The sequence below is a fragment of the Klebsiella sp. C239 genome (genome assembly GCF_048822715.1).
Taxonomy (GTDB): domain Bacteria; phylum Pseudomonadota; class Gammaproteobacteria; order Enterobacterales; family Enterobacteriaceae; genus Klebsiella; species Klebsiella quasipneumoniae.
In genome coordinates this window covers 1-57671 of the sequence record NZ_JBMEZK010000013.1, presented here as the reverse complement: position 1 = coordinate 57671, position 57671 = coordinate 1, and the positions used below count along the sequence as shown (strand labels likewise).

The following is a 57671-nucleotide window of genomic DNA, read 5'->3' as shown; positions in this document are numbered from 1 at the left end:
ATCAGCGCCACCCTGTTACCCGATTTCTGGGCCTACTACCGCTCCTTTAACGCCTCCACGCTGCTGCCGGTCTTTCTGTTCGGCGCCATGTGGGGCATCGGTAATATCAACTATGGCCTGACCATGCGCTATCTCGGCATGTCGATGGGGATTGGCATCGCCATTGGCATCACGCTGATTGTCGGTACGCTGATGACGCCGATTATTAACGGTCAGTTTTCGGTGCTGATGCACACCCAGGGCGGTCAAATGACGCTGCTCGGCGTGCTGGTGGCGGTGGTTGGCGTTGGCATCGTCACCCGCGCGGGCCAGCTGAAAGAGCGCAAAATGGGCATCAAAGCCGAAGAGTTCAATCTGAAGAAAGGGCTTCTGCTGGCGGTGATGTGCGGTATCTTCTCGGCAGGGATGTCGTTCGCGATGAACGCCGCCAAACCGATGCATGATGCCGCCGCGGCGCTCGGCGTCGACCCGTTATATGCGGCGCTGCCAAGCTACGTGGTGATTATGGGCGGCGGGGCGCTGGTCAACCTTGGCTTCTGCTTTATTCGTCTGGCGAAAGTGAAGACCCTGTCAGTCAAAGCCGATTTCTCACTGGCCAAACCGCTCATCATCAGCAACCTGCTGCTTTCCGCCCTCGGCGGCCTGATGTGGTATCTCCAGTTCTTCTTCTATGCCTGGGGCCACGCCAGCATTCCGGCGCAGTACGACTATATGAGCTGGATGCTGCACATGAGTTTCTACGTACTGTGCGGCGGTCTGGTGGGTCTGGTGCTGAAAGAGTGGAACAACGCCGGTCGTCGTCCGGTGAGCGTCCTGAGCCTCGGCTGCGTGGTGATCATCATCGCCGCCAACATCGTCGGTCTGGGAATGGCCAGTTAAGCACCGGATCATCTGCCTGACAAAGACGCTCTTCAGGCGGCGGCGCGACTGCGCTGCCGCCACTGCCCCGGCGACATGCCGATTTCCCGGCTGAACACCACCGAAAAGTAGTTACTGTCCTCAAAGCCGCACTGCATGGCGATATCGCCGATTAAGCGCTCGGTATGCTGCAACAGATACTGCGCATGGCAGATCCGTAGCTGGCGTAAATAGTGATTGATGGTCATGCCGGTTTGCTGGCGAAATTGCTGCCGTAGCGCCCGCTCGCTGCCGCCCTCCTGCTCGCAGAAACGCTCCAGGACAAAGGGTCGGCTCAGGCTGGCCGCCAGCGCGGCCAGCAGTTTGTCCAACAGCGCTTCGCGCTGCGTCGCCGCCAGATTATCCGTCGCGTAGCGATGGCGCTGGAGGGTCAGCGCCAGCTGAGCAAACAGCAGCTCGGCCATCGCATTCCCCTGCGCATCGTGCCGGGAACACTCATGCTCAAGCTGGCTAATTACCTGGCGCGCCTGGGCCATACCGGTGCTGCCCATGCGCCAGTGGGGCTTCCACGGGGTGCCAAAGAGGCCAGGGATCGCCCCCGCCCAGTCGAAATTGAGCTGCAGCCGCTCCGGGCAATAGATGATGTTCTGCAGAACCAGATCGTTAACGGAAGCATAGGAGTGTTTATCTTCGGCGCGAATATAGAACAGATCGCCGCGGGTAATGCGCCAGGGACGGTCGTTGAGAACGTGCAGCCCGTTGCCCCGCCACACCAGCACCAGCTCGCAGAACTCATGGGTGTGTTCAGCGAAGACGTTTTGCGGATAGCGGTCGGCCACCGCCACCGCCTGCGTGGCGGAAGGGAAAAACTCCTCTTTACGTAGAATCAGACCGGCCACGGCTCACACTCCCAACGCGGATAACGGCGCATTATTCGCGTTTTTGGTCCGCAATACGTTGACTCCTCTCGCGTTACTGAAGAATAGCGTCGCGCCCCTGGCGGATATCGCGCGGCGACCAGGAAAACTCGCGGCGAAAAAGCGTCGAAAAGTGGTTACTGTCGCCGAATCCGCAGCGATAGGCGATATCAGTCACGCTTTCATCGCTGTGGCGCAGCAGGTGGCGGGCTTTCATCAGGCGCACCCGGTTGAGATAGCGCTGCGGCGTCAGGCCAGTCTGCTGCTTCAGCTGGCGGTGTAGAGTACGCAGCGACAGCGAAAACTGCGCCGCCACCTCCTCCCAGCAGATCTCCTGCGCAAAATGGTCTTCCAGCCAGGCCAGCAGCTGATTCAGCCGCGCATCGTTGTTGGTGGCCTCTTCCGCAAGGCTGCTTTTCCGCAGCAGCACCAGCAGCTGCATAAACAGGATCTCACGGCTGGCGACGGCATGGGTATCCGTTTCGCTCCCCATGGCCTCCATCTGCGCCACGATATGCCGCACCTGCTGCAGGACCGTCTGGTTCACCCGCCAGTGCGATGGGTAGTTGCCCTCCTGCTCCTGGGGCAGCAGCTGGCTGACCCCGGCGAGAAAACGAAACGCATCCGGCGCGCGATAGAGCACGTTGGTCAGACACAGATTGTCCGTGTGCTCGTAAAGATGCCGGTCGTGATCGCGAATAAAGCAGACCGAGCCGCCGCCGATGGTATAGGGCTGGCCATTGAAGACGTGAATGCCCGTGCCCTGCTCCACGATGACAATTTCATGGAAATCATGGTGATGCTCCGGAAAGGCCGACTGAGGGAGGCGGGGTTCAATAGCCACCGTCGAGATCCCGGCCTTAAAGAAATCCGTACTGTGCAATATGGTCATGATGCCACCCTCGTAATGAGAAAAATTATCAGTCACCGGCTGATAGTAATGAAGGGTTGGCTATCCGGCCTTCAATTTTTGACCGCGAAATTCGTAAATCCTGCCGCTTTTTCAAGAATCAGCCGGAAAGATGCGGAACTGCGGACCCCATCACATCCTCCTCACCACCGCCCAAAACCGCAATTTGTGATTTTCCTCACGGTCACCTTTGCTTTCTTGCCAGCGGCCAGTTTCGGCTGTCCGTAGCGAGAAGGTGTTAGTCAGCGCCCTTTTTTAGACTGCGGACAATGATTTTAAGAAGGGTCGTTCCATGAGTATTCGTCATTGTGTCGCCGTCGATTTAGGCGCCTCCAGCGGGCGGGTCATGCTCGCCAGCTATCAGTCCGGGCCGCGCGCCCTGACGCTGCGTGAAATTCATCGCTTCACCAACAGCCTGCAGAAGGTGGATGGCTTCGACTGCTGGGATCTCGATAGCCTCGAAGGCGAGATCCGCCGCGGGCTGGAGAAAGTGTGTGAGCAGGGCATCCTGATCGACAGCATCGGCATCGATACCTGGGGCGTGGATTATGTCCTGCTGGATAAGCAGGGTCAGCGCGTCGGGCTGCCGGTCTCCTATCGTGACGACCGCACCCAGGGCCTGCTACGTCACGCTGAAGAACAGCTGGGCCGGGCGGAGATCTATCGCCGCAGCGGCATTCAGTTTCTGCCGTTTAACACCCTTTATCAGCTGCGCGCCCTGGTGGAGCAGCAGCCGGAGCTGGTCAGTCAGGCCGCCCATGCCCTGCTGATCCCCGACTATTTCAGCTTCCGCCTGACCGGCAATCTGAACTGGGAATATACCAACGCCACCACCACCCAGCTGGTCAACATCCACAGCGATAGCTGGGATGAGACGCTGCTGAACTGGACCGGCGCGCCGCGCGAATGGTTCGGTGCGCCGACGCATCCCGGCAACGTTATCGGCCACTGGATTTGTCCGCAGGGCAATAACATCCCGGTGGTCGCCGTCGCCAGCCACGACACCGCCAGCGCGGTGATCGCCTCCCCGCTGGCCGACCGCCACGCCGCCTACCTCTCCTCCGGGACCTGGTCGCTGATGGGGTTTGAAAGCCTGACCCCGTACACCTGCGACGCGGCGCTGCAGGCCAATATCACCAACGAAGGCGGGGCCGAAGGCCGCTATCGGGTGCTGAAAAATATTATGGGCCTGTGGCTGCTGCAGCGGGTGCTGAAAGAGCAAAACGTCAGCGACCTGCAGGGGCTAATCGCGCGCACCGCCGCGCTGCCGGCGTGCCGCTTCATCATTGACTGCAATGACGACCGCTTTATCAACCCGGCCAGTATGAGCGCCGAGATCCAGGCCGCCTGCCGCGGATCCGGTCAGCCGGTTCCTGACAGCGACGCCGAACTGGCGCGCTGCATTTTCGACAGCCTGGCGCTGCTCTACGCCCGGGTGCTTAATGAGCTGGCGGCGCTGCGCGGCCAGCCCTTCAGCCAGCTGCATATCGTCGGCGGCGGCTGCCAGAACGAACTGCTCAACCAGCTGTGCGCCGACGCCTGCGGGATCGTCGTCGTGGCCGGCCCGACAGAGGCCTCCACCCTCGGCAATATCGGCATCCAGCTAATGACCCTCGACGAGCTGGCCAGCGTCGATGAGTTTCGTCAGGTGGTGCGCGGCAACGCGTCCCTCACCACCTTTACCCCCAATCCTGATAGTGAAATTGCCCGTTTCGTGGCGCAGTTTCAGCCACAACAGACCAAGGAGCTTTGCGCATGACCACTCAACTTGAACAAGCCTGGGAAATTGCTAAGCAGCGCTACGCCGCCGTCGGCGTGGATGTCGAGGAGGCCCTGCGCCAGCTGGACCGTCTGCCCGTATCCATGCACTGCTGGCAGGGTGACGACGTCGCCGGGTTCGAAAATCCGGCGGGAAGCCTGACCGGCGGCATCCAGGCCACCGGCAACTACCCGGGCAAAGCGCGCAATGCTCAGGAGCTACGCGCCGACCTTGAGCAGGCGCTGAGCCTGATCCCGGGGCCAAAGCGTCTCAACCTGCACGCTATTTATCTGGAATCCGACGCGCCGGTGGCGCGCAATGAGATTAAGCCGGAGCACTTTAAAAACTGGGTTGAGTGGGCGAAAGCCAACAAACTGGGGCTGGATTTCAACCCCTCCTGCTTCTCGCATCCGCTGAGCGCCGACGGCTTTACCCTATCGCATGCCAACGATGAGATCCGCCAGTTCTGGATCGACCATTGCAAAGCCAGCCGCCGCGTATCCGCTTATTTTGGCGAACAGCTGGGCACCCCGTCGGTGATGAATATCTGGGTGCCGGACGGCATGAAGGATATTACCGTTGACCGCTTCGCGCCGCGCCAGCGGCTGCTGAACGCGCTGGATGAAGTCATCAGCGAAAAATTCGACCCGGCGCATCACATTGACGCTGTGGAGAGCAAGCTGTTCGGTATCGGCGCCGAAAGCTACACCGTCGGCTCCAACGAGTTCTATATGGGCTACGCCACCAGCCGCCAGACGGCGCTGTGCCTGGATGCCGGCCACTTCCACCCGACGGAGGTCATCTCCGACAAGATCTCCGCCGCCATGCTCTACATCCCGCGTCTGCTACTGCACGTCAGCCGCCCGGTGCGCTGGGACAGCGACCACGTGGTGCTGCTGGATGATGAGACCCAGGCCATCGCCAGCGAAATCATTCGCCATAACCTGTTTGACCGCGTGCACATCGGCCTCGACTTCTTCGATGCCTCCATCAACCGCATCGCGGCCTGGGTGATTGGTACCCGCAATATGAAAAAAGCGCTGCTGCGCGCCCTGCTGGAACCGACCGATCAGCTGCGCCAGCTGGAGAACGACGGCGATTACACCGCCCGCCTGGCGCTGCTCGAAGAGCAAAAATCCCTGCCGTGGCAGGCCATCTGGGAGATGTACTGCCAGCGTCACGACACGCCGGCGGGCAGCCAGTGGCTGGACAACGTGCGGGCTTATGAGAATGCGGTTCTGAGCCAGCGCGGGTAATGCACGGGCTTCCCCGGGTCGCGGCTGACGCCTTACCCGGGCTACGAACCGGTAGCCCGGATAAGCCGTTTACGGCGCAATCCGGGGGCACGCACATATTTAGGGTGAGGGGGTCAACCCCTCACCGAATCAACAGGAAAGACAAGACTATGCAGAACATAATCGACGCCTGGTTCGTCCAGGGCATGATCAAAGCCACCTCCGACGCCTGGCTGAAAGGCTGGGACGAGCGCAACGGCGGCAACCTGACGCTGCGTCTGGATGAGGCGGATATCGAACCTTACGTGGCGGATTTCCACGCTAAACCGCGCTATATCGCCCTCAGCCAGCCGATGCCAACCCTGGCTAACCAGCCGTTTATCGTCACCGGCTCCGGCAAATTCTTCCGTAATGTCCAGCTCGACCCGGCCGCTAACCTTGGCGTGGTGAAAGTCGACAGCGACGGCGCGGGATACCATATCCTGTGGGGTCTGACGGAGGATGCAGTGCCGACCTCCGAGCTGCCGGCACACTTCCTGTCGCACAGCGAGCGCATCAAACTGACCGACGGCAAGGACCGGGTGATCATGCACTGTCATGCCACCAACCTGATCGCCCTGACCTACGTCCTGGAGAACCACAGCGATCTGTTCACTCGCAAGCTGTGGGAAGGCAGCACCGAATGTCTGGTGGTCTTCCCGGACGGCGTCGGCATTCTGCCGTGGATGGTGCCAGGCACCGATGAAATCGGCCAGGCGACTGCGGAAACCATGCAAAAACACTCGCTGGTGCTGTGGCCGTTCCACGGCGTCTTCGGCAGCGGCCCAACCCTGGATGAGACCTTCGGTCTGATCGACACCGCCGAGAAGTCCGCCGAAGTGCTGGTGAAAGTCTTGTCCATGGGCGGTATGAAGCAGACCATCACTCGCGAAGAGCTTATCGCCCTTGGCAAACGCTTCAACGTGCAGCCGCTGCAGTCCGCGTTAGATCTTTATCCATAACAACATCGCGCCCCGCTCACCGAGACGGGGCGAAGCCTCACCTGCAAACCCTACAAAACTGACTCATGTGGAGTAAAAGCAATGAAAACAAAGACAAGCTTGATCCTCACCGTTGCCGCCCTGGCGTTGTCCGGTTCCGCCTTAGCAGAAGTCAAAATCGCCCTCGTGGCGAAATCGCTGGGAAATGGCTTCTTCGAAGCCGCCAACGTTGGCGCCCAACAGGCAGCCAAAGAGTTAGGTGATGTCAAAGTGATCTACACCGGCCCGACCACCACTACCGCCGAAGCGCAGATCGACGTGCTGAACGGGTTGATCGCCCAGGGGGTGGATGCGATCGCCATTTCCGCTAACGATCCGGACGCGGTGGTGCCGGTGCTGAAAAAAGCGATGCAGCGCGGCATCAAGGTGGTCTCGTGGGACTCCGGCGTGGCGCCGGCAGGCCGCCAAATCCATCTTAATCCCTCCAATAACGCCTTAATTGGCGAGACCAACGTCAAGCTCGCCGCCGATGCGCTGAAGGCGCTGAACGTGGAGAAGGGGGATGTGGCAGTGTTAAGCGCCACTCCGACCTCCACTAACCAGAATATCTGGATTGAGGAGATGAAAAAGGTGCTGCCGCAGTATCCGTCCGTACACCTTGTCACGGTCGCCTACGGTGACGATCTGTCGGATAAAAGCTACCGCGAAGCGGTGGGCCTGCTGAAATCATATCCGGACCTGAAAGTCATTGTTTCGCCTTCGTCGGTGGGGATCGTTGCCGCCGCGCAGGCGGTGAAGGACCAGGGCAAAATCGGCAAAGTGTATGTCACCGGGCTGGGGCTGCCGTCGGAAATGGCCGGCGCGATCAAGTCTGGCGCCAGCAAAAGTTTCGCCATCTGGAACCCGATTGACCTGGGCTACGCCGCCACCTATCTGGCCGACGATTTAGTCAAAGGCACCGCGACCAAAACCGAAGCCAGTATGGGCAAGCTGGGCAAAGTGAAGCTGGATGCCGAGGGGAACGGCGCGATGGCCGAGCCGTTTGTCTACGATGCGAGCAACATCGATAAGTTCTCGAAGATTTTCTAACCCTTGTTCCCTCACCCCGGCCCTCTGCGCGATGCGGCCAGCGGGCGCCGGACCGTTCCCTCTCCCCTTTGGGGAGAGAGTTAGGGTGAGGGGCGATTTTACGGAGAACTATCATGTCAGCATCAACGCCACTGCTGTCGCTGAAGGGCATCACCAAGATTTTTCCCGGTGTGCGTGCCCTTGAGAACGTACAGCTTGATCTCTGGCCCGGCAAAGTGACCGCCCTCATCGGCGAAAACGGCGCGGGGAAATCCACGCTGGTCAAAGTCATGACCGGTATTTATCAGCCCGAAGAGGGGGAGATCCTCTATAAAGCGATCCCCATTCATCTGCCGACGCCGGAATCGGCGCACAAGGTGGGGATCACCGCCATTCACCAGGAAACCGTGCTGTTTGACGAACTCTCGGTCAGCGAAAACATTTTCGTCGGCCAGTATCTGTATAAGGGGCTGCTCAAAACGCTCGACTGGCCTGCGATGCATCGCCGGGCTGGCGAGATCCTCGCCCGGCTTGAAGTTCTGATCGACCCGCGCGCCACGCTGAAAACGCTCAGCATCGCCCAACGGCACATGGTGGCGATTGCCCGGGCGCTGGCTTTCGACGCCCAGGTGGTGATCCTGGATGAGCCGACCGCCGCGCTCTCGCAACATGAAATTCTGGAGTTTTATCAGATCGTTGAGCGTCTGAAGCAGGATGGCAAAGCGATCCTGTTTATCTCGCATAAGTTTGATGAGATTTTCGAGCTGGCGGACTACTACACCATTCTGCGCGACGGCGTTTACGTCAGCTCCGGAGCGATAAACGACATCACCGAAGAGCGGATGGTGGCGATGATGGTGGGCCGCGCGATTACCCAAACCTACCCGAAAGTTGACTGTACCCCAGGGGAAACGGTGCTGGAGGTGCAAGACCTCTGTCACCCCACCGAGTTTGCCCATATCAGCTTCAGCCTGCGCAAGGGAGAAATTCTCGGCTTTTACGGCCTGGTGGGCGCCGGACGCACCGAGCTGATGCAGGCTCTCTCCGGCGTAACGCATCCCTCCTCCGGCGAGATCCGGCTGAACGGCAGCCCCATGCGCTTTCGCCAGCCCGCCGACGCCATCCGCGCGGGCATCGTCTGCGTACCGGAAGAGCGGCAGAAACAGGGGGCGATCATCGCCCTGCCCATCGCCCAAAACATCAGTCTGCCGCAGCTCAGTAAGCTCAACCCTAACGGCGTCCTGAACGACGCCCGGGAATGGCGGCTGGCGGACGAGTACGCCTCGCGCCTGCAGGTTAAAGCCTTCAGCTGGCGGCAGCCGGTGGAGACCCTCTCCGGCGGCAACCAGCAGAAAGTGGTGATCGGCAAATGGCTGGCGACCCATCCCGAGGTGATTATCCTCGACGAGCCGACCAAAGGCATCGATATCGGCTCTAAAGCCGCCGTGCATCAGTTTATGTCCGAGCTGGTCAGCCAGGGGCTGGCGGTGATTATGGTCTCGTCAGAGTTGCCCGAAGTGATGGGCATGGCCGACCGGATTATCGTGATGCACGAAGGGCTGATGGTCGCCGAGTACCGGGCCGGGGAAGCGACGGCGGAAACCATCGTTAGCGCCGCCAGCGGCATTGGCCAGGAGGCAGCATGATGGGACACGCATGGCTGAAGCATCGCGAAGCGCTGCTGGCGGTGGTCATCATTTTGATGATCGGCGCCATTGGCAGCCGGGCGCCATCGTTCGTTTCACCGGGCAATCTGGTGGAGATGTTTAACGATACCGCCATCCTTATCATCCTCGCCCTCGGGCAGATGATGGTGCTGCTCACCAAAGGCATCGATCTGTCGATGGCCGCCAACCTGGCGCTGACCGGGATGATCGTCGCCCTGCTTAACGCCCACTATCCGGGTATTCCGGTGGTGGCGCTGCTGGCGCTGGCAACCCTGCTGGGCCTGCTGATGGGGGTGATTAACGGCCTGCTGGTCTGGCGCCTCGGCATTCCCGCCATCGTGGTGACCCTGGGCACCATGAGTATCTATCGCGGCATTATCTTTCTGCTGACCGACGGCGGCTGGGTTAACTCACATCAGATGAGCGCTGATTTCCTCAGTCTGCCGCGCAGCGCCCTCCTGGGATTGCCGCTGCTGAGCTGGTGCGCCATCGCCGCGCTGCTGCTGGTGGGTTATTTCCTGCGCTACAGCCGCACCGGCCGGGCTTTATACACCGCAGGCGGCAACGCGACGGCGGCGTACTACACCGGTATTAACGCCGGGAAAATGCAGTTCGTCAGCTTCTGTCTCTCCGGCGCGCTGGCCGGCTTCTGCGGCTATCTGTGGATCTCGCGCTTCGCCGTCGCCTATGTCGACGTAGCGAACGGCTTTGAGCTGCAGGTGGTCGCCGCCTGCGTGATCGGCGGTATCAGCACCATGGGCGGAAGCGGACGGGTGCTGGGCTGCCTGTGCGGCGCGCTGTTCCTCGGCGTCATCAATAATGCCCTGCCGGTGATCGGCATCTCACCGTTCTGGCAAATGGCGATTTCCGGGGCGGTGATCGTCATGGCGGTGCTGCTTAACGAGCGCGGCAATCGCGGTCACGGGCGGTTAATCCTGCGTAACGCGGCGCTAGCCCGGCAGAAACAGGGGGTGAAATCATGAGCAAGATGATGGTATCTGAAGAGATGAAAAACGCCCCGGCCGCGCCGTCGCCGCTGCGCCGCCTGCTGTGCTGGGAAGGGTTTTTACTGGCGGTCACCCTGGCGGTATTTATCGGCAACGCCCTGGCTTCCCCTTATTTCCTTAATATCTGGAACCTGTCGGACGCCACCTTCACCTTTACCGAGAAAGCGATCGTCGTCCTGCCGATGGCGATGCTGATTATCGCCCGGGAAATCGATCTGTCGGTAGCCTCGACGATGGCGCTCAGCTCAACGGTGATGGGCTTCTGCGCGGCGGCGGGGATGGATACGCCGCTGCTGGTATTGGTCGGGTTGGGCGTGGGTCTGCTGTGCGGCCTGTTCAACGGTATCCTGGTGACGCGTTTTAACCTGTCGTCGATCGTGATCACCATCGGCACCATGAGCCTGTATCGCGGCATCACCTATATCCTGCTGGGCGATCAGGCGCTCAACCACTACCCGGAGAGCTTTGCCTGGTTCGGCCAGGGGTACGTGTGGGGCGCGCTCTCTTTTGAGTTTGCGCTGTTTATCCTCCTCGCGGCCGCCTTCACCTTCCTGCTGCATAAAACCAACTTTGGTCGCCGGACCTACGCCATCGGCAATAATCCGACCGGCGCCTGGTACTCCGGGATCAACGTGAAGCGCCATAACCTGGCGCTGTTCGCGCTGGTCGGGCTGATGGCCGGACTGGCGGCGGTCCTGCTGACCTCACGGCTCGGCAGTACCCGCCCTACCCTGGCGATGGGCTGGGAGCTGGCGGTTGTCACCATGGCGGTGCTCGGCGGCGTCAATATTCTCGGCGGCTCCGGCAGCATGCCCGGGGTGATCATCGCCGCCTTTCTGATGGGGCTGGTGACCTTCGGCCTGAGCCTGCTCAACGTCCCCGGCATCGTGATGTCGGTGATTATCGGCGCGATGCTGATCGTGGTTATCTCCCTGCCGATTATGACCCGGCGGATGCTGCAGCGAAGACGATGTTAATTTCCCCTTCACCCTAAATCCCGGAGGCGGTGCTACGCACCTGTCCTGGCTACCGGCCTGCAGACGCCAGTGAACCTGTAGCCCGGGGAAGGCGCCAGCCGCGACCCGGGAGCGGGTGAAGGGAAACGGATTTCCCAAAATCAACATTAAGGAGAATTATCATGAGTTTTATGTTGGCACTACCTAAAATCAGCCTCCACGGCGCAGGCGCTATCGGCGATATGGTCAAGCTGGTAGCGAGCAAACAGTGGGGCAAGGCGCTGATCGTCACCGACGGGCAGCTGGTGAAGCTGGGCCTGCTGGACAGTCTGTTTTCCGCGATGGATGAACAGCAGATGGCATATCAGCTGTTTGACGACGTGTTCCCCAACCCTACCGAAGCGTTGGTGCAGCAAGGCTATGCGGCGTACCAGGCGGCCCGCTGCGATTACCTGATCGCCTTCGGCGGCGGCAGCCCGATTGATACCGCCAAGGCGATAAAAATCCTCACCGCCAACCCTGGCCCCTCCACAGCCTATTCCGGCGTCGGCAAAGTGAAAAACGCTGGCGTGCCGCTGGTGGCCATCAACACCACTGCCGGCACGGCGGCGGAGATGACCAGCAACGCAGTGATTATCGATAGCGAGCGTCAGGTAAAAGAGGTGATTATCGACCCGAACCTGATCCCGGATATCGCCGTCGACGACGCCAGCGTGATGCTCGACATCCCGCCAGCCGTTACCGCCGCCACCGGCATGGACGCCCTGACCCACGCCATTGAGGCCTTTGTCTCCGTTGGCGCCCATCCCCTGACCGACGCCAACGCCCTCGAGGCCATCCGCCTGATCAACCTGTGGCTGCCGAAAGCGGTAGACGATGGACACGATCTGCAGGCCCGCGAGCAGATGGCGTTTGGCCAGTATCTGGCGGGCATGGCGTTCAACAGCGCCGGCCTCGGGCTGGTACACGCCCTGGCCCATCAGCCTGGCGCCACCCACAACCTGCCGCACGGGGTGTGCAACGCCATCCTGCTGCCGATCATCGAAAACTTTAACCGCCCGAACGCCGTGGCGCGCTTCGCCCGCGTGGCGCAGGCGATGGGTGTCGATACCCGCGGCATGAGCGATGAAGCCGCCAGCATGGAGGCCATTAACGCCATTCGCGCGCTGAGCAAACGCGTGGGGATCCCCCAGGGCTTCAGCCAGCTTGGCGTCAGCAAAGCCGATATCGAAGGCTGGCTGGACAAAGCGCTGGCCGACCCGTGCGCGCCATGTAACCCGCGCCCCGCCAGCCGCGATGAGGTCCGCGAGCTCTATCTGGAGGCATTATGATCCGTAAAGCCTTTGTCATGCAGGTGAACCCCGACGCGCACGAGGAGTACCAGCGCCGTCATAACCCCATCTGGCCGGAGCTGGAGGCTACGCTGAAAGCCCACGGCGCGCACCACTACGCCATCTATCTCGATAAAGAACGCCACCTGCTGTTCGCCACGGTGGAGATTGAGTCGGAAGCCCGCTGGGAGGCGGTCGCCAGCACGGAAGTGTGCCAGCGCTGGTGGAAATACATGCGCGAGGTGATGCCCAGCAACCCGGACAACAGCCCGCTGAGCGCGGAGCTCAAAGAAGTGTTTTATCTGGCGTGAACCCACGATTGCCCCGCTGTGCTGAGCGGGGCAGCTGTTTGCGACGCTGGGAAGGACGACTGACCGTGCGCCGTCGCGTCTCCTGCCGGTTTATTCCATCTATATATTGCCGGGAGCTGGCGTAGCCCTGAAGGCATTCGTCGCTCTGTCCATCATCACCTGTTGACTATTGCCGCAATCAAGTATCGTGTTTAGAGACGACGCTTTTTCTACCAGCACCGCGACCGCATCAAGGGCTTTTAATCTATCCGTCATCAGCAAAGCGCTGACCTGAGCCGCAAAGCAAGCGTCCTCTTCAGAGGATTGCGCCTGCTGCGCTGACGCTTCCGTGGTCGCAACAATATGATTATTCGCAAGGTAGTTCCCTTTACCGGAAACCAGTCGGATGATGACCGGCTTTGTTCCCTGCGGCCGAAGGTACTGGATATCAATCGTTTCGGAAATATGATTGGCAATCACCGAATTATGACTACCATTGATATGCAGCAGACCATAGGCATCATCCAGGCCATTGTCATAGGCCTGCATCGGCGGCCAGGGTTCGCGATCGCGGAAAAAATGATTTGCCGCGATGAGATTCTCCGCACAGTTATTCTCCAGAACCAACATTCCTGGATAAAATGAGTGCAACCGATTACCGGTCACAGTGGAACGAACAACGCCAGATAAATGAACGCTGCTGGCGCCACGCGGAAAGATATTGTTGCCGGAAATTAATAACCCACCGAAGTTTTGGGCATAAATCGAATAGCCTTTATAGCCTGCGCCAATCAGGTTATCGGTTATTTTAGAAGCCTGGCCGGCGCCACGAAGCTCGATGCAGTTACCGCATTCGGCGATAAAGTTATTATGGATCGCCATAGCATCACTATTATATGTCGTGAGACCATGCTCAAGGTAGATAAATCCCATGCCTGTAATCCGAAAAGCATCCTGAGCGCTGGCGATATAAATCCCGGTTTTGCCGTTTGTATAGCTATTTTCCGGATCGTTTTTTCCCAGCCCATCATCAATAAAGTGCAGGCCATCAATACAGAAGTTTTCAAACGCTACAGAACTAATTCGCGGCGCTCCGCTGCGTTTCACGTAAAATGCAGCACCAGCGTGTTCTTCATCACGGGGGTGCGCACAAATATCGACCAGAATACGGCTGCCACCCGGCCAAATATCATGCAAATTCGCCCAGTCATCAGCTGGCGTATTGAAACGAATACTTGAGGAGACAAAACCGTGTCCGGCACCCATTATTTTTAAATAACTGATATCGATCAAAACCTGCGTCTTCAGATGATAGTCGCCTGGTGGGATATAGATGATGGCACCGGGTTTTCCGCCATTATTAATATCGGTTGCAGTTTGCCCTTTTTTAATATCGAGGATAATACTGTTGATAACTTCGCCGATATCCTTGTTAGGATTACCGATATGCCACTGCGTCACGTCATAATAATTATCATGCGTCATGAAGAACCTCCTCTGCTATGAACAGAAAATCAATTAAAAAAATTCTGATTTGATTAATACTGATATTTAATGATAAATAGTACGGATAGCCTGATCCGCTGGCGATTAATCGCGACCTTTTTCCAGCTCACGTTTTGCAAGATCCGTTTTGATTTTCTCAAGGAACGCGTTATTCAGCTTGAAGTAGCGCACCAGATACGCGCTGATGAAATAACTCACCATCGGCAACAGTGAGAACATCATAATAATCCCTTGAATAGTCTGAGAATTCTGCTGCGGCTCATTCGCGACATAGCCGGTAAACGCCAGAATCCAGGCGACGATTGCGCCAGCGACCGCCAGCCCCATTTTGAGCATAAACAGGTTTCCCGCAAAGGAGATGCCGGTCAGGCGTTTACCAAATTTCCAGTCACCGTAGTCATCGACGTCGGACATCATCGCCCACAGGATGGGGCCAGACTGAATTAAATGCAGAATGTTAATGACGATAAATAGCGCCATCAGCGGGGTCAGTGATTGCGGATCGATAAACCACAGCGCAAATGACAGAATACCGAGAATAATGTTAATAATGCGGAATAGCGCCAGCTTATCAAAGCGATCGGTAAGCGGTTTGGCAAGCACGCTGCCCAGCATATTACAGGCCACGCCCAGCGCCATAAAGAAGGTAATAAATCCGACAGACGCCTTCATGACATAAGTCGCATAATAAATAGTGACGCCACCGCGGATAAATGCCGGAAAAACGTTCAGGAAAGTAATAGAGATCATTAAGAGCCACTGATCGTTTTTAATAATGTCCCGCAGGTCTTTTTTCAACGACTCGTTTTGCTTAACCGATACCACCCGCTCTTTAATGCTGGAAAAGCAGAACAGGAACATCAGCGTTGCCGCACCACCCATAATGACCATGGTCAGCTGGAAACCGGAGGCGCGGTCGCCATTACCCAGCCAGTCCGTTAACGGCAGAATAGAGGAGGAGATAATTAATGTTGCCAGGCCATTCAGGAAAAAGCGCCATGACAAACAGCCCATACGCTCTTTCTGATTGAGGGTAATGACGCCGCCGATCGAGCAATAGGGAATATTAATCGCGGTATAAATCAGCGACATAACCAGATAGGTAACCCAGGCATAAATAATCTTGCCGTTCATGCTGAGCTCTGGGGTCGTGAACATCAGTACCGCCCCCAGACCAAACGGAAATGCCATCCATAATAGCCATGGACGGAATTTTCCCCAGCGCGACACGGTGCGGTCGCAGATTGCCCCCATCAGCGGATCGCTAAACGCGTCGAAGATGCGAATCACCAGGAATAATGTGCCCACCACTCCGGCATTGAGGCCATAGACATCGGTATAGAACCACGTCAGATAGAGCGCCAGTACGCTCCATATCATTCCTGAACCGGCGTCACCCATGCCGTAGCCGATCTTCTCCCTCAGCCCCAGCTTTTCATAAGCGCTTGGCTTTTCCATTGCGGTAGCAGACATAAATACACCTATTTTTTGTTAAAAGGAGCCCATGGCGCCAAATTTCGCGCCATTTCTAAACATAAATCCCTTACAGGGAAGTAATATTAATTTTTACGCTGCTCTCACGAATAATTAACCGAGAGACAATTTCGTGCATTTCAATACTGTCCGGCTGCTGTTGATGTTTCACCATCTGAAACGCGAGGTGAGCAATTTCATTTACCGGCTGTGCAACGCTGGTGATTTTTTTTGTTTGCGCCAGTAGGGTATTATCAAAGCTGGCAATCGCAATATCTTCAGGAGCGGAGATGCCTTTTTCTTTTAGTCCATCGATAATATAGTTTGCCGCAATATCATTATACACTAAGAGGCATGTACAGGTTCGCGTCGGCTCGCTGAGTTTCTCGATAACATCATCAAGAATACTAATATGGCCTGATATCTTTTCACCCTCGCCTTTGGCTATCCAGAACGAATTATCTTTAGCAAGCTTTAAACCGTGACTCGCTATTTTTTTGCTGTACGACGAAACCTTACGGCTATCCACCCCTTCCTGGGCCACAAAGCCAAATGAAAGATGGCCTGTATGAATAAAATGTTCCGCAATACTTTCTGCGCCCCGGTCCTGATTAATCGATACGGAATTAAAGAACCGGGATACCTGGGTGACGACGGCGACCGGGATCCGGGTAATGCTTAACCATTCTGAAAGTTCGGCTTCTGCTTCTGTCGGCACCCATAGCAAACTGTCAATGCCCATCCCCACTAAGGCCTGAATAATATGTTTATCCTGCTGCGGCTGATTCTGATGCGTTTTAACGATCACCGATTTGCCGATATACCGGGCCTCTTCTTCCACCGTCGCCAGCAGTTCACAGAAGTGAGGATTCACCAGATTAGGCAAAACCACACCAATCAGCCCTGAACATTTCCCGCTAAGCTGAAACGAACTTTTGCTGGGAACATAGCAAAGATAATCCATCGCCTCCCGCACCGCCTTACGCGTTTCCGCGACTACGCTGGGGTGATTATTCAGGACTCGTGATACGGTCGCCGTCGAGACCCCAGCTCTTTTCGCTACGTCTTTAATCGATGCCATGGTGATTGATCATACCCTCTAACAATGGTGTTCACTATAAATTGTGAACTCTGCCAGGAATGTAATCCAGTTCACATGTTGCTGCGTTACATAGATCCATACTCTGGCCTCGCATTTTTATTTTACTGGTCATCTTTATTAAGATACGTTAATTGAGAAAAATAAAATAATAAAAAGATATCAAGCTTTCCAGACAGGAAATACAGAGGTGTGATGATATCATTACAGCTCATCACGAGTATGAGGGAGTTAACTTTTATTGACCGAAAGGATTATCTCTTTTTTACAAAAAGAAGAATAAGTTATAGCCCTTATATAGGGTAAAGCCTGGTACAATTCTGGCGGTTATTGTTCATTCCTTATATTTTAATGCCTACCGCTGCTTATCCGCTCTTTCATTTTCACCATAAAAATATCCTTATCTTTCAGTCACATCCATGTGATCTTACCTTCCAATGATTAAACCGTCATCGCATTATCGCGCAGCGGCTCAGTTTTCGTCTTACCCGCTAACGTAAACGCCGATATTAAAGTGATGGTGAGGGCAATACCGCCGAGGATCATATAGGTCTCCTGGAAACCGATCCGATCATACATATTGCCGGCGAAGGCGGAGAGGAAGATCGCCGCCACCTGCTTGGCGAACTGGAAGCCCACCAGGTAAATGGTCGCCGACAGCCGGACGTCAAACACGCCGGTAATATATTTAAAGGCGCCCACCAGCAGGAACGGCACCTCCAGCGCATGGAGCATTTTCAGCGCCACCACTTCCGCGGCGGTGGTGGCGAAGGAAGAGCCAATCATTCTTGCCGCCATCACCATCCCGGCAATCAGCAAGGTATTCTTCGCCCCGATGCGGTTAATAATCCACGGCGAGCTGAACATAATGATGGCGTTACAAATTTCTCCCGCGGTGGTGGCGAAACCAAAGGCACGGGTGCCTGCTTCCGGGGTCGCGAAGAACGATTTGAAGAAGGTGGCGAACTGCTGATCGAAAACGTCATACACGCAGGCTACGCCGATGACGTACAGAATAAACATCCACATCTTCCGCTGGCGGAACATGCGCACCGCCGTTTTTAAATCGATCGCCGGGCGATTGGCGCCGAGCGAGTCCATTACCTGCGCGGACTGACTGGCCTGCGGTTTGGCGATAGCCACCAGCACCACCAGCAGCAGCGCGGCGGCCGAGCCCATCCAGAACACCCACTCCGGGTTAACGCTGAACAGCATCCCCGCCGTGGTGGCGCACAGCGCCCAGCCCAGGCAACCAAAGGTGCGCGCCTTGCCGTATTCAAACCCGCTGTTGCGGCTTACCCGTTCGATATAGGCCTCCATCGCGCCGGCGCCGGCGGAGAACACAAAGCCAATGTAAGCGCCGCCGCTCAGCGCCCCGAGCCAGATATTGGTTTTTAGCAGCGGAGCGAAAACATAGAGGAAGAAGGGAGCAATCAGCACCAGCAGCACGGTCACGATCCACATCAGGTGTTTTTTCAGCCCCAGCTTGTCAGAGATCACACCGAGGATCGGCTGGAAACAGATGGCGAACAGCGACAGGCTGGAGAAAACGAGGCCGGTTTCGGTTTTATTCAGGCCGATGACGTCCGACAGCCAGATCGGCAGAAACGGAAAGCAGGTGGCCATGATGAAGAAGTAGAGAAAGAAGAACAGCCCGAAAATCCAGAAGTTGGGGTTGTTTTTGTGGGTACAGACGGTCGGGTTCATTATATTTTCCTCAAGAAGGGCCGCGGCGCGGCCCGGTACCATCACACGCGTTGCAGGCCAATCAGAATGGCGCTTTCCGGGTCGAGGATGGGCAGCGCCAACCCCGCCTGCTGTAGCCACTCACCGCTTACGGTCTGCGGCGTCGTCATCCATGCCGGCAGCTTCCGCATGGTGTGGCCGCCCTCGCCGGTGATCTGTATGTTCGGATGATCGAGGAGCGTCACCTGATAGCGGGCGCTCGCCTCCAGCCCCGCCAGGCGCAGCGGCGCCATCAGGGTGTAGTCCGGCATCGCCAGCTGGCTGACGAGGAAAATCGCCTGCGCTTTATCCGGGCTGACGACGCCATGGGCAAGGGTGGTGGCGTCCGGCATATCCATCCGCCACTGCACGCCGTGATGGATCACGTCGCGCCATTGCTTATGCAGGGCCGCGTATTTCCGGTACCCGGCGCGTTCTTCTTCATCGGCGCTCACCGGATCCAGCTCAAGCCCCATATGACCGAACAGCGCCGTCAGGCCGCGGAAGGCGATACTGTGCTGGCGGAAGGTGGCATGACAGTGGCGATTACCGATGTGCGCGCCCATCACCTCCGGCGGGAAGAAGTAGCTCATGCCGCGCTGGATGGTATTGCGTTCAAGGGCGTCATTGTTGTCAGAAGCCCAGAAGCGATGGCTGCGCTTGAGGACTTCATAATCGATACGACCGCCGCCGGAGGAGCAGGATTCAAATTCAATATGCGGGAAGCGGGCCACCAGCGTATCGAGCAGGCGATAGAACTGGCGGGTTTGCGCATCGGCGGCAGCTTTACCGTTATGCCCGGGCTGCACCAGCTCGCGGTTCATATCCCACTTCACATAATCCACCGCGTGCTCGCCCAGCAGCCAGCTCATCCGCTCCAGCAGATAATCAAAAGCTTCCGGAATATTCAGGTTCAGGACAAACTGATGACGCCCGGGAAGCGGCGTATAGCCCGGCAGCGCCAGCACCCAGTCGGGATGGGCGCGGTAGAGATCGGAGTTCGGGTTAATCATCTCAGGCTCCACCCAGATGCCGAACTCCATCCCCAGCGACTTCACGTGGTCGATAACCGGCGTCAGGCCGTGGGGATATTTGTCCTCATCGAGATACCAGTCGCCGAGCGCCGCCCAGTCGTCGTTGCGTCCTTTAAACCAGCCGTCGTCAATGATAAAACGCTCCACGCCCAGCGCCGCTGCTTCATCCGCCATGCGCATGATGTAGTCCGGATCGTGGTCGAAATAGATCCCCTCCCAGGTGTTGAGATGCACCGGGCGCGGCTTGTTGCCCGGGAAGCGAATAATCCGTTCGCGCAGATAACGATGGAACTGCTGGCTCATGCCGTTCAGCCCGTTCGCCGAATAGCTGGCATACAGGTACGGCGTCCATAAGGTTTCCCCTTCCGCCAGCGCCATTTCGCCAGGCAGATAGAGCGCCTCGGCCTGCAGATAGCGGCGGCCATCGGTTTTCACCTCCGCCCGCAGGCGATGGTTGCCGCTCCAGCCCAGATGCACGCCCCAGACTTCACCCTGCATCTCGCTAAAGGCGTGGCTGCCGGTGATCAGGGCCGGGAAATGTTCGTGAGAGGTACGCCCGCGGCGGTTCTCCAGCACAAAGCTGTCATGTTCAAGGAGCAGACGATGGGGCTGAAACTCGCGGATCCAGCGGCCATGGAAAGCCATGACCTCGCGAGCGCGCTCGGCGACCGGCAGCGTGACCGCCAGGCGATCCACCTGCCATGGGCTGGCGCGCAGATTGGTCACGCCATGGCGCACGCTCAGCACGCCGCTGCTATCAAGCTGGATTTCACTGCACAACCGCAGACCGGCCTGCGGGTCTTCGCTGACCAGGGTCAGCGTCTGGCCCTCGTGCCGCACTTCGCTGGTGGCGAAAATCGGCGAGGCATCCAGCCCCTGGCGATGGCCTTCAATGCCCGGAGCGCCAAACAGACCATGGCCCAGCTCCGCCATTAAGGTGACCGGGGAATCGACGTCGAGGCGGCCATTGGCGACCGGCCGCGTCAGGCTGTCGGCATCCTGCGGCGAAAAGTGGCTTAAATGCGGCCCCCAGTAGATAATTTCGGCGAAAGGGTGGGTTTTGATCACCACGTCAGCCGCTGCGCTTTGCAGGCGTATAATCGAATCAGACATTAGACATCTCCACTTCAAGGAATGCCTTACTGTTGATCCGAAACGTTTCGGACGCCAACCAAAACGTTTCGGATCCGTGATCGAGTTCAGGAAATTAATCTGTGGAGAGCGGTATCAGGCGGTTTCGCCGGGGATGAATTCGGGCTGCCAGAGCACCTGGAGCGAGGCCAGATCCTCGCCGGCGATTAAGCGGCGGACCATCGTGGCTATCTGGCGGCCCACTCCCTGTCGGGTGGACTGAACCACTGCGCCTACCGGGGTGTCGATGATGCTGTCCTGCGGCAAACCGTCGTAGACCACCAGTGAGACGCGATCGGCGCCGGTAAGACGCCCAAGCTGAGCCAGGGCCATCGCCGCGCCGTCGCCATGGGTGTTGCAGTCGGTGACAATCGCCGTTGGCGGTTCAGGCAAGCGCAGCAGCTCCATCGTTGCCTGAAACCCGCCGCGGCGGGTGGGCGGCACGCTGCGCAGCCAGGTTTCCGCCAGGCCCGCTTCGCGCAGGGCTTCCAGGTAACCGTTGCGCCGTTGGGTAATAAACGCCTGATTATTATTTTCACTCAGCAGCGCGATGCGCCGATGCCCCTGGCTAATCAGATGGCGGGTGGCGCGGTAGGTGCCCGCCTGGTTATCGAAATCAAACCAGGCGTAGGGCTGCGGCAGGCGGCTACGGCCCAGCGCGAGGAAAGGAAAGCCGGAAGAGAGCAGCTGAATCAGGCGCGGGTCGTCGTCCAGGGTATGCGCGACGATCAGCGCATCGACGCGACGGCTCTGCACCATGCGCATATACCCGTGCTTATCGGCCTGTTCATCATCGGCGATCAGCAGTAAATCAATCTCATAGCGCGCCAGTTCGTGGCTGATTTCTCCCACCATTTCGAGAAAGACGTTGTTATTCAGCGGCGCGGGGCGCACGGGGAACACGAGGCCAACGGCGTCGATTTTGCCCATTTTCAGGCGACGCGCGAACGTGTTTGGCCGATATCCGCGACGCTGCGCTTCAGCCTCGACGCGAGCACGGGTCTCCTGCGACACATCATCATAGCCGTTTAACGCGCGGCTGACGGTCGTAACCGAGATCCCAAGTTCTTTAGCAATGGCTTTCAGCGACATAGGTATGCCTGTCTTCGCGGAAGAATGCGGCTAGTGTCCCGCAATACGGCTATGGCGTCCAGCGAGAGCGCGACGCCCGCCGGTGCGATGTCAGTTTTGCTCAGCGATCAGCAGCGCCTGCGTATCCGGCTCCAGGGCCTGAAACACATGCTCCTGATCCGCCGGGTAGCAGATATAGTCGCCCTCGCCGAGCTCTTCCGGCGCCGACGTCAATCCTACCCGCGCGCGCCCCTGAGTGACGATAATATGTTCCACTGACCCTGGCGGATGCGGATGCGAAATGCGGTCGGCGCCGGGCTGGGTGAGCAGCAAATAGATGTCCCGACGCGCGCCGGGCGGGCAGGCGGCCAGCAAAATAGCCTGATAGTTCGCCTGCTCCGCCACCACTTTTGTCCCCTCGCCGCGGCGGATCACCTGCGTTTTGTTCACCTGCGGCTCAAGAAGCCGGGCAAATGGAATATCCAGCGCCACGCAGAGCGACCACAGCGTTTCCAGACTAGGATTACCGTTGCCGGACTCCAGTTGCGATAGCGTGGATTTGGCGATACCCGCCCGACGCGCGACTTCCGCCAGCGAAAGCCCGGTCCGCGCCCGCTCCCGCACCAGACTTTTGGCGATAACGCTGATTGGCTGTGTCATACCCGCCCCTTTGTTTTTTATATCGAACGATTCGTTCGCCTTGAAAAACGATCATTATGTGTTCATTATAATGGAAATTCGTTCGATATGGCTAAGTGATATGAAACAAACTCTCTCCAGTCTCAGCGGAGACACGATAAAAGCGATTGCTTTAGTTTGCCTCGCCGTCGGGGTGGTGGGCATGTCCTATGGGTCGCTGGCGGTGGCTTACGGCTTCCCCTTATGGGTGCCGCTCGTGCTTTCGGTGTCCGTGCTGGCGGGCGCCTCTGAATTTATGTTTATCGGCATTGTCGCCAGCGGCGGTAGCCCACTGGCCGCCGCCGCCGCTGGCCTGTTAGTCAACGCGCGTCATATCCCTTTCGGGGTGACCGTGCGTGAACTGGTGGGTCAGCGCGCCTTAAGCTTTATCGGGTGCCACATTATGAACGACGAGAGTGTGGTCTTTGGCTTGTCGCAGCCCACCCCCGCGCAGCGCAAAGCGGCCTACTGGCTGTGCGGCGCCGGCGTGGCGCTGATCTGGCCTTTGGGTACGCTCACCGGCGCCGCCGTCGGCAAACTGCTGCCGGCGCCGGAGACCATCGGGCTTGATGCGGTCTTCCCGGCAATCCTGCTGGCGCTGGTGATCCCGGCCTTTAAAAACCGTACCACGCTGATCCGCGCCGCCAGCGGCGCCGCGCTGGCGCTTGCCGCCGTGCCGTTTGCGCCTACCGGGCTGCCGGTGCTGCTCTCGCTGTTTGGTTTACTGTCGAGGAAAAAATAATGGGCAATATGACGCTGTTTATCGCCGGTATCGCCATCCTGTCGCTGGGAACCTATCTGATGCGTCTTGGCGGCGCGAAGCTTGGTAATCGGCTGGCCTTTTCCGAGCGCTCGCAGGCGCTGCTTTCCGATGCGGCGACGGTGCTGCTTTTTTCCGTCGCCCTGGCCACCACTTTCTATGAAGGCGCGCATTTCGCCGGCATGGCGCGCGTTCTGGGCGTTGCCGTCGCGGTGTTCCTCGCCTGGCGCAAGGTGCCGCTGATCGGCGTAATTATCGCCGCGGCGGTGGTGACGGCGCTGCTGCGGCTGGCGGGTATGCCCTAGGACGGGTATGCGAAATTCGCCAGACCGGTGCGTTGTCCGCTAATTGTGCCTTCAAGCCATTGAATAACCGGCGTTATCTCCAGCGGGCGCCGCTGGTCTATCGTCAGAAGGGGCCCTAAAGACATGGGCTGCGCACGCCCGGCCAGTTGGGCCAGCTCCGGCAGATACTCTTCGCCGGGGTGGCCCGGCGACCGCGTCGCCAGCCGCGAGGCATAGCGCGCGACCGCCAGCTCGGGGGAGATATGGTTCCAGATCTCAATCACCTGCTCCACGCCCGCCTGCTGCAGCAATTTTTGCAAGGTCTCCCGGGGCTGGAAGCCGAACCAGGCGTCGATCAACCAGACCATGCTGGCAGGCGATGCGCCGACAATCGACCAGATCACCTCATACGCCGCGCAGCCCAGTTGGCGATTCATTGGCCGGTCGACCGGGGCCAGACGCGCCATAAACGGCTCTTTGATGCCGTCGATCGTCAATACCGGCAGGCTGAAGGTCTCCGCCAGCAAACGGGTGATGGTACTCTTCCCCGAAGCCGGAATGCCGTTGATTAAAATAGCCGTTTTGCAGACTGGGGTCAGATGTCTGTTCATAGTAATGCGACAACCTCCTCCCGGCTGCGGGCCATCCGCAGTTTGGCCATCGTGTCATTGTTATCCAGCAGCGCGACGATGGAGCGGATCCCCTCCTCGATATGCGCATTGCTATCCCGGGCGCCAAACATAATGACGATGTCGGCCTTTTCACTGTCTGCAAAGGGAATCGGCTTTTCCAACAGCACCAGGCTAAAGCAGTTGCGTCTGACGCCGCACTCGGGTCGGGCATGGGGGATAGCAATACCTTCATCGAAAACGTAATAGGCGCCATGGTTCAGGGTATTGTCGATCACCGCCTGGCTATATTCGGTCGAAATAAAGCCTTTTGCCTCCAGCGGGCGGGCAGCCAGCTTTATTACCCGCTGCCAGTCGGACTCCACAACGCCAACCTGAATGGCATCGGCCTCAATAAGCAGTTCTTTTATGGTCATTCTGTATTCCTAAATATTGCGGCGAATAATATTGCGTAAATTATCAATCTGCAGAAACAGCGTATCAATATCCTGCCGGTGGGTGGTGCTTTTGGCATATATGGATAGCGCCCGGTTGTAAGTCAGCATCAATGTTTTTTGCACCTCGCTATTGCCAGGCTGGCGCTGTAGTTCGCCTTCCAGCCTGGCAATCTCCTCCGCCAACTGACGGGACTGTTGATCATAATCCTGCAGCGGGGTTTGCTCTTTTTTCCACAACGTTTTCAATGATTCAAACATAGCAAGTTCCCTCCCTGGCGGAAGACAGGGCAACGAAATAGAGAGTGACGGAGAAAACGTTATTTAAATAACGCCATTTTTTCCATTAAGACATCAGTGACAGCCTGGTTGGCGGGAATTAAGAATTTCCGTACGCTGTCATTCACTTTCCCTTTCTCAAACGTCGTCTTACAGCGGTCAACCCACTGCACGTTCATTTCCGTCCCGACGTTCACTTTATTAATCCCTTCGGTGACGGCCAGCCGCATATCCTCATCGCTGACGCCGGTACCGCCATGCAGCACCAGCGGCACGCCGGTCGCCGCGCTAATCTGTTTCAGCCGCTGGTGCTGTATCTGCGCTTTACCGGTGTAGAGGCCATGCACAGTGCCCACCGAGACGGCCAGCATATCGACCTGGGTCTCCTCCACAAAGCGTTTCGCGTCTTCGACGGTGGTAAAACAGATATCTTCCGCCGCCACCGCTTTTCCATCCTCTGACCCACCGATCGCCCCCAGTTCGCCTTCTACCGTAATATTGCGCGGGCGGGCCATCTCCACCACTATTCGCGTATTACCGATATTTTCCTCAAGGCTTAAATGTGAGCCGTCGTACATCACCGACGAAAAGCCCGCGTTCATTGCCGTCTCGATGGCCTTAATATCTGAGCAGTGGTCAAGATGCAGACAGGTTGGAATATTTTCACTGTCCGCTAATGAACGCACGGCGTCGACCAGCAAACGATAGCCGAGGTACTCCGCGGTCCCGGTTGAAATTTGGATCATTAACGGGCTGTGGCTGTTTTGCGCGGCTTTGAAAAATGCCGGTAGCATCTCAATACAGTGCAAGTTAAACGAGCCAATCGCTTTAAAATTTCTCTCTTGGGCGATTTTTAAAATCTCATTGAAATTATACAGACTCATGAACATTTTCCCCTTTCGGCTTAGCGGATTTCCCGTTGACAAACCATGCCAGTGCGGCGACAAACACAATAAATAAGGCGACAAAGAGCCAGTTATTCTGGAAGGCGTGGCCTAATACCAGACCCGAGCTGATGACGTCAGAGTCGCTGAAGGTGACGCCCGTAAAGCCGTAACTCTCCAGCATGGGCATCAGAATGGCCGGCAGAAACGTGATAAACAGACCGTGAATAACCCCGCCGATCATTGCCCCGCGGCGTCCGCCCAGCGCGTTGCCAAATACCCCTGCCGTACCGCCGGCGAAAAAGTTGGTTAACAGCCCGGGGAGGATCATCGCCAGACCGAACATTGGGAAGACCAGCATGCCGATAATCGAGCCGACGGTCGTCGCCAGAAATCCGACAATCACCGCATTCGGCGCATAAGGAAACAGTACCGGGCAATCGAGAGCCGGCTTCGCATCCGGAACAATACGCATCGCGATACCGCGAAAGGCCGGCACCAGCTCATTGAGCAATAAACGCACGCCGCTATAGAGGACAAAAACCCCGGCGACAAACTGAATGGACTGCATAAAGGCATACATCAGGTAGTTAATCCCGCCGGAGAACTGCGCGATGTACTGCGGACCCGCCGCGATAGCCGGGATGAGATACATCGGCACCATCACCACCGCCATGGCCAGATAGGTATCCTGCAGAAACTTAAAGTTATCAGGCAGCTCGAGATCTTCCGTGGAGCGGGAACCTTTGCCGACGACCTTCGCGACGGCGGCCTGCACCAGATAACCGATGGTACAAAAGTGCCCCAAGGCTACGTCGTCAGACCCGGTTATGCGCCTGACCACCGGCTGCGCCAGGGCCGGCATTAACACCGCCATCACGCCGCCGAAGATGCCCCCGGTTAAAATCAGCGGTACGCCGGTGAGCCCGGATTTATAGCCAATCACGGCGCCGATCGTCGCCATCCACAGCAGCGCCTGACCGGTCAGGAAAATATATTTTAGCGGCGTCAGACGGGCGATAATAATATTGACGGCAAAGATCACCAGCAGCGTCAGCGCCACTTCCGAACCTAATTCCCGATTCGCTAACCCGGCGATGGCGGCCACATCGGTAATGTAGCCCTTCATGCCAAACCCCTGGGTGAAGATATCGTTGAGGAAGGTTAGCGTGGCGACAATGATGTTGATCCCGGCCATCATAATTAAGAAGCCGAGCAGCGTTTTAAACGTCCCTTCCGCGGTTTTGCCCGGGGATTTCTTTTGCAGGATCAGGCCAAGCATGGCAATAAAAGCAATAAGAATAGATGCCTGACCAAGTAAATCCTTAACGATAAACGCAACGAAGCTATTCATAATCAGCCACCTTCAGATGACGTTCTTTTAAGAATGCGACGATTTTGGTTTCAATTTCCTCTTTATCCGTAAGTTTATTGAGCACCACGACGCGTTTAATTTCCTCTTCAGTGGCATCAGCGGTTAAGATGTCGGCAAAGGTTTTTTGCGTCAAAATCATATCCGATTTAAAGGCTCCAGCTTCGGATACGGTGGTGTGTTCAATATGAGCGGGAATTTCCAGCTTTTTTAAAACTGCCTTCGCCGTCATTTCAATGGCAAAGCTTGAACCGAGGCCGCAGCCACATACGCATAAAATTTTCAGCATGGGGGGTCTCCTCAAATAATATTGAGTTGCTTGGCAAGTTTATAATGATGTCCTTCAGTATCGACCAGACGTTTTTTCATACTGACTAAATCAATCGGAATAGGTTTATTACTGGAATTAATTATTATGGCTTTATTTTTCATACCTGACTGAATACAGCGAACCACCTCACTGGCCATAATGGTGCCCTGATAAATCTCTTCACAGGTCGGGTCACCGCTGCGTAAGCCATAGCCGACAATCGTTTTACGGATACGGACGCCAATTTGCGGTTCCAGCTGTTTGATCATGGTATCAATCGCTCCCTGAAAGCCGGGAGAGTACTCTTTGGTGTAGCCTTCTGAGCAGAGGATAACGACGCTGTTCTGCATGCTCAGCTTCCGGGTAATCCGTTCCGCAAGCATGGCCAGCGGCATCTGCGCCTCCGGGATCAGGGCAATATCCGCATTGCATTTAATGGCGGACTGTAACGTTAGTTCTCCACAATAACCTCCTAATATCTCAACCATAAAAACCCGCCCCGGCAGCGCTCTTCCGGTATTTCTTAAACGGGAGACTTCTTTAATAATCTGCTCGCAGGCCGTGGAAAAACCAATCGTATAATCACTGCCATACACATCATTATCGATAGTCATTCCCACGCCAAAGCAATTAATATCAAATTCACTTAGGGTATTGAGAAACTGCAGGCTGCCATCCCCCCCGGCCATAATAAGCACATCAATACGCAACGATTTAAGTTTTTTAGCAATCATTTCATATTCGCTGCGCTGCAGTTTGCGACTGGTGCGTCCGGAGGTAATGATCGGCACAGCGGTAATAGAGAAATCAACCAGATCGCGCCACGCGATATCCTGATGATTTTTCTCCAGCAGGCCAGGAATACCGCCATTAAACAGGGTGATCTCGGCATCAGCCTGCCTGGCAATCTGGAATATAAAATTATTCATTCCCGAAACATCCCCGCCGCTAATAACGATGCCAATTTTCATGACGCTTCCTCGCTCATTTGCCTGACGACATTTTTCCCTGACTGCAAGACTTCTATTTGCAATGGAGATCACATAATGCGTATTAAATTAGGTCCGTGAATAGTTGACAGGAGTGATATCGCACTTATTTTTGTGATAAACATCTCATTAAAAGAGAGTGATCTTCATCGCTTTCTGGTTTTAATATCTTTATATTTCATAGAGTTAAAACATCGAGATATTCAGCATTGAAGATGTTTTATTTGCGGTAATAATGGGGATTTAAGAAAAGAACGGAAACGTGAGTACTGCCACATTTTTTTCGCGGCGGTGGGAAATAGTGGCTGTTTTTTGCCAAAGCGGAAACAAAAAAAGCGCCCTGAGGCGCTCTTTCGACAGTAGCGTTACGCTTATTTGTTCAGTTCCGCAGTCATATGCACGCGGTTGCCGGTAAACGCTTCGGTAATTTTGTAAGACGAAGCGCCTGCTGCCTGGGCCTGTGCGGCGATTTTCGCTTCCGCGCCGTCCATCGTTGTCGCGGTAGCGGTGACGGTTTCAGCAGCGAAGGAAGCAAAAGAGGCGGCCATAGCGATTACTGCGACAAAAGTTTTGATGCTTTTCATGAGATAAACCCTTTCATTTAGTTGTTTAGATAAGGCGTTGTGCCTTGATGTGTTAAATAGTAGCCCGCACATCGCTAAACAAAAAGCGGAAGGATTTGCTGTCATTGTTCAAATTTACTGATCAACTTTTAACCCGCATTCAAACGCTGCGGGTGGGTGTAGATCGTCGCCCTGCCCGGCTTGCAAAAGCCCACCAGCGTCAGGTTGCAGCGCTCGGCGACTTCCACCGCTAAGGTGGTAGCTGCTGATACCGCGAACAGGATCTCGACGCCGCACATCGCGGCTTTCTGCACCATTTCATAGCTGGCGCGGCTGGATACCAGCGCGGCGCCAGGCAGCCAGCCCTCGCCGATTTCCGCCCGCCGGCCGAGCAGTTTATCCAGCGCCACATGCCGGCCGACGTCTTCAAAACCGCCCGCCAGTTCGCCCGTCGACCGGACCCAGGCGGCCGCGTGGGTGCAGCCGGTGAGTCGGCCGATCGGTTGAAAGTCGTTAAGATGCGCCAGAGCCTGGTCGAGGTTGGCGAGATCGAACGTCTGGGTGAACGGCAGCGGCTGGACCGGCTTACCAATATCATTGAGCTGCTCGACGCCGCATACCCCGCAGCCGGTGCGCCCGGCCAGCGCGCGTCGCCGGGCTTTGAGCCCCATAAAACGCCGGCTGGAGAGTTCAATCTGCACCTCAAGGCCGTTGCACATCGACACCACGTCCATGCCGAAAATCTCCCGCCGATGCTCAATAATCCCTTCGGATAAGGAGAAGCCGACGGCGAATTGCTCGAGGTCTTTCGGCGTGGCCATCATCACTACGTGGGAGATACCGTTGTAGACCAGCGCGACGGGGACCTCTTCCGCTAACTCATCTGGCTGAGGGTGTTGCAGATCCTCGCGCTTCCAGAGGGAGACCCGGCGATATCCTGTGATGTTCGTCACATTTTCGATTTGTTCGAGAGGCTTCTTGTTCACTTTGCTTTAACCGTATTGGAACAGGCATACACACAATGTGGTATTCTGTTTTTATCCCTTCAGGAATGAGGGAAATATGCCCTAATTCTGAACCTTTGCGGCTTTCACCGCAAAGCAAATAACTACATGTGACAATGTCGAAACAAGGAGCGAACCATGCAGGTCAGCAGAAGGCAGTTCTTTAAGATCTGCGCTGGCGGTATGGCGGGAACCACGGCAGCAGCGCTGGGCTTTGCCCCGGCAACTGCGCTCGCGGAGACACGGCAGTACAAATTGCTGCGCACACGCGAAACCCGTAACACCTGCACATACTGTTCTGTCGGCTGTGGGCTGTTGATGTATAGCCTCGGCGACGGCGCAAAAAACGCCAAAGCATCCATTTTCCATATCGAAGGCGATCCGGATCATCCGGTTAACCGTGGTGCGCTCTGTCCGAAAGGGGCCGGTCTGGTGGACTTTATCCATTCTGAAAGCCGCCTGAAATTCCCGGAATATCGCGCGCCAGGCTCCGATAAATGGCAGCAAATCAGCTGGGACGAAGCCTTCGATCGCATCGCGAAGCTGATGAAAGAGGACCGCGACGCCAACTTTATCGCGCAAAACGACGCCGGCACCACCGTCAACCGCTGGTTGACCACCGGGATGCTGTGCGCCTCCGCTTCCAGTAACGAAACCGGCTATTTAACGCAAAAATTCACCCGCGCCCTCGGGATGCTGGCGGTGGATAACCAGGCGCGTGTCTGACACGGACCAACGGTAGCAAGTCTTGCTCCAACATTTGGTCGCGGTGCGATGACCAACCACTGGGTGGATATTAAGAACGCCAACCTGGTCGTGGTGATGGGCGGTAACGCCGCTGAAGCGCATCCGGTGGGATTCCGCTGGGCGATGGAAGCCAAAATCCATAACGGTGCCAAACTCATCGTTATCGATCCGCGCTTCACGCGTACGGCGTCGGTGGCTGATTTCTATACCCCGATTCGTTCCGGTACCGACATTACCTTCCTGTCGGGCGTGATCCTGTACCTGCTGAATAACGAAAAATTCAACCGCGAATACACCGAAGCCTACACCAACGCCAGCCTGATCGTGCGTGAGGACTACAGCTTCGACGACGGGCTGTTCAGCGGCTATAACGCAGAAAAACGCCAGTACGACAAAACCAGCTGGAACTATGAGCTGGACGAAAACGGCTTCGCCAAACGCGATACCACGCTGCAACATCCGCGCTGCGTCTGGAACCTGCTGAAGCAGCACGTTTCCCGTTATACCCCGGATGTGGTCGAAAACATCTGCGGTACGCCGAAGGCCGACTTCCTCAAAGTCTGTGAATACATTGCCGAAACCAGCGCGCCGGATAAAACCGCGTCGTTCCTGTACGCTCTCGGCTGGACCCAGCACTCCATCGGCGCGCAGAACATCCGCACCATGGCGATGATCCAGCTGCTGCTCGGCAACATGGGGATGGCAGGCGGCGGCGTCAACGCCCTGCGCGGCCACTCCAATATCCAGGGTCTGACCGACCTCGGCCTGCTCTCTACCAGCCTGCCGGGCTACATGTCGCTGCCTAACGAAAAACAGGCCGACCTGCAGACCTACCTGACGGCTAACACGCCGAAGCCGCTGCTGAAAGACCAGGTCAACTACTGGGGCAACTATCCGAAGTTTTTCGTCTCCATGATGAAAGCCTTCTTCGGCGATAAAGCGACAGCAGAAAACAGCTGGGGCTTTGACTGGCTGCCGAAGTGGGATAAGAGCTACGACGTTCTGCAGTACTTCGAGATGATGAATCAGGGCAAAGTGAATGGCTATATTTGCCAGGGCTTTAACCCGGTCGCCTCGTTCCCGAACAAAAACAAGGTCGTCGCTTCCCTGTCGAAGCTGAAGTTCCTCGTGACCATCGACCCGCTCAATACCGAAACGTCCACCTTCTGGCAAAACCACGGTGAGTCGAACGATGTTGACCCGTCGACAATCCAGACCGAAGTATTCCGTCTGCCGTCCACCTGCTTCGCCGAAGAGAACGGGTCTATCGTCAACTCCGGCCGCTGGCTGCAGTGGCACTGGAAAGGCGCGGACGCCCCGGGGATCGCTGTCACCGATGGCGAAATCCTCGCCGGTATCTTCACTCGCCTGCGTAAGATGTATGCCGAAGAGGGTGGCCCGGCGCCGGATCCGGTGCTCAACATGACGTGGAATTACTCCACACCGCATGAGCCGGCGTCGGAAGAAGTGGCGATGGAAAGCAACGGTAAAGCGCTGGCGGATATTACCGACCCGGCGACCGGCGCGGTGATCGTCAAGAAAGGGCAGCAGCTGAGCTCCTTCGCACAGCTACGCGACGACGGCACGACCTCCAGCGGCTGCTGGATCTTCGCCGGAAGCTGGACGCCGGAAGGCAACCAGATGGCGCGCCGCGATAACGCCGATCCGTCCGGTCTGGGCAATACGCTGGGCTGGGCCTGGGCATGGCCGCTCAACCGCCGCATCCTGTATAACCGCGCCTCCGCGGACCCACAGGGTAAACCGTGGGATCCTAAACGTCAGTTGCTGAAGTGGGACGGCGCGAAATGGGGCGGCGTGGATATTCCGGACTACAGCGCCGCCGCGCCTGGCAGCGACGTCGGTCCGTTTATCATGCAGCCGGAAGGGATGGGCCGTCTGTTCGCTATCGATAAGATGGCGGAAGGACCGTTCCCGGAACACTACGAGCCGTTTGAAACGCCGCTCGGGACTAACCCGCTGCACCCGAACGTGGTCTCTAACCCGGCCGCTCGCGTCTTCAAAGGCGATCTCGAGCAGATGGGCAAAGCGGAGAAATTCCCGTACGTCGGCACCACTTACCGCCTGACCGAACACTTCCACTACTGGACCAAGCACGCGCTGCTTAACGCCATCGCGCAGCCGGAGCAGTTTGTGGAGATCGGTGAAAAACTGGCGAATAAGCTTGGCATCAGCCATGGCGATACCGTCAAGGTCTCCTCCAACCGCGGCTACATCAAGGCCAAGGCGGTGGTGACCAAACGTATTCGCACGCTGAAAGTGGACGGTAAGGATATCGATACCATCGGCATTCCTATTCACTGGGGCTATGAGGGCGTGGCGAAAAAAGGCTTTATTGCCAATACCCTGACGCCGTTCGTCGGTGATGCGAACACGCAGACGCCGGAGTTCAAAGCTTTCCTCGTGAACGTGGAAAAGGTGTAACGGAGACGACTTATGGCTTATCAATCGCAAGATATTATTCGTCGTTCCGCGACTAACGGTTTCACTCCCGCGCCTCAGGCGCGGGACCACCAGCAGGAGGTGGCGAAGCTTATCGACGTCACCACCTGTATCGGCTGCAAAGCCTGTCAGGTGGCCTGCTCCGAATGGAACGATATTCGTGATGAAGTCGGTCACAACGTCGGGGTGTATGACAACCCGGCGGACCTGACCGCCAAGTCATGGACGGTAATGCGCTTCTCGGAAGTGGAGCAAAACGACAAGCTGGAATGGCTCATCCGCAAAGATGGCTGCATGCACTGCGCCGATCCGGGCTGCCTGAAGGCCTGCCCGTCAGAAGGCGCGATCATTCAGTACGCCAACGGCATCGTCGATTTCCAGTCCGAGCAGTGCATCGGCTGCGGTTACTGTATCGCCGGCTGTCCTTTCGATGTGCCGCGTCTGAACCCGGAAGACAACCGCGTCTACAAATGTACCCTGTGCGTAGACCGCGTCACCGTCGGCCAGGAACCGGCCTGCGTGAAAACCTGCCCAACCGGCGCCATCCACTTTGGCTCCAAAGAGGATATGAAAACGCTGGCCGGCGAGCGCGTGGCTGAGCTGAAAACCCGCGGTTACGACAATGCGGGCCTGTACGATCCGGCCGGCGTCGGCGGCACCCACGTCATGTACGTGCTGCACCATGCCGACAAGCCGAATCTGTACCACGGCCTGCCGGAAAACCCGGAGATCAGCCAGACCGTCAAGTTCTGGAAAGGCATCTGGAAACCGCTGGCGGCCGTCGGCTTCGCCGCGACCTTCGCAGCCAGTATCTTCCACTACGTCGGCGTCGGTCCGAACCGCGCGGAAGAGGAAGAGGACAACCTGCATGAAGAGAAAGACGAGGTGCGCAAATGAAACGACGTGACACCATCGTGCGCTACACGGCGCCGGAACGCATCAACCACTGGGTCACCGCCTTCTGCTTCATCCTGGCGGCGGTAAGCGGGTTAGGCTTTTTCTTCCCGTCCTTTAACTGGCTGATGCATATCCTCGGCACGCCGCAGCTGGCGCGAATTCTCCACCCATTCGTCGGGGTGGTGATGTTCGCGTCGTTCATCATCATGTTTTTCCGTTACTGGCACCACAACCTAATCAATCGGGATGATATCTTTTGGGCGAAGAATATTCGTAAGATCGTCGTCAACGAGGAGGTGGGCGATACCGGGCGCTATAACTTCGGCCAGAAATGCGTATTCTGGGCGGCGATTATCTTCCTGGTACTGCTGCTGGTGAGCGGTGTGATCATCTGGCGTCCGTATTTTGCGCCGGCTTTCTCAATCCCGGTGATCCGATTTGCGCTGATGCTGCATTCATTTGCCGCAGTGGCGTTAATTGTGGTTATCATGGTGCATATCTACGCCGCCCTCTGGGTGAAAGGCACCATTACCGCGATGGTGGAAGGCTGGGTCACCAGTACGTGGGCGAAGAAACATCACCCGCGCTGGTACCGAGAGGTCCGCCAGAAACAGGAAAAGTCATCTGAATGAGTATTCGCATAATCCCGCAAGACGAGCTGGGTTCGAGCGAGAAACGCACGGCGGAAGCCATTCCGCCGCTACTGTTCCCCAGACTGAAAAATTTGTATAACCGCCGCGCTGAACGCCTGCGCGAGCTGGCCGCCAACAACCCGCTGGGCGATTATCTGCGCTTTGCCGCGCTGATCGCCCATGCCCAGGAAGTGGTGCTGTACGACCATCCGCTGCAGATGGATCTCACCGCCCGCATTAAAGCGGCCAGCGAACAGGGCAAGCCGCCGCTGGATATCCACGTCCTGCCGCGCGACAAACACTGGCACAAGCTGCTGCACTCGCTGATTGCCGAGCTGAAGCCGGAGATGAGCGGCCCGGCGCTGGCGGTGATTGAAAATCTGGAAAAAGCCTCTGAGCAGGAGCTGGAGCAGATGGCCAGCGCGCTGTTTGCTTCCGACTTCGCCTCGGTCAGCAGCGATAAAGCGCCGTTCATCTGGGCCGCGCTGTCGCTCTACTGGGCGCAGATGGCCAGTCTGATCCCCGGGAAAGCGCGCGCCGAATACGGCGAACAGCGCCAGTTCTGCCCGGTGTGCGGCTCGATGCCGGTCTCCAGCATCGTGCAGATCGGTACCACCCAGGGGCTGCGCTATCTGCACTGCAATCTGTGCGAAACCGAGTGGCACGTGGTACGCGTCAAATGTAGCAATTGCGAACAGAGCCGCGATCTGCACTACTGGTCGCTGGACAACGAGCAGGCTGCGGTGAAAGCTGAAAGCTGTGGCGACTGCGGAACCTACCTGAAGATTATGTATCAGGAGAAGGATCCGAAAGTCGAAGCCGTCGCCGACGATTTGGCATCCCTGGTGCTCGACGCCCGCATGGAGCAGGAAGGCTTCGCCAGAAGCTCAATTAACCCGTTCATGTTCCCCGGCGAAGGGGAGTAAGTTCTCATCAAACCGGGAAGCACTTGCGACCCGGTCTTTCAATGCGTTTCTATAAAGATCATCTTGCTACGCCATTGGCTTACAGTAATCGAATCAGGCTCGTACAGCTACCAGTCACACATTACAAGTGCCAAACCGCAGTATCCAGCACCTCGGCCGGCGTACACGCATTTTTGCGAGCCGCTTTCCAGAACGTAAAGGCGATCTCATCAAGTCTGTCTTTTCGCCATAACCCAGGCTATAACACTGGATATTAAAACAGTATAAGGAACTTCACATGGCGCTGGAAAAAGGGATTGCTTCGCTGGTTGAGGCGTTTATTGCGGCAGAGCGTCCGTCATCACGCGAGCAACATATTGATGATCGGAGAGCCGGCTATATCGCCAGCGCGGTGCTCGCCGGGGAGATGGAAACGAGAGTGCGGGTGGTGGATATCACGCTGGAGGGGATGAACTTCCGCATCGTTTCACCGCCCACCGCCAGCGGCTTGTTGCCGACACTTATCTACTACCACGGCGGCTGTTTTGTCAGCGGCGGCTTTGCCACCCACGACAATCAGCTCCGTCAGCTAGCCTGGTTCAGCGGCTGCCGGGTGATCGCCGTGCAGTACCGCCTGGCGCCGGAGCATACCTTTCCGGCGGCGCACGATGACGCAGAACAAGGTGTCGTGATTATCCACCGACACGCGGAGCAGCTTGGCGTTGACGCATCACGCATCACCCTGGCTGGCGACAGCGCCGGCGGGCACCTCGCTCTGGTAACGGCCCTGCGCCTGAAAGCGAATACGGCGTGGCAACCCGCGCAACTGATTCTGATTTATCCCATGCTTGACCCCACCGCCAGCATGGCGAGCTACGTCAGCAACGGCGCTGACTATGTGATTACCCGGGACACGCTGCTGAGCGGCTATGAAATGTACCTCGCCTCGACGCCGGCGAACCATCCGGATGCCAGTCCGCTCTGGCGCGACGATTTTCACGGTTTGCCGCCGGTGCATATTCTGACGGCGGAGTTCGATCCTTTACGCGACGAGGGCGAAGCGCTGCATCGAAGGCTGATGGCGCAAGGGGTGGAGAGTTCCTGTCAGCGCTATCTGGGGGTGATCCACGGCTTCTTTCAGCTGGGGGGGATCAGCCGCGCCGCGCGAGAGGCCATGCGGGATATCGCCTGGCGCGTAGCATCGCCAGGACGATAACCGCCCGGGGCTACTCTTCCTCGTTGCCGCCCTCTTCGTAAGAGCCAAAGGGCTTCGCCGGCAGCACGATGTAGATCCCCTCGAATACGGCGCCCTGTTTATCGTCGCCAAAAAGCTCCACCTGCATTTGCACGCGGGCTTTACGCCCACGCGCCAGACGGTCAAGATCGCCGCTCAGAGAACCGAGGTCGGCAATGGCGCTGGGGCGGCCGCTAATGGGCTGACTGTAGCGGATGTGCGCATCCGCCAGAATGATGGTGCCCCCCAGGTGCCGCTCGCGCAGCATCAGCCAGATAAGCCCCCATCCGGTTAAGGTGGCGAGCGAGAACAAGCTGCCGGCAAATAGCGTGTGGTGCGGATTCTGATTCCCCGCTTCCGGCATGGTAGTAATAAATTTCTGCCCGGTGTACTGCTGAATGCGCACGCCCATCTTTTCACTCAGCGGGATATGCTGATACCACGCCTGCTGTAGCTGCGCGCACCAGTCGCCGCGGTGGAGAATATCGTCCAGCGACGCGACCGGTTTAATCATCAGGAAATGACGGATCGGCGTGGTGGTCGGGGTAGTAATCTCCCCCTGATTGACAAAGCCGAGCTTGGCGAAAAACTCTACCGCATCTTCGCGAGCGCTACAGGTGACCCGCTTAACCCCTTCCTGACGCGCGACGGACTCGAGGGTCATCGCCATCAGCGTACCCAGCCCTTTATCCTGCACCGAGGGATGAACGGCCATAAAGCGAATGGAAGCTTCATTCTCCGCATTGATATATAGCCGGCCGACGGCCACCAGGTTGCCCTCTTCATCCACCACCATCTGATGATGCGCCATCGCATCCCAGGCGTCACGTTCCGAACCCTTAGGCTGATGCAGCGGCTTACGCAGCATTTCCCAACGGAACTGATAGTAGCTCTCTAACTCTTCTGCTGTTTGCGGTACACGAAGGTGATACATAGTCGTACTCTCTTTTGTTACCCGCAGCCTGCCCGGAAGCTGGGTCATACCTGCAACCAAAAGGTCACGGGACCATCATTGACCAAAGAAACCTGCATATCCGCAGCGAATCTTCCGGTCTGGGTGTTCATTTGCTGCTGGCGACAGCGGGCGACGAAATACTCATACAGCGCCTCAGCGCGGTCCGGAGCAGCGCCTTTCGAGAAGCTCGGCCGCATCCCCCGCTCGGTATCGGCCGCCAGCGTAAATTGCGAAACCACCAGCACGCTGCCGCCCGCCTGCTGAACATTCAGGTTCATTTTCCCCTCCGCATCGCTGAAGATGCGGTAGCCCAGCACGCGCTCGCAGAGGCGATTCGCTTTTTGTTCATCATCGTCTTTTTCGACCCCCAGCAGCACCAGAAGCCCCGGGCCAATTTCGCCCGTCACTTCGTCCGCCACGGTAACGCTTGCACGGGATACGCGTTGAATTAATGCAATCATGGTTGTTCTGTTTCTTCTGTTTTAAGTTTGCGGTATTCACCGAGAGTGACAGTAATTTCAGCGCCAAGCAAGACGATACACCAGGTCCAGTACACCCAGACGAACAAAATCGGCACCACCGAAATCACGCCATAAATGAGCTGATAGGACGGAAAGGTGGTGATATAGAGGGCAAACGCTTTTTTACCTGCCTCGAACAGCAGCGCCGCCACCAGCGCCCCGATCACCGCGTCGCGGTTACGCACCTGGGTGGTGGGTACAATACTGTAGAGCAGCCAGAATGCTGCCCAGGAGAGGATCAGCGGGAAAAGGCGGAGCAGATTATCAATTACGCCGTCCAGGTCGCTTGCCCAGCGCAGCGACAGCAGATAGGAACTGATCGCCAGGCTGGCGCCCGCCAGCAGCGGACCAAGGGTCAGGATCATCCAGTAGACGGCAAAGGAGTAAACTTTGGGCCGGCTGCGCGTGCTGCGCCAGATGGTGTTTAGCGCGCTGTCGATCGAGTACATCAGCAGCAGCGAGGTCACGATCAGGCCAAAGGCGCCTACGGCGGTCATGCGGCTGGAATTGGCGACGAACTGCTCGATATATCCCTGGATCACATCCCCGGTCGCCGGAATAAAATTGGCGAAGATAAAATGGCGGATCTGCACGCTGACTTCGGAGAACATGGGGAAGGCCGCAAACAGCGCGAACACGACGGCAATCAGCGGCACCAGGGACAGTAATGACACATAGGCGAGGTTCCCCGCCAGGGTGGTCATATGGTCTTCATCAATACGCCGCCACAGCAGCTTAAGCCACGCCAGCAGCGGCCGGGTATGGTGGAGTAATTTTTGATGAACGGTTCTTAGCATAGCTGTTTCGCGAAATAGTCAGGGATGGTCTTCTTCCCGGTCACCAGAATACTGGTGATCCCCAACCGGTTAGCCCCTGCTATATTATCGATGTTATCATCAAAAAAGACCGTATCTGCGGCGGAAAAACCCTCTTCTTCCAGTACTCGCTGATAAATTTGCGCTTCAGGCTTACGCATTCCCATCTCCTGAGACAGATAGATGCGATCGGCGGCAGCGCGCACTTCCGGGTATTCATCCGGCCAGAACGTGGTGTGAAGACGATTGGTATTGGAGAGCACCACCACGCGATGGCCCTGGGCACGCAGTTTTTGCATGATCGCAATCACTTCCGGACGCAGCGCGACAAACACCGCCTGCCAGCCGTGAGCAAACTGCTCATAGCTGAGGGACATATTCATTTCATGGCACATGGCGGCGGCAAAATCTTCATCGCTGAGCTCGCCGCGCTCATGCTGATGGAATGCCTCTCCCATGGTGAAATGCTGCTTCAGCGTCGCAAGAGGGATGCGGGTTAAATCGCTCCAGGCCCCCAATACCCGGTTGAAGTCAATGTCGACAATCACATTACCTAAATCAAAGATATAGAGCATTTTCGTCTCCTTCCGCGCCGTGGAAAATTAACTTTAGCGGGAAAGGCAGGATTTGACTATTGGCGTGTGATGCAGGAATCAAAAAAAGAAACCCCGCCGGAGAGGCGGGGTTTTACGAACAACAAGAAGAATAAATTACTCTTCTTTTGCACCGCGCATTGCGCGTTTACGGTCGTTCTCGGTCAGGTGACGTTTACGGATACGGATAGAGGTCGGAGTGACTTCTACCAGTTCGTCGTCATCGATGAACTCCAGAGCCTGCTCCAGGGTCATCTTAACCGGCGGAACCAGAACCGTGGCTTCGTCAGTACCGGACGCACGCATGTTGGTCAGTTTCTTACCGGTCAGGCAGTTTACCGTCAGGTCGTTAGAACGGCTGTGAATACCGATGATCTGGCCTTCGTAAACTTCCGCACCGTGACCGAGGAACAGCTTACCGCGATCCTGCAGACCGAACAGGGCGAACGCTACCGCTTTACCCTGACCGTTGGAGATCAGCACGCCGTTGTTACGCTGGCCCACTTCGCCCGGACGAACGTCGTCGTAGTGGCTGAAGGTGGAGTACAGCAGACCGGTACCGGAGGTCATGGTCATGAACTCTGAACGGAAGCCGATCAGACCGCGGCTTGGGATCACGTAGTCGAGACGTACGCGGCCTTTTCCGTCCGGATTCATGTTTTTCAGGTCGCCTTTACGCTCGCCCAGCGCCTGCATAACAGAACCCTGGTGCTGCTCTTCGACGTCCAGCGTCACGTTCTCGAACGGCTCTTGTTTACGGCCGTCGATTTCACGGAAGATAACTTTCGGACGGGAAACCGCCATCTCGAAACCTTCACGACGCATGTTTTCAATCAGAACGGACAGGTGCAGTTCACCACGGCCGGAAACGCGGAACGCATCAGCGTCTTCGGTTTCTTCAACGCGCAGCGCCACGTTGTGCACCAGCTCTTTGTTCAGGCGGTCCAGAATCTGGCGAGAGGTAACGAACTTACCTTCTTTACCGCAGAACGGAGAGGTGTTGACGTTGAAGAACATGGAAACGGTCGGTTCATCGACGGACAGGGCCGGCAGCGCTTCGACATTCTGCGGGTCGCAGATGGTGTCGGAGATGTTCAGCTCGCCCAGACCGGTGATCGCGATGATGTCGCCAGCTTCAGCTACGTCGCTCTCGATACGCTCAAGACCCAGGTGGGTCAGTACTTTACCGACTTTACCGTTACGGGTTTTGCCTTCGCTATCGATGATAGTGACCTGCTGGTTCGGCTTCACTTTACCGCGTTTGATGCGGCCGATGCCGATGACGCCAACGTAGTTGTTGTAGTCCAGCTGGGAGATCTGCATCTGCAGCGGACCGTCAAGGTCAACGTCCGGCGCCGGCACGCGATCGACAATCGCCTGGTACAGCGGGGTCATGTCTTCAGCCATGTCTTCGTGGTCCAGACCCGCGATACCGTTCAGCGCGGACGCGTAAACGATCGGGAAGTCCAGCTGTTCGTCGGTCGCGTCGAGGTTAACGAACAGGTCGAACACCTGATCGACAACCCAGTCCGGACGCGCGCCCGGGCGGTCAACTTTGTTGATGACCACGATCGGCTTCAGACCGTGGGCAAAAGCTTTTTTGGTCACGAAGCGCGTTTGCGGCATCGGGCCATCAAAGGCATCTACCACCAGCAGCACAGAGTCAACCATGGACATAACACGCTCAACTTCACCTCCGAAGTCGGCGTGCCCTGGGGTATCAACGATGTTGATACGGTAATCATTCCATTTGATTGCGGTGTTTTTCGCGAGGATGGTAATCCCACGCTCTTTCTCCAAATCGTTGGAGTCCATCACACGTTCTTGTGCTTCAGTACGTGCGTCGAACGTACCGGATTGCTGTAGCAGCTTGTCAACCAGGGTAGTTTTACCATGGTCAACGTGCGCGATGATGGCGATATTACGCAGATTTTCGATCACAACTTTGCCTCAGGCATTAGAAATAGCGCGTTATTGTACACGTATTAAGCGAAGGACTGAACAGGATCACAAACATCCTCCGCAAACAAGTATTGCAGAGTTTCTTTGTGACCGCTTTCACGGAGCGATAAAAGGGCACCGTAACAAAAATTGCACCAAAATGGTGCTCAATGTTCACACTGAGGCACTATTTTGGTGCATTATCTCCATCATGGTGCAGTCCTTTTGCACTATGGTGCGCATGATACAGCGTTTTATAGGGCATTTAAAAGTTGGCACAGATTTCGCTTTATATTTTTTAAGGCAACAACGCCACTTTTAAGCAGTATGAAGTTTTCGTTACCACGACGACAATGACCAATCCGGGAGAGTTTAAGTATGTCCGCTGAACACGTTTTGACGATGCTGAACGAGCACGAAGTGAAGTTTGTCGATCTGCGCTTCACCGATACCAAAGGTAAAGAACAGCACGTCACGATTCCGTCTCATCAGGTAAATGCCGAATTCTTCGAAGAAGGCAAAATGTTTGATGGCTCCTCGATTGGTGGCTGGAAAGGTATCAACGAATCTGACATGGTCCTGATGCCGGACGCTTCCACCGCGGTCATTGACCCGTTCTACGAAGAACCGACCCTGATCATCCGCTGCGATATCCTCGAGCCAGGCACCCTGCAGGGCTATGACCGTGACCCGCGCTCCATCGCGAAACGCGCTGAAGAGTACCTGCGCGCCACCGGCATCGCTGACACCGTCCTGTTTGGGCCAGAACCAGAATTCTTCCTGTTCGACGACATCCGTTTCGGCGCCTCTATCTCCGGCTCCCATGTCGCGATCGATGACATCGAAGGTGCGTGGAACTCCTCCACCAAATACGAAGGCGGTAACAAAGGTCACCGTCCGGGCGTGAAAGGGGGTTACTTCCCGGTTCCGCCAGTAGACTCTTCTCAGGATATCCGTTCCACCATGTGTATGATCATGGAAGAGATGGGCCTGGTTGTTGAAGCTCACCACCACGAAGTGGCTACCGCAGGTCAGAACGAAGTGGCAACCCGCTTCAACACCATGACCAAAAAAGCGGACGAAATTCAGATTTACAAATACGTTGTTCACAACGTCGCTCACCGCTTTGGTAAAACCGCGACCTTTATGCCGAAACCGATGTTCGGCGACAACGGCTCCGGCATGCACTGCCATATGTCTCTGGCGAAGAATGGCACCAACCTGTTCTCCGGCGACAAATACGCAGGTCTGTCTGAGCAGGCGCTGTTCTACATCGGCGGCGTAATCAAACACGCTAAAGCCATCAACGCCCTGGCGAACCCGACCACCAACTCCTACAAGCGTCTGGTCCCGGGTTACGAAGCGCCGGTTATGCTGGCTTACTCTGCCCGTAACCGCTCTGCCTCCATCCGTATTCCGGTGGTGACCTCTCCGAAAGCGCGTCGTATCGAAGTGCGCTTCCCGGACCCGGCTGCCAACCCGTACCTGTGCTTTGCGGCGCTGCTGATGGCTGGCCTCGATGGTATCAAGAACAAAATCCATCCGGGCGAAGCAATGGACAAAAACCTGTACGACCTGCCGCCGGAAGAAGCGAAAGAGATCCCGCAGGTTGCCGGTTCTCTGGAAGAAGCCCTGCAGGCCCTGGATGCTGACCGCGAGTTCCTGACAGCTGGCGGCGTATTCACTAATGACGCTATCGATGCTTACATCGCCCTGCGTCTGGAAGAGAACGACCGCGTACGCATGACTCCGCATCCGGTTGAGTTCGAACTGTACTACAGCGTCTAATTTTGCTGTAAATCCAGGGTATGTCGTGTTGTGGCGCGGGATGCCCGGGATATTTTGTTGCCGTGGAAACTTTCAGCCCATCTCAGGATGGGCTTTTTTCTCCACCAACACGCTGATCTCGCGAGCTTTTTACCGATAAAAAGCTATACTGCACTAAATTGGTGCACTCTTTTTCAGGAGACTGTCGAATGGCAACAGGCACACTGCCCGATGCTGGGCAGATCCTTAACTCTCTTATCAACAGTATCTTACTGGTCGATGACGACCTGGCGGTGCACTTTGCCAATCCTGCGGCCCAGCAGCTGCTGGCGCAGAGTTCGCGCAAACTGTTTGGCACCCCGTTACCTGAGCTGTTGAGCTATTTCTCATTGAATATCGGGCTGATGCAGGAGAGTCTGCAGGCGGGCCAGGGTTTTACCGATAACGAAGTGACGCTGGTTATCGATGGCCGCTCGCATATCCTGTCGCTGACCGCCCAGCGGCTGCCGGAAGGCTTTATTCTGCTGGAAATGGCGCCAATGGATAACCAGCGCCGCCTGAGCCAGGAGCAGCTGCAGCACGCGCAGCAGGTCGCCGCCCGCGATCTGGTCCGCGGCCTGGCGCACGAGATTAAAAACCCGTTAGGCGGCCTGCGCGGCGCGGCACAGCTGCTCAGCAAAGCCCTGCCCGACCCGGCGCTAACGGAATATACCAAAGTGATCATCGAGCAGGCCGACCGGCTGAGAAATCTGGTCGATCGCCTGCTCGGGCCACAGCATCCGGGCATGCACGTTACCGAAAGCATCCACAAGGTCGCCGAACGGGTAGTGAAACTGGTCTCGATGGAGTTGCCGGACAACGTGAAGTTGATCCGTGATTACGACCCCAGCCTGCCGGAGCTCCCCCACGACCCAGATCAAATTGAACAGGTGTTGCTGAACATCGTCCGTAATGCGCTGCAGGCGCTGGGGCCGGAAGGGGGCGAAATTGTTCTCCGTACCCGGACCGCTTTCCAGCTGACGCTGCACGGGGTGCGTTATCGCCTCGCCGCCCGTATTGACGTCGAAGATAATGGCCCGGGTATTCCGCCCCAGCTCCAGGATACGTTGTTTTATCCGATGGTCAGCGGCCGCGAAGGCGGTACCGGCCTGGGCTTATCTATCGCCCGCAGCCTTATCGATCAGCACTCCGGCAAAATTGAATTCACCAGCTGGCCGGGTCATACCGAATTTTCGGTATACCTGCCTATTCGGAAGTAGAGGTGTTTATGCAACGAGGGATAGCCTGGATCGTTGATGACGATAGCTCCATCCGCTGGGTGCTTGAACGCGCGCTCACCGGAGCCGGCTTGAGCTGCACAACGTTCGAAAGCGGCAATGAGGTGCTAGATGCCCTCACCACCAAAACCCCGGATGTACTGCTGTCAGATATCCGTATGCCGGGAATGGATGGTCTGGCGCTGCTCAAACAGATTAAGCAGCGTCATCCAATGCTTCCGGTCATCATAATGACCGCGCATTCCGATCTGGACGCCGCGGTCAGCGCTTATCAACAAGGCGCGTTTGATTATCTGCCCAAACCTTTTGATATCGATGAAGCCGTCGCCCTCGTCGACCGGGCGATTAGCCACTATCAGGAGCAGCAGCAGCCGCGAAATGCGCCGATAAGCAGCCCCACCGCCGATATCATTGGCGAGGCGCCGGCCATGCAGGATGTCTTTCGCATTATTGGCCGTCTGTCGCGCTCATCCATCAGCGTGCTGATCAATGGCGAATCCGGTACCGGTAAAGAGCTTGTCGCTCATGCCCTGCATCGTCATAGCCCGCGCTCAAAAGCGCCATTTATCGCGCTGAATATGGCGGCGATCCCCAAGGACCTGATCGAATCGGAACTGTTTGGGCATGAAAAAGGGGCCTTTACCGGCGCCAATACCGTCCGTCAGGGTCGCTTTGAACAGGCTGACGGCGGTACGCTGTTCCTGGATGAAATTGGCGATATGCCGCTGGATGTCCAGACTCGCCTGCTGCGCGTTCTGGCGGATGGCCAGTTTTATCGCGTGGGCGGTTACGCGCCGGTGAAGGTCGATGTGCGGATCATCGCCGCCACCCACCAGAATCTGGAGCAGCGGGTGCAGGAGGGGAAATTCCGTGAAGATTTATTCCACCGCCTGAACGTGATCCGGGTGCATTTGCCGCCGCTGCGCGAGCGTCGGGAAGATATTCCTCGTCTGGCCCGCCATTTTCTGCAGATTGCCGCCCGCGAGCTAGGTGTTGAAGCCAAACAGCTGCATCCGGAAACGGAGACAGCGCTGACCCGCCTGGCGTGGCCGGGCAACGTTCGCCAGCTGGAAAACACCTGTCGCTGGCTCACCGTCATGGCCGCCGGCCAGGAGGTGCTGACGCAGGATCTGCCGAGCGAACTGTTTGAGACCACCATTCCTGATAGCCCGACGCAGATGCAGCCAGACAGCTGGGCGACGCTGCTGGGTCAGTGGGCCGATCGGGCGCTGCGCTCCGGTCATCAAAACCTGCTCTCAGAAGCGCAACCCGAAATGGAACGCACGCTGCTGACAACCGCCCTGCGTCATACTCAAGGACATAAACAGGAGGCTGCGCGCCTGCTGGGATGGGGTCGTAATACCCTGACGCGTAAGCTAAAAGAGTTGGGTATGGAGTAGGGTTTGACGGCGTGATGAAAAATAGCCGATCAGCGCAAAGTGCTGCTATTTTGTACTTTACTGTTCCGATGAGTTGAGTATGATCGTGCCCGGCATTAGGGGAGAGCATCATGTTTGAATCACTGGTGAGTATGATATCGAGCGGCGCCGCTGCGAGTCACACGCCGCAAACGGCAGTCGCTGCCGTGCTGTGCGCTGCGCTGGTCGGGCTGTTCAGCTAATTGTTCCCCCTCTCCTGCGGGAGAGGGGGAAAACATTAAATCACCCGTGAGAACTGCTGCATCCGAGCCTTTTGCCGGAGATAGGCATCAAAGCACATGCAGATGTTGCGGATCAGCAGGCGGCCTTTCGCCGTTACCTGGATAGCCTTACTCTCCACCACCACCAGCCCGTCATGCGCCAGCGGCGCCAGCAGTTTCAGGTCCTCGGCAAAATAAGTCTGAAAATCCACGGCCCACTGCGCTTCGACGGCATCAATATCCAGACGGAAGTTACAGATCAACGCCTTAATCACGTCGCGACGCAAACAGTCGTCACGGGTTAACGCTATCCCGCGCCACAGGGCGTTCCCTTGCTCCGCCACCTGCTGGTAGTACTGCTTCAGCTCTTTTTGGTTCTGAGCGTAGCTGTCGCCAATCATGCTGATCGCAGACACGCCCATCCCCAGCAAATCGGTATCGCCCTGAGTGGTGTAGCCCTGGAAGTTGCGATGCAGTACGCCGTGACGTTGCGCGACCGCTAATTCATCATCAGGACGCGCGAAGTGGTCCATGCCGATAAACTGATAGCCCGCCGCCGTCAGCGAGCCGATGGTCTCCTGGAGGATCTCCAGCTTCTGTTCAGCGGAGGGCAGATCGGCATCTTTAATTTTGCGCTGTGCGGCAAAGAGCGTAGGCAGATGCGCGTAGTTAAACACGCTCAGGCGGTCAGGGTTGAGCTCGGCGACCTTTTGAAGGGTGAAGGCAAAGCTCTCCGGCGTTTGCTTCGGCAGGCCGTAGATGAGGTCGATATTGGTCGAAGTAAATCCAATCTCCCGCGCATGGCGAAGCAAGTCAAAGATGAACGCTTCGTCCTGCTCGCGGTTAACCAGACGCTGAACCTCTTTATTGAAGTCCTGCACGCCCATACTCAGGCGGTTGAAACCCTCAGCGCGTAAATGATCGAGGACATCCAGCTCGATTTCACGCGGATCGACCTCGATAGAGATCTCGGCTTCGGCGCTGAAATGAAAATGGGTACGCAACAGATCCATCAGGCGACTGATTTGCGCCTTATTGAGATAGGTCGGCGTGCCGCCTCCCCAGTGCAGTTGCTTAACCTGACGGTTGGCAAACAGCGGCGCGCGGTGGATGATCTCCTGTTCAAGGAGATCGAGATACTGATCGGCCTTATGCTGCTGGCGGGTGACGATCTTATTGCATCCGCAGAAATAACACAGCTTATGGCAAAACGGGATATGCACATACAGCGACAGGGGGCGCTGTGGGTAACGGGCCACAGCGGCATCGAATTCCGCCGCGCCGAATTGTGGTGAAAACTCCAGCGCGGTGGGATACGAGGTATAACGCGGCCCGGAATAGTTATATTTCTGGATCAGGGCCAGATCCCAGTCGATTATCTGCTCAGACATGCTCACTCCTTCCGATGGTGCCGCCGACGGGTACGCCGTCCCGGCCCCACCGCACCGCGGGTCATGAGCCGGTTGCGCAGCCATTTCTGACGCCGCGACAACCGTCGTAGTTTAACGAATAACCACAGCAGATAACATATAACCAGAAGGGTTATAAGCAGTACCGGGGATCCGATGGGATGCAAATGTTAGTTTCCACCCTTCAGCAGACGCATCATATCTTCCTGACGCTCTTCCTCTTCTTCATCTTCGTCATCGTAAGAGAGGCCGAGCTGCTGCATCAGCTCATCAATACGATCCAGTTTGGCATCCACCCAGCTCTGCTCTTCAGCATTCAGGGTACCGCCCTCTTCCAGACGTTCCAGCAGCGCGTCCAGGCGCTCATCATTCTCCAGCAACTCCAGCTCAGCCTGCGGTGAAAGCATAGGTTTCTCGCTCTTTGGTTTATGCTGCTTGGGAGCTGGAGCGCTGCTTTCGCTCACGCCCAGCGGGATTGGTTTTTTGCTGCCCACGCGCGGATCTTGCGCCTGGCGCTGTTTTTTACCCGCTGAAGCCGCATCGCCGCCGTTCGCGCGACTTCCTGCCGCGTGGCCACGATGTTTCTTCTGCCGTTTGCGATCGCGAGCTTCCTGATTTAACTCTTCACGCGACTTGCGGCCGGATTTGCCACGGGTGGCGGATGTCGGTTTTTTCATGGTGTGTAATCTTCAGACAGTATTATTCAGTATAGAATTGAGGCGGAATCTAGCAGAAAGCAAGCAAAGAAAAAAGGCGACAGATTACTCTGTCGCCTTTTTCCTCACTGACCACCCTTAACGGGCTCTTCTTTCCCTGTTCGCTAACGACTTACCCTGTCTTTCCCTTAGCGTCCAACGGTCCCTGTTTCTTCCTTTTCCCTTTGAAACGTTTCCAAAACGCGTGTCATCCTGACAATCCTGTGGTCTTCGCCTCCTGGCGCTTCCTGACCCCTCGTCCTGAGTCCTCATCCTTTTCAGCATCCTCGCCGTTGTGTATTACTTTACCGTGTTGACAAAAATCGACAACCAGTCTGGCCGTTAAAAATCTACTTTCAGATTCCTCTATTTTTATAATTTATTTAGTTTCATATGGTTATGATTTATTGGCCTTATTTTTCTCAGGCATGTCCTATACGAAGAATAGCCAATGTCTCACAAAGTGCAGGGTTTTTACTTACAGAACCGGCGTGCGGTAAAAACAGCCTTTTTCTGCTGTTCAGGTATAATCCCTGCCATAGCCTGTTTTAACGGAGACGACCGTCTTGACCAACTGGAATTATCAACTGACGCACTTTGTCACCAGCGCGCCAGATATCCGCCATCTTCCTGCCGATACTGGTATTGAAGTGGCATTCGCCGGCCGCTCCAATGCGGGAAAATCCAGCGCACTGAATACGCTGACCAACCAGAAAAGCCTGGCGCGGACCTCCAAAACGCCCGGACGTACACAGCTGATTAACCTGTTCGAAGTTGCCGAAGGCAAACGCCTGGTCGACCTGCCCGGCTATGGTTATGCGCAAGTCCCGGAAGAGATGAAGATCAAGTGGCAGCGCGCGCTGGGAGAATACCTGGAAAAACGTCTGTGCCTGAAGGGCCTGGTGGTTCTGATGGACATTCGCCACCCGCTTAAAGATCTCGATCAGCAGATGATCCAATGGGCGGTAGAAAGCGATATTCAGGTGCTGGTGCTGCTGACCAAAGCCGATAAGCTCGCCAGCGGCGCGCGTAAAGCGCAAGTGAATATGGTGCGTGAAGCGGTACTGGCCTTCAATGGCGATGTCCAGGTTGAACCCTTCTCCTCGCTGAAAAAATCTGGCGTGGATAAGCTGCGACAGAAGCTGGATAGCTGGTTTAACGAAATCCCACCGCAGGAAGAAGAGCGCGCCGCAGACGAGTAATCGTCACGAACAGCCGGATAAGAGCGTACCGCGCCTTATCCGAGTTCCTCTCCAGAATCAAGCACAAGCGTGTCCTGTTCCTTTGCCACTTTTCTTTCGCGCAATAAAAAACGCCCCGGTCATAAATGACCGGGGCGGCTAAAATATTCAGCCAAATCCGATTACGTGAAGTAAAAGGTCTGAAAGATAGAACATCTTACCTCTGTACCCTACGCGAATAACTCTACTCTTCTTTCGCTCACGGATAAAGCATTTTTTGTAGTTTTTTTTCACTATTTACATAGCAAATTCAAATGATCCTCACAAAACTCTATAAGTTATGTTGCTTACTTACAGAAAATCGCGTTGCGCTTTGTATACTTAGTGCGCTTGATCCCAGTTTTCTCCGCTGCCCACTTCCACCAGCAACGGTACCGCCAGCGTAGTGCTGTTCTCCATCAGTTCGTGGATCTTTTTCGATACGGCATCAAGCTCATCTTTATGCACTTCAAAGACCAGTTCATCGTGAACCTGCATGATCATCCGCACGCGAGGCTTCTCGCTGCGCAGCCATTCATCAACGGCAATCATCGCCCGCTTGATGATATCCGCAGCCGTCCCCTGCATCGGGGCGTTAATCGCCGCACGTTCCGCACCGGCGCGACGAGCGCCATTGCTGGACTTGATATCCGGTAAATAGAGTCGACGGCCATCCAGCGTTTCAACATAACCTTGCTCCTTCGCCTGTGCGCGGGTGCGCTCCATATACTCCAGCACGCCCGGATAACGCTCGAAATAAAGATCCATGTACTTCTGCGCTTCTTTACGCGGGATGTTCAGCTGGCGGGCCAGGCCAAAGGCGCTCATGCCATAGATCAGACCGAAGTTGATAGCTTTCGCACTGCGCCGCTGTTCGCTGCTGACGCTGTCCAGCGGTAAGCCAAACACTTCAGCCGCCGTCGCCCGGTGAATATCCTTCCCTTCCGCGAAGGCGGTCAGCAGGCCTTTATCCCGCGACAGGTGCGCCATAATGCGCAGCTCGATTTGCGAGTAGTCCGCCGAGACAATGACGTAATCTTCCGGCGCGATAAACGCCTGGCGAATACGGCGCCCTTCTTCGTTACGCACCGGAATATTTTGCAGGTTTGGATCGGTAGACGACAAACGGCCAGTGGCGGTAACCGCCTGATGATAGGAGGTATGCACGCGGCCCGTTTTGGGGTTAATCATCAGCGGCAGCTTATCGGTATAGGTCGACTTCAGCTTCGCCAGCCCACGGTACTCCAGAATCACCTTCGGCAACGGGTAATCGAGCGCCAGCTCTTCCAGTACCTCTTCAGAGGTTGACGGCGCGCCGCCCGGCGTCTTCTTCAGCGGTTTGATACCCTGTTTTTCAAACAGGATCGTTTGCAGCTGTTTGGTGGAGGAGAGATTAAACGCTTCCCCGGCGATCTCATGCGCCCGCTGCTCCAGCTCAACCAGGCGCTGGGCAATTTCCTGCGAGTGCGCATGCAGCACGGCGGGGTCGATTTTAACGCCATTGCGCTCAACGCGAGACAGCACCGGCACCAGCGGCATTTCAATGTGCTGGAAGATATTCAGCGGACCTTCATGCTGCTGCAGCTTCGGCCACATTTTCAGATGCAACTGAAGCGTGACGTCGGCGTCTTCCGCCGCGTAGCGACCAGCCTCTTCCAGCGCAATCTGGTTAAAGGTGAGCTGATTCTTACCCTTGCCAGCGATCTCTTCGAAGGTAATCGTTTTATGCTTCAGCCAGCGGTCGGAAAGACTGTCCATATCGTGGCGGCCCGCCACGCTGTCGAGAATGTAAGATTCCAGCATGGTATCGAACGCAATCCCGCGCAGCTCAATGTCGTAATTAGCCAAAATGCCGCGATCGTATTTGAGATTTTGCCCAACCTTGAGCAGCTTCTCATCCTCCAGCAGCGGTTTAAGCAGCGCCAGCACGCGCTCACGCGGGATCTGGTCCGGCGCATCAAGGTAATCATGCGCTACCGGGACATAGGCGGCCACGCCCGGCTCAACAGCGAATGAAAGGCCGACCATGTTGGCGGAGATGTTATCCAGGCTGTCGGTTTCCGTATCAAAGGCAAAGAGCGGCGCCTGCTTCAGCTTATCGATCCAGGTGAGCAGCGTGGCCTCATCAAGGATAGTGACATAGTGTTCTGCTGAAAGTGCAGTAGCGGCTTCAACCTCTTCTTCGACTTCTGCTGCTGCTGCGGGCACTGCAGGTTTCGCAGCCGGTTTGCCCCCCTTCGCCTGCAGCCATTTCCCGGCTTCAACGTCGGTGGTCCAGCGCTTAAACTCATACTGTCTGAACAGCGCCAGCAGATCGTCTGCCGCCGGCGGCTGCACCTCAAGCTCTTCACAAGTGAGCTCCAGCTCGACGTCGGTTTTGATGGTCGCCAGCTGATAAGAGAGATAAGCCACCTCCTTGTTCTGCTCCAGCTTCGCCGCCATCGTTTTCGCGCCGCGGAAGCTCAGTTCAGCGATTTTCTCCGGTTCCGCATACAGCGTATCGAGGCCGCCAAGGCCTTGCAGCAGCGCCTGGGCGGTCTTTTCGCCCACACCCGGCACGCCAGGAATGTTATCCGAGGAGTCGCCCATCAGCGCCAGGAAATCAATAATCAGCTCCGGCGGGACGCCGTATTTGGTAACCACCTCATCCGGCCCGAGGATAGTGTTGGTCATGGTATTGATCAGGGTGATCCCCGGCGTCACCAGCTGGGCCATGTCTTTATCGCCGGTACTGATCAGCACCGGACGTCCGGCCCTTTCCGCTTCCCGCGCCAGGGTGCCAATCACATCGTCAGCTTCGACGCCCGGGACCGCCATCAGCGGCAGCCCCATCGCTTTCACCATCTTATGCAACGGCTCAATCTGCGCGCGCAGATCGTCCGGCATCGGCGGGCGATGAGATTTGTAATGTTCGAACAATTCATCACGGAAGGTTTTCCCTTTCGCATCAAAGACCACGACGGCATGAGTCGGTTGATACTGCAGAATCAAACTGCGCAGCATATTCAGTACGCCGTACATAGCCCCGGTGGGCTCCCCTGCGCTGTTAGTCAGCGGCGGAAACGCATGATACGCCCGATAAAGATAGGAGGAGCCGTCAACGAGGATGAGAGGGTTTTCTGGGATCTGAACCATAATTTCCGTGCCTGTTTATCAGATTATGGATAAAGGATGCCACAGACGGGCATGAAATCCTGAATTTTTCCCGCATTTCGCGGAAAAGATTCAACGATCGTCGCGATCGCGCGACAACTTAGCTTGTGGATAACTTTGTGCATAGTTTTACAACGTCAGCTTATCCGCCCCGGGAAATAAATGAATAAATAGTATTAATCACTATTTATCAATCACTTAAAAACAGATCAACGATCCAGGCATTAATTTGATGACCTAATCTTCCATGTGGATAGAAGATCCTTGTTTTTTTCTGTTCTGGTAAGACCCGTCATTTGCCGCGTTTTCTGGTAAAATCAGCCCCTTGCGCAGCTTAAAGGCGCTCTTTGTCAGCCTAACTTTCTGAATAAACTAACTATGTCGAGATTACTCGCTGCGATAACACTTCCGCTGAGTATCGCCTTAACCATCTTAGTCACCGTTATCTGCTCTGTACCGATCATCGTCGCCGGGCTGATTAAACTGCTGGTCCCCATTCCAGCGGTATGGCGCTCTATATCCGTTTTTTGCAATTTTATGATGTACTGCTGGTGCGAAGGGCTGGCGCTGCTGTTGCATCTCAATCCCTGGCTAAAATGGGACGTCCAGGGTCTGGAAGGCCTGAACAAAAAGAACTGGTATCTGCTGATCAGCAACCACCACAGCTGGGCAGATATCGTGGTGCTGTGCGTACTGTTCCGCAAGCATATTCCGATGAATAAGTACTTCCTTAAACAACAGCTGGCGTGGGTACCGTTCATCGGTCTCGCCTGCTGGGCGCTGGATATGCCTTTTATGCGCCGCTATTCGCGTAGCTATCTTATTCGTCACCCGGAACGCCGTGGTAAAGATGTCGAAACCACCCGCCGTTCATGTGAGAAATTCCGCTCACATCCGACGACTATCGTCAATTTCGTGGAAGGCTCGCGTTTTACCGACGCAAAAAAGCGCGAGACGCGCTCCCCTTACCACAATCTTTTACCACCGAAAGCGGCAGGTATTGCCATGGCGCTCAATGTTCTCGGTTCGCAGTTCGATAAACTGCTGAACGTTACGCTGTGCTACCCGGAAAATAATGCAAGGCCGTTTTACGACATGTTAAGCGGCCGACTGACGCGCATTGTGGTTCGTATCAATCTGGTACCGATTGGCGAGGAGCTACACGGCGATTACGTCAACGATAAGAACTTTAAGCGTGGCTTCCAGCGCTGGCTGAATGGGCTGTGGGAAGAGAAAGACCGTCAGTTAACTGACATCATGCGGGACAAAGAAAGGACGCCACGGTAAAACAGATAGAGTAACGCCGGTCAGTGACCGGCGTTTTTTTTATTTCTTCTCAACCAGCTGCTTCACGGTATCCGCATACTGAGCGACGAAGACATCCATATTGCTGGTGTCCATCCCCTGCGGGTTCAGCTGGTACTTACCATTGACGTACATAGCCGGTACCCCCTGCAGCTGCAGATCGGCTGCCGCTTTCTCCTGCTGAGCGACCAGAGATTTCACCACGAAGCTGTTCCATGCGGCATCGTAGTCTTCCCCTTTCACGCCAGCGTCGACGAACACTTTACGAATGTCAGCCAGGCTCTGCACGGTCTGGTTTTTCTGCACCGCTTCGAACATCGGCGCCGTAATTTTATCTTCAACGCCCAGCGCGATGGCAACAGCCCATGCCTGCGTCAGCTCCTTGCCCAGCGGCCCCAGGAACTCGACGTGGTATTTGGTCATTTTGGTGCCTTCTGGCAGTTTCTGGCGCACGCTGTCAGAGACATGCAGCACTTCTTCAAACTGATAGCAGTGCGGGCAGTAGAATGAAAAGAACTCAAGCACCTGTGGCTCGCCAGCAACCGGCTTATCAAGGGTGATGTACTGCTTGCCGTCGGTGATCTGGGCAGCGGATGCACTAAAAGCCAGAATCATACCAGCCAGCGCCAGCCAAACTTTTTTCATGATTTACTCTCTCCTGGATATATCACATTAATACATTGGCGTTAACTGAAGCGGGGGTTCCTGTAGAACCTTCACCTGCTCGAGAAAAGTAGACGTCTGCCCTCGCCAGTAATCCTCCCCGGTTAACCAGGGGAAATTAACCGGGAAAGCCGGATCGTCCCAGCGTCTGAGCAACCACGCCAGATAATAAACCAGTCGCATGGCGCGTAAAGGTTCAATAAGCGCGATTTCATCGCTGTTAAAGGGGCTGAATTCCTCATAGGCCTCGACGATGGTCTCCAGCTGCATACGCTGTTCAGCCTTATCGCCATTGAGCAGCATCCACAGATCCTGAATCGCCGGGCCGGTTCGCGCATCGTCTAAGTCAACAAACAGCGGCCCATCGCGCCAGAGGATATTGCCTGCATGGCAGTCACCATGCAGGCGCAAAGTAGTCCCGCCGCCGTGCCATTGGGTCATGACGGCAGCGATGAGTTTATCGGTCGCCTTCAGGAAATCGGCCTTCAGGCCTGACGGGATAAGCGTCGACTGTTCAAATACCTGGCGCGGTTCCAGCAGATACTCCTGCACGCCAATCTCCGGACGCACAGAAAAGCGCTGTTTGCGCCCGGTCTGGTGCAGGCGCCCAAGATAACGGCCAACCCACTCCATCTGATCAAGGTTATCCGCCTCGAACTGTCGGCCGCCAAGGCTTGGGAAAACGGCAAAATAAAATCCCTGATGCTGATGAAGCGTACTGTCGTTAAATAACAGCGGCGCAGCAACAGGCACTTCATCTTCTACAAGCTGAAGCGCAAACTGGTGTTCTTCAAGGATCTGCGCTGCCGACCAGCGCTCAGGACGATAGAACTTCACCACATAGCGATGACGCTCTTCGTCCTGGAACTGATAAACGCGGTTCTCATAGCTGTTCAGCGGGGTAAGACCGGAGTCCACCCGCATACCCAGATCGAATAATCCATCGATAATGGTATCCGGGCGAAGCGTCTGAAAAGTAAAAGCCTTATCGTGCATCCTGACATCCGATAATCGTACGAATAGTTCAGGATATCATCTCATTGCGCTTTACGCGGCAGCGCTTACAACCTTTTACTCTTTTATTACGCCGCGGGCGCGCAACAGCGCGGTTTTAAAGTCCTCTTCATAATCCTTCTGAATACCCGGGATGACAGCATCTTTTGAAGAGTCACGCATCTTCAGGTGATAGATCAGAATATCGTCGGAAAGATCGCTCAGTTCGCCATCATAGCCGGCCTCTTTCGCCAGCTTCTGCAAAAATTGCATCAGGTTCAGTTCAGGCTCTTTCTGCCAGGCGGGCTGGAGGAGTTCAATTACTTCATTCAGACGTTTACATTTCATGGTCATGCTCCTTACTCTTGATAGGGACAAGTTAACAGGGTCAATCCCACAATGAAAGAGGCGATATTCATATGCAAAGCGAGGCGATAACCGGCGTCGTGCTGGCGGGCGGCAGGGCCACGCGAATGGGCGGCATTGATAAAGGATTACAGTTGCTCAATGGACGTCCTCTCTGGCGACACGTCGCGGAGGCATTAGCTCCGCAGGTAGATGAGTTAGTGATTAGCGCCAACCGTCACCTTACGCAGTGGCAAGCCAGTGGATATCCGGTGTTTCGTGATACGCAGGCGGGGTACCCGGGTCCTTTAGCCGGTATGCTTGCTGTGATGCAGCAGGTCGCGAGTCCATGGTTTGTTTTTTGCCCCTGCGACACGCCCTTCATTCCGTCATTTTTAGTTGAGCGCTTTATCCAGCAAAAAAGCGCTGCGCCGGTGGTTTGGGCCCATGACGGCGAACGGGATCATCCCGCCGTTGCGCTGGCGCATCGGCAAATTATTCCGCATCTGGAGGCCTATCTTGCTAGCGGCGAACGCCGGGTAATGGTGTTCATGCGCCAGATGGGCGGCCATCCGGTTAGCTTCAGCGAGGTAAAATCGGCTTTTATGAATGTGAATACGCTCGAGGATTTGCAACGTATGCAGGAGCCATCATGATCCCGCTATTAGCGATTGCCGCCTGGAGCGGTACAGGGAAAACGACATTATTAAAGTGTCTCATTCCTGAGCTGTGCGCTCAAGGATTACGCCCTGGTCTGATCAAGCATACCCATCATGATATGGACGTGGATAAGCCGGGCAAAGATAGCTATGAATTGCGCAAGGCGGGCGCTGCGCAAACCATTGTCGCCAGCGAACAGCGGTGGGCGCTGATGACCGAAACACCCGAGAAGCCGGAATTAGATCTCACATGGCTGGTCAGTCGAATGGATGCCAGCAGACTGGACCTTGTTTTGGTCGAGGGTTTCAAGCATGAAGCAGTGCCTAAGATCCTGCTTTTTCGGCAAAACAGCGGCCATCGTGTGGAAGAGTTAACGATGGATGATCATACCATCGCCGTGGCCAGCGATGTATCGATCGCGACCTCACTTCCGCTGTTGGATTTAAATAATATTCCGCAGATTGCGACATTTATTGTCGGCTGGTTAGCGAAGCAGTAGCAGAACTTCAGGCGATATTTTTCCCTGAGTCAGTGCTGCTTAGCTTGTCCGCGACACAGGGGCGTAGCCCCATGTCAGATCCGTAGCCCCGGTAAGCGCAGCGCCACCGGGGGAAGCATGTCGGCACCCTCGCCGGAGGACAA

The 57671-nt window shown here is 56.2% G+C and carries 54 protein-coding genes (1 of these 54 running past the window's edge); 25 read left to right on the top strand and 29 right to left on the bottom strand.

Translation table 11 applies throughout. From position 1 onward, the window contains the following. Positions 1-879, top strand: partial view of an L-rhamnose/proton symporter RhaT gene (gene rhaT, locus ACOI6Z_RS24375; protein WP_023291524.1) — the 3' portion only. Its footprint begins 156 nt before the window's first position; the window shows 879 of its 1035 coding nt (coding positions 157-1035); its start codon lies beyond the left edge, outside the window; the stop codon is at positions 877-879. Positions 880-911: 32 nt separating this feature from the next. On the opposite strand, the gene rhaR is transcribed toward rhaT, so the two are convergent. Continuing rightward, positions 912-1757 (bottom strand): HTH-type transcriptional activator RhaR, encoded by an 846-nt coding sequence (gene rhaR / locus ACOI6Z_RS24370; RefSeq protein ID WP_004203666.1) that lies wholly within the window; start codon positions 1755-1757, stop codon positions 912-914. 73 nt (positions 1758-1830) lie between these two features. Continuing rightward, positions 1831-2667: an HTH-type transcriptional activator RhaS gene (rhaS, locus tag ACOI6Z_RS24365; protein WP_004203665.1), complete on the bottom strand. Its 837-nt coding sequence runs from the start codon at positions 2665-2667 to the stop codon at positions 1831-1833. A 310-nt stretch (positions 2668-2977) separates the two neighbouring features. Here rhaS (ACOI6Z_RS24365) and rhaB point away from each other — a divergent pair, with 310 nt between their 5' ends. From rhaB to rhaM, 9 genes are all read left to right on the top strand, one after another. Further along, positions 2978-4444, top strand: coding sequence for a rhamnulokinase (gene rhaB / locus ACOI6Z_RS24360; RefSeq protein WP_050534178.1), 1467 nt, complete (start codon positions 2978-2980; stop codon positions 4442-4444). Then, positions 4441-5700 carry an L-rhamnose isomerase gene (locus ACOI6Z_RS24355; RefSeq protein ID WP_032454470.1) on the top strand — a complete coding sequence of 420 codons (1260 nt, stop codon included), beginning with the start codon at positions 4441-4443 and terminating at the stop codon, positions 5698-5700. Before rhaB ends, ACOI6Z_RS24355 begins: the two co-directional genes overlap by 4 nt. A 149-nt stretch (positions 5701-5849) precedes the next feature. Then, positions 5850-6680, top strand: coding sequence for a rhamnulose-1-phosphate aldolase (gene rhaD / locus ACOI6Z_RS24350; RefSeq protein ID WP_023291521.1), 831 nt, complete (start codon positions 5850-5852; stop codon positions 6678-6680). Between the two features lie 81 nt (positions 6681-6761). Further along, positions 6762-7748, top strand: a complete 987-nt coding sequence (gene rhaS, locus ACOI6Z_RS24345) for a rhamnose ABC transporter substrate-binding protein (protein ID WP_023291520.1) — start codon at positions 6762-6764, stop codon at positions 7746-7748. Positions 7749-7861: 113 nt separating this feature from the next. After that, the gene (locus tag ACOI6Z_RS24340) at positions 7862-9373 is read left to right on the top strand and encodes a sugar ABC transporter ATP-binding protein (protein WP_064158483.1); all 1512 of its coding nucleotides are present in this window, start codon (positions 7862-7864) and stop codon (positions 9371-9373) included. After that, positions 9370-10377, top strand: coding sequence for an ABC transporter permease (locus ACOI6Z_RS24335; RefSeq protein WP_072096694.1), 1008 nt, complete (start codon positions 9370-9372; stop codon positions 10375-10377). Before ACOI6Z_RS24340 ends, ACOI6Z_RS24335 begins: the two co-directional genes overlap by 4 nt. Then, positions 10374-11378, top strand: a complete 1005-nt coding sequence (locus ACOI6Z_RS24330; protein ID WP_032454468.1) for an ABC transporter permease — start codon at positions 10374-10376, stop codon at positions 11376-11378. Before ACOI6Z_RS24335 ends, ACOI6Z_RS24330 begins: the two co-directional genes overlap by 4 nt. A gap of 161 nt (positions 11379-11539) precedes the next feature. Beyond that, positions 11540-12688 carry a lactaldehyde reductase gene (gene fucO, locus ACOI6Z_RS24325; protein WP_065813165.1) on the top strand — a complete coding sequence of 383 codons (1149 nt, stop codon included), beginning with the start codon at positions 11540-11542 and terminating at the stop codon, positions 12686-12688. Beyond that, the gene (gene rhaM, locus ACOI6Z_RS24320) at positions 12685-12999 is read left to right on the top strand and encodes an L-rhamnose mutarotase (RefSeq protein WP_025710935.1); all 315 of its coding nucleotides are present in this window, start codon (positions 12685-12687) and stop codon (positions 12997-12999) included. The genes fucO and rhaM overlap by 4 nt, the downstream gene beginning before the upstream one ends. Positions 13000-13098: 99 nt before the next feature. Here rhaM and ACOI6Z_RS24315 read toward each other — a convergent pair whose 3' ends face one another. The 7 genes from ACOI6Z_RS24315 to ACOI6Z_RS24285 all read right to left on the bottom strand — a co-directional run bounded on the left by ACOI6Z_RS24315 (position 13099) and on the right by ACOI6Z_RS24285 (position 22677). Continuing rightward, positions 13099-14463, bottom strand: coding sequence for a NosD domain-containing protein (locus tag ACOI6Z_RS24315; protein ID WP_420687535.1), 1365 nt, complete (start codon positions 14461-14463; stop codon positions 13099-13101). Between the two features lie 105 nt (positions 14464-14568). After that, positions 14569-15957 carry a glycoside-pentoside-hexuronide (GPH):cation symporter gene (locus tag ACOI6Z_RS24310; protein ID WP_263062768.1) on the bottom strand — a complete coding sequence of 463 codons (1389 nt, stop codon included), beginning with the start codon at positions 15955-15957 and terminating at the stop codon, positions 14569-14571. 70 nt (positions 15958-16027) lie between these two features. Next, on the bottom strand, positions 16028-17038 hold the full coding sequence (locus ACOI6Z_RS24305) for a LacI family DNA-binding transcriptional regulator (protein WP_117136904.1): 1011 nt from the start codon (positions 17036-17038) through the stop codon (positions 16028-16030). 459 nt (positions 17039-17497) lie between these two features. Then, complete coding sequence (locus ACOI6Z_RS24300) at positions 17498-18763, bottom strand: MFS transporter (RefSeq protein WP_050534194.1); 1266 nt, start codon at positions 18761-18763, stop codon at positions 17498-17500. A 41-nt stretch (positions 18764-18804) separates the two neighbouring features. Then, positions 18805-20928 (bottom strand): alpha-galactosidase, encoded by a 2124-nt coding sequence (locus tag ACOI6Z_RS24295; RefSeq protein WP_065813437.1) that lies wholly within the window; start codon positions 20926-20928, stop codon positions 18805-18807. A 114-nt stretch (positions 20929-21042) separates the two neighbouring features. Then, complete coding sequence (locus tag ACOI6Z_RS24290; RefSeq protein WP_032454463.1) at positions 21043-22038, bottom strand: substrate-binding domain-containing protein; 996 nt, start codon at positions 22036-22038, stop codon at positions 21043-21045. Positions 22039-22128: 90 nt separating this feature from the next. Further along, positions 22129-22677, bottom strand: a complete 549-nt coding sequence (locus ACOI6Z_RS24285) for a helix-turn-helix domain-containing protein (protein ID WP_002882865.1) — start codon at positions 22675-22677, stop codon at positions 22129-22131. 100 nt (positions 22678-22777) lie between these two features. Between ACOI6Z_RS24285 and ACOI6Z_RS24280 the strand changes: the two genes are divergently transcribed. Next, on the top strand, positions 22778-23437 hold the full coding sequence (locus ACOI6Z_RS24280) for an AzlC family ABC transporter permease (RefSeq protein ID WP_044520898.1): 660 nt from the start codon (positions 22778-22780) through the stop codon (positions 23435-23437). Continuing rightward, on the top strand, positions 23437-23760 hold the full coding sequence (locus tag ACOI6Z_RS24275) for an AzlD domain-containing protein (RefSeq protein ID WP_008807893.1): 324 nt from the start codon (positions 23437-23439) through the stop codon (positions 23758-23760). Before ACOI6Z_RS24280 ends, ACOI6Z_RS24275 begins: the two co-directional genes overlap by 1 nt. Here ACOI6Z_RS24275 and ACOI6Z_RS24270 read toward each other — a convergent pair. The 9 genes from ACOI6Z_RS24270 to fdhD all read right to left on the bottom strand — a co-directional run bounded on the left by ACOI6Z_RS24270 (position 23757) and on the right by fdhD (position 30185). Further along, positions 23757-24350, bottom strand: coding sequence for an AAA family ATPase (locus ACOI6Z_RS24270; protein WP_065813438.1), 594 nt, complete (start codon positions 24348-24350; stop codon positions 23757-23759). The two genes, ACOI6Z_RS24275 and ACOI6Z_RS24270, sit on opposite strands and share 4 nt — an antisense overlap. Beyond that, positions 24347-24784, bottom strand: coding sequence for a PTS sugar transporter subunit IIA (locus ACOI6Z_RS24265; protein ID WP_004203645.1), 438 nt, complete (start codon positions 24782-24784; stop codon positions 24347-24349). Before ACOI6Z_RS24265 ends, ACOI6Z_RS24270 begins: the two co-directional genes overlap by 4 nt. A 9-nt stretch (positions 24785-24793) precedes the next feature. After that, positions 24794-25063: a hypothetical protein gene (locus tag ACOI6Z_RS24260; RefSeq protein ID WP_017899833.1), complete on the bottom strand. Its 270-nt coding sequence runs from the start codon at positions 25061-25063 to the stop codon at positions 24794-24796. Positions 25064-25122: 59 nt separating this feature from the next. Then, positions 25123-25965, bottom strand: coding sequence for a class II fructose-bisphosphate aldolase (locus tag ACOI6Z_RS24255; protein ID WP_032429032.1), 843 nt, complete (start codon positions 25963-25965; stop codon positions 25123-25125). Further along, positions 25952-27319, bottom strand: a complete 1368-nt coding sequence (locus tag ACOI6Z_RS24250; protein WP_420687534.1) for a PTS sugar transporter subunit IIC — start codon at positions 27317-27319, stop codon at positions 25952-25954. The genes ACOI6Z_RS24255 and ACOI6Z_RS24250 overlap by 14 nt, the downstream gene beginning before the upstream one ends. Next, entirely contained in the window at positions 27312-27626 is a 315-nt protein-coding gene (locus tag ACOI6Z_RS24245; protein ID WP_004203640.1) for a PTS sugar transporter subunit IIB, read from the bottom strand. The genes ACOI6Z_RS24250 and ACOI6Z_RS24245 overlap by 8 nt, the downstream gene beginning before the upstream one ends. Before the next feature lie 11 nt (positions 27627-27637). Then, complete coding sequence (locus tag ACOI6Z_RS24240) at positions 27638-28618, bottom strand: 6-phosphofructokinase (RefSeq protein WP_023291502.1); 981 nt, start codon at positions 28616-28618, stop codon at positions 27638-27640. Between the two features lie 389 nt (positions 28619-29007). Continuing rightward, positions 29008-29220: a YdgH/BhsA/McbA-like domain containing protein gene (locus ACOI6Z_RS24235; protein ID WP_023291501.1), complete on the bottom strand. Its 213-nt coding sequence runs from the start codon at positions 29218-29220 to the stop codon at positions 29008-29010. A gap of 128 nt (positions 29221-29348) precedes the next feature. After that, a complete protein-coding gene (fdhD, locus tag ACOI6Z_RS24230) occupies positions 29349-30185 on the bottom strand; it encodes a formate dehydrogenase accessory sulfurtransferase FdhD (protein WP_065813264.1) in 837 nt (278 codons plus the stop codon). A 156-nt stretch (positions 30186-30341) separates the two neighbouring features. Between fdhD and fdnG the strand changes: the two genes are divergently transcribed. From fdnG to ACOI6Z_RS24205, 5 genes are all read left to right on the top strand, one after another. Further along, the gene (fdnG, locus tag ACOI6Z_RS24225) at positions 30342-33392 is read left to right on the top strand and encodes a formate dehydrogenase-N subunit alpha (RefSeq protein ID WP_090101691.1); all 3051 of its coding nucleotides are present in this window, start codon (positions 30342-30344) and stop codon (positions 33390-33392) included. A 12-nt stretch (positions 33393-33404) separates the two neighbouring features. Next, positions 33405-34307: a formate dehydrogenase subunit beta gene (gene fdxH, locus ACOI6Z_RS24220; protein ID WP_002882822.1), complete on the top strand. Its 903-nt coding sequence runs from the start codon at positions 33405-33407 to the stop codon at positions 34305-34307. After that, positions 34304-34939 (top strand): formate dehydrogenase cytochrome b556 subunit, encoded by a 636-nt coding sequence (gene fdoI / locus ACOI6Z_RS24215; protein WP_004203632.1) that lies wholly within the window; start codon positions 34304-34306, stop codon positions 34937-34939. The genes fdxH and fdoI overlap by 4 nt, the downstream gene beginning before the upstream one ends. Further along, positions 34936-35865: a formate dehydrogenase accessory protein FdhE gene (gene fdhE, locus ACOI6Z_RS24210; protein ID WP_004203631.1), complete on the top strand. Its 930-nt coding sequence runs from the start codon at positions 34936-34938 to the stop codon at positions 35863-35865. The genes fdoI and fdhE overlap by 4 nt, the downstream gene beginning before the upstream one ends. 277 nt (positions 35866-36142) lie before the next feature. Beyond that, positions 36143-37060, top strand: coding sequence for an alpha/beta hydrolase (locus ACOI6Z_RS24205; protein ID WP_065813265.1), 918 nt, complete (start codon positions 36143-36145; stop codon positions 37058-37060). A 10-nt stretch (positions 37061-37070) separates the two neighbouring features. Here ACOI6Z_RS24205 and fabY read toward each other — a convergent pair whose 3' ends face one another. From fabY to typA, 5 genes are all read right to left on the bottom strand, one after another. Further along, entirely contained in the window at positions 37071-38012 is a 942-nt protein-coding gene (gene fabY / locus ACOI6Z_RS24200) for a fatty acid biosynthesis protein FabY (protein ID WP_004178031.1), read from the bottom strand. 44 nt (positions 38013-38056) lie between these two features. Then, complete coding sequence (gene dtd / locus ACOI6Z_RS24195; RefSeq protein WP_065813266.1) at positions 38057-38494, bottom strand: D-aminoacyl-tRNA deacylase; 438 nt, start codon at positions 38492-38494, stop codon at positions 38057-38059. Then, positions 38491-39351 (bottom strand): virulence factor BrkB family protein, encoded by an 861-nt coding sequence (locus tag ACOI6Z_RS24190; protein ID WP_004203625.1) that lies wholly within the window; start codon positions 39349-39351, stop codon positions 38491-38493. The genes dtd and ACOI6Z_RS24190 overlap by 4 nt, the downstream gene beginning before the upstream one ends. Further along, positions 39345-39944, bottom strand: coding sequence for a glucose-1-phosphatase (yihX, locus tag ACOI6Z_RS24185; RefSeq protein WP_060591344.1), 600 nt, complete (start codon positions 39942-39944; stop codon positions 39345-39347). Before yihX ends, ACOI6Z_RS24190 begins: the two co-directional genes overlap by 7 nt. A gap of 135 nt (positions 39945-40079) precedes the next feature. Then, entirely contained in the window at positions 40080-41903 is a 1824-nt protein-coding gene (gene typA / locus ACOI6Z_RS24180) for a ribosome-dependent GTPase TypA (protein WP_023291496.1), read from the bottom strand. Positions 41904-42281: 378 nt separating this feature from the next. On the opposite strand from typA, the gene glnA reads away from it, so the two are divergent. From glnA to ACOI6Z_RS24160, 4 genes are all read left to right on the top strand, one after another. Continuing rightward, the gene (glnA, locus tag ACOI6Z_RS24175) at positions 42282-43691 is read left to right on the top strand and encodes a glutamate--ammonia ligase (RefSeq protein ID WP_004203622.1); all 1410 of its coding nucleotides are present in this window, start codon (positions 42282-42284) and stop codon (positions 43689-43691) included. A gap of 188 nt (positions 43692-43879) precedes the next feature. Continuing rightward, positions 43880-44929 (top strand): nitrogen regulation protein NR(II), encoded by a 1050-nt coding sequence (gene glnL, locus ACOI6Z_RS24170; RefSeq protein WP_004203621.1) that lies wholly within the window; start codon positions 43880-43882, stop codon positions 44927-44929. A gap of 8 nt (positions 44930-44937) precedes the next feature. Continuing rightward, positions 44938-46347 (top strand): nitrogen regulation protein NR(I), encoded by a 1410-nt coding sequence (gene glnG / locus ACOI6Z_RS24165; protein ID WP_002882749.1) that lies wholly within the window; start codon positions 44938-44940, stop codon positions 46345-46347. 110 nt (positions 46348-46457) lie between these two features. Further along, positions 46458-46568: a YshB family small membrane protein gene (locus ACOI6Z_RS24160; protein WP_004152951.1), complete on the top strand. Its 111-nt coding sequence runs from the start codon at positions 46458-46460 to the stop codon at positions 46566-46568. 35 nt (positions 46569-46603) lie between these two features. Here ACOI6Z_RS24160 and hemN read toward each other — a convergent pair whose 3' ends face one another. Further along, the gene (gene hemN / locus ACOI6Z_RS24155) at positions 46604-47977 is read right to left on the bottom strand and encodes an oxygen-independent coproporphyrinogen III oxidase (protein ID WP_050534191.1); all 1374 of its coding nucleotides are present in this window, start codon (positions 47975-47977) and stop codon (positions 46604-46606) included. A gap of 188 nt (positions 47978-48165) precedes the next feature. Beyond that, a complete protein-coding gene (gene yihI / locus ACOI6Z_RS24150) occupies positions 48166-48672 on the bottom strand; it encodes a Der GTPase-activating protein YihI (protein WP_002882743.1) in 507 nt (168 codons plus the stop codon). Between the two features lie 584 nt (positions 48673-49256). Here yihI and yihA point away from each other — a divergent pair. Then, on the top strand, positions 49257-49892 hold the full coding sequence (gene yihA, locus ACOI6Z_RS24145) for a ribosome biogenesis GTP-binding protein YihA/YsxC (RefSeq protein WP_023291493.1): 636 nt from the start codon (positions 49257-49259) through the stop codon (positions 49890-49892). A gap of 360 nt (positions 49893-50252) precedes the next feature. On the opposite strand, the gene polA is transcribed toward yihA, so the two are convergent. Then, complete coding sequence (gene polA / locus ACOI6Z_RS24140) at positions 50253-53045, bottom strand: DNA polymerase I (RefSeq protein WP_065813268.1); 2793 nt, start codon at positions 53043-53045, stop codon at positions 50253-50255. A gap of 396 nt (positions 53046-53441) precedes the next feature. Here polA and ACOI6Z_RS24135 point away from each other — a divergent pair, with 396 nt between their 5' ends. After that, positions 53442-54350, top strand: a complete 909-nt coding sequence (locus ACOI6Z_RS24135) for an acyltransferase (RefSeq protein ID WP_023291491.1) — start codon at positions 53442-53444, stop codon at positions 54348-54350. Positions 54351-54389: 39 nt separating this feature from the next. Here ACOI6Z_RS24135 and dsbA read toward each other — a convergent pair whose 3' ends face one another. The 3 genes from dsbA to ACOI6Z_RS24120 form a co-directional block, all read right to left on the bottom strand. Next, positions 54390-55013 (bottom strand): thiol:disulfide interchange protein DsbA, encoded by a 624-nt coding sequence (gene dsbA / locus ACOI6Z_RS24130; RefSeq protein ID WP_004203613.1) that lies wholly within the window; start codon positions 55011-55013, stop codon positions 54390-54392. 27 nt (positions 55014-55040) lie between these two features. After that, positions 55041-56027 carry a serine/threonine protein kinase gene (locus ACOI6Z_RS24125; RefSeq protein WP_023291490.1) on the bottom strand — a complete coding sequence of 329 codons (987 nt, stop codon included), beginning with the start codon at positions 56025-56027 and terminating at the stop codon, positions 55041-55043. Positions 56028-56102: 75 nt separating this feature from the next. After that, entirely contained in the window at positions 56103-56372 is a 270-nt protein-coding gene (locus tag ACOI6Z_RS24120) for a YihD family protein (protein ID WP_002882612.1), read from the bottom strand. Positions 56373-56443: 71 nt separating this feature from the next. Between ACOI6Z_RS24120 and mobA the strand changes: the two genes are divergently transcribed. Together mobA and mobB are read left to right on the top strand one after the other, a co-directional pair. Next, entirely contained in the window at positions 56444-57025 is a 582-nt protein-coding gene (gene mobA / locus ACOI6Z_RS24115; protein ID WP_023291489.1) for a molybdenum cofactor guanylyltransferase MobA, read from the top strand. Beyond that, positions 57022-57528, top strand: coding sequence for a molybdopterin-guanine dinucleotide biosynthesis protein MobB (gene mobB, locus ACOI6Z_RS24110; protein WP_065813269.1), 507 nt, complete (start codon positions 57022-57024; stop codon positions 57526-57528). The genes mobA and mobB overlap by 4 nt, the downstream gene beginning before the upstream one ends. The last annotated feature ends 143 nt before the right edge of the window (positions 57529-57671 follow it).

Excerpts from the sequence above, each read along its gene's own strand:
- rhaM (WP_025710935.1), top strand. The coding sequence starts at position 12,685 with ATGATCCGTAAAGCCTTTGTCATGCAGGTGAACCCCGACGCGCACGAG.
- ACOI6Z_RS24235 (WP_023291501.1), bottom strand. The coding sequence starts at position 29,220 with ATGAAAAGCATCAAAACTTTTGTCGCAGTAATCGCTATGGCCGCCTCT.
- ACOI6Z_RS24240 (WP_023291502.1), bottom strand. The coding sequence starts at position 28,618 with ATGAAAATTGGCATCGTTATTAGCGGCGGGGATGTTTCGGGAATGAAT.
- ACOI6Z_RS24205 (WP_065813265.1), top strand. The coding sequence starts at position 36,143 with ATGGCGCTGGAAAAAGGGATTGCTTCGCTGGTTGAGGCGTTTATTGCG.
- rhaS (WP_004203665.1), bottom strand. The coding sequence starts at position 2,667 with ATGACCATATTGCACAGTACGGATTTCTTTAAGGCCGGGATCTCGACG.
- ACOI6Z_RS24270 (WP_065813438.1), bottom strand. The coding sequence starts at position 24,350 with ATGAACAGACATCTGACCCCAGTCTGCAAAACGGCTATTTTAATCAAC.
- glnL (WP_004203621.1), top strand. The coding sequence starts at position 43,880 with ATGGCAACAGGCACACTGCCCGATGCTGGGCAGATCCTTAACTCTCTT.
- rhaD (WP_023291521.1), top strand. The coding sequence starts at position 5,850 with ATGCAGAACATAATCGACGCCTGGTTCGTCCAGGGCATGATCAAAGCC.
- fabY (WP_004178031.1), bottom strand. The coding sequence starts at position 38,012 with ATGTATCACCTTCGTGTACCGCAAACAGCAGAAGAGTTAGAGAGCTAC.
- fucO (WP_065813165.1), top strand. The coding sequence starts at position 11,540 with ATGAGTTTTATGTTGGCACTACCTAAAATCAGCCTCCACGGCGCAGGC.
- ACOI6Z_RS24295 (WP_065813437.1), bottom strand. The coding sequence starts at position 20,928 with ATGTCTGATTCGATTATACGCCTGCAAAGCGCAGCGGCTGACGTGGTG.
- ACOI6Z_RS24275 (WP_008807893.1), top strand. The coding sequence starts at position 23,437 with ATGGGCAATATGACGCTGTTTATCGCCGGTATCGCCATCCTGTCGCTG.
- ACOI6Z_RS24310 (WP_263062768.1), bottom strand. The coding sequence starts at position 15,957 with ATGTCTGCTACCGCAATGGAAAAGCCAAGCGCTTATGAAAAGCTGGGG.
- hemN (WP_050534191.1), bottom strand. The coding sequence starts at position 47,977 with ATGTCTGAGCAGATAATCGACTGGGATCTGGCCCTGATCCAGAAATAT.
- ACOI6Z_RS24340 (WP_064158483.1), top strand. The coding sequence starts at position 7,862 with ATGTCAGCATCAACGCCACTGCTGTCGCTGAAGGGCATCACCAAGATT.
- fdoI (WP_004203632.1), top strand. The coding sequence starts at position 34,304 with ATGAAACGACGTGACACCATCGTGCGCTACACGGCGCCGGAACGCATC.
- ACOI6Z_RS24250 (WP_420687534.1), bottom strand. The coding sequence starts at position 27,319 with ATGAATAGCTTCGTTGCGTTTATCGTTAAGGATTTACTTGGTCAGGCA.
- ACOI6Z_RS24125 (WP_023291490.1), bottom strand. The coding sequence starts at position 56,027 with ATGCACGATAAGGCTTTTACTTTTCAGACGCTTCGCCCGGATACCATT.
- ACOI6Z_RS24245 (WP_004203640.1), bottom strand. The coding sequence starts at position 27,626 with ATGCTGAAAATTTTATGCGTATGTGGCTGCGGCCTCGGTTCAAGCTTT.
- polA (WP_065813268.1), bottom strand. The coding sequence starts at position 53,045 with ATGGTTCAGATCCCAGAAAACCCTCTCATCCTCGTTGACGGCTCCTCC.
- glnA (WP_004203622.1), top strand. The coding sequence starts at position 42,282 with ATGTCCGCTGAACACGTTTTGACGATGCTGAACGAGCACGAAGTGAAG.
- glnG (WP_002882749.1), top strand. The coding sequence starts at position 44,938 with ATGCAACGAGGGATAGCCTGGATCGTTGATGACGATAGCTCCATCCGC.
- ACOI6Z_RS24260 (WP_017899833.1), bottom strand. The coding sequence starts at position 25,063 with ATGTTTGAATCATTGAAAACGTTGTGGAAAAAAGAGCAAACCCCGCTG.
- ACOI6Z_RS24330 (WP_032454468.1), top strand. The coding sequence starts at position 10,374 with ATGAGCAAGATGATGGTATCTGAAGAGATGAAAAACGCCCCGGCCGCG.
- ACOI6Z_RS24315 (WP_420687535.1), bottom strand. The coding sequence starts at position 14,463 with ATGACGCATGATAATTATTATGACGTGACGCAGTGGCATATCGGTAAT.
- dsbA (WP_004203613.1), bottom strand. The coding sequence starts at position 55,013 with ATGAAAAAAGTTTGGCTGGCGCTGGCTGGTATGATTCTGGCTTTTAGT.
- ACOI6Z_RS24290 (WP_032454463.1), bottom strand. The coding sequence starts at position 22,038 with ATGTCGCTGAAAGCCATTGCTAAAGAACTTGGGATCTCGGTTACGACC.
- ACOI6Z_RS24285 (WP_002882865.1), bottom strand. The coding sequence starts at position 22,677 with ATGACACAGCCAATCAGCGTTATCGCCAAAAGTCTGGTGCGGGAGCGG.
- ACOI6Z_RS24305 (WP_117136904.1), bottom strand. The coding sequence starts at position 17,038 with ATGGCATCGATTAAAGACGTAGCGAAAAGAGCTGGGGTCTCGACGGCG.
- dtd (WP_065813266.1), bottom strand. The coding sequence starts at position 38,494 with ATGATTGCATTAATTCAACGCGTATCCCGTGCAAGCGTTACCGTGGCG.
- rhaS (WP_023291520.1), top strand. The coding sequence starts at position 6,762 with ATGAAAACAAAGACAAGCTTGATCCTCACCGTTGCCGCCCTGGCGTTG.
- mobA (WP_023291489.1), top strand. The coding sequence starts at position 56,444 with ATGCAAAGCGAGGCGATAACCGGCGTCGTGCTGGCGGGCGGCAGGGCC.
- fdxH (WP_002882822.1), top strand. The coding sequence starts at position 33,405 with ATGGCTTATCAATCGCAAGATATTATTCGTCGTTCCGCGACTAACGGT.
- ACOI6Z_RS24255 (WP_032429032.1), bottom strand. The coding sequence starts at position 25,965 with ATGAGTCTGTATAATTTCAATGAGATTTTAAAAATCGCCCAAGAGAGA.
- ACOI6Z_RS24355 (WP_032454470.1), top strand. The coding sequence starts at position 4,441 with ATGACCACTCAACTTGAACAAGCCTGGGAAATTGCTAAGCAGCGCTAC.
- fdhE (WP_004203631.1), top strand. The coding sequence starts at position 34,936 with ATGAGTATTCGCATAATCCCGCAAGACGAGCTGGGTTCGAGCGAGAAA.
- yihI (WP_002882743.1), bottom strand. The coding sequence starts at position 48,672 with ATGAAAAAACCGACATCCGCCACCCGTGGCAAATCCGGCCGCAAGTCG.
- ACOI6Z_RS24300 (WP_050534194.1), bottom strand. The coding sequence starts at position 18,763 with ATGAACCCGACCGTCTGTACCCACAAAAACAACCCCAACTTCTGGATT.
- mobB (WP_065813269.1), top strand. The coding sequence starts at position 57,022 with ATGATCCCGCTATTAGCGATTGCCGCCTGGAGCGGTACAGGGAAAACG.
- ACOI6Z_RS24190 (WP_004203625.1), bottom strand. The coding sequence starts at position 39,351 with ATGCTAAGAACCGTTCATCAAAAATTACTCCACCATACCCGGCCGCTG.
- yihX (WP_060591344.1), bottom strand. The coding sequence starts at position 39,944 with ATGCTCTATATCTTTGATTTAGGTAATGTGATTGTCGACATTGACTTC.
- ACOI6Z_RS24120 (WP_002882612.1), bottom strand. The coding sequence starts at position 56,372 with ATGAAATGTAAACGTCTGAATGAAGTAATTGAACTCCTCCAGCCCGCC.
- ACOI6Z_RS24135 (WP_023291491.1), top strand. The coding sequence starts at position 53,442 with ATGTCGAGATTACTCGCTGCGATAACACTTCCGCTGAGTATCGCCTTA.
- rhaB (WP_050534178.1), top strand. The coding sequence starts at position 2,978 with ATGAGTATTCGTCATTGTGTCGCCGTCGATTTAGGCGCCTCCAGCGGG.
- ACOI6Z_RS24335 (WP_072096694.1), top strand. The coding sequence starts at position 9,370 with ATGATGGGACACGCATGGCTGAAGCATCGCGAAGCGCTGCTGGCGGTG.
- ACOI6Z_RS24265 (WP_004203645.1), bottom strand. The coding sequence starts at position 24,784 with ATGACCATAAAAGAACTGCTTATTGAGGCCGATGCCATTCAGGTTGGC.
- ACOI6Z_RS24160 (WP_004152951.1), top strand. The coding sequence starts at position 46,458 with ATGTTTGAATCACTGGTGAGTATGATATCGAGCGGCGCCGCTGCGAGT.
- ACOI6Z_RS24280 (WP_044520898.1), top strand. The coding sequence starts at position 22,778 with ATGAAACAAACTCTCTCCAGTCTCAGCGGAGACACGATAAAAGCGATT.